The organism is Stenotrophomonas sp. YAU14D1_LEIMI4_1 (assembly GCF_003086815.1).
Classification (GTDB): domain Bacteria; phylum Pseudomonadota; class Gammaproteobacteria; order Xanthomonadales; family Xanthomonadaceae; genus Stenotrophomonas.
Genome location: NZ_CP025997.1, coordinates 2,643,959 through 2,701,629, shown reverse-complemented (window position 1 = coordinate 2,701,629; position 57,671 = coordinate 2,643,959). Strand labels below are relative to the sequence as shown.

At 67.0% G+C, this 57,671-nt stretch carries 45 protein-coding genes (2 of these 45 running past the window's edge); 21 read left to right on the top strand and 24 right to left on the bottom strand.

Annotation, left to right across the window (positions count from 1 at the left end; genetic code table 11):
• The 9 genes from C1932_RS12640 to C1932_RS12600 form a co-directional block, all read left to right on the top strand.
• Positions 1-617: the 3' portion of a glycine zipper 2TM domain-containing protein gene (locus C1932_RS12640; RefSeq protein ID WP_108753570.1), read on the top strand. 223 nt of this gene lie to the left of the window's left edge; only the last 617 of its 840 coding nucleotides appear in the window; the start codon falls outside the window, past its left edge; it ends in the stop codon at positions 615-617.
• Between the two features lie 120 nt (positions 618-737).
• Entirely contained in the window at positions 738-1,280 is a 543-nt protein-coding gene (locus C1932_RS12635; protein WP_108762416.1) for a GNAT family N-acetyltransferase, read from the top strand.
• 107 nt (positions 1,281-1,387) lie between these two features.
• Positions 1,388-2,047, top strand: coding sequence for a glutathione S-transferase family protein (locus C1932_RS12630; protein WP_108762415.1), 660 nt, complete (start codon positions 1,388-1,390; stop codon positions 2,045-2,047).
• A gap of 110 nt (positions 2,048-2,157) precedes the next feature.
• On the top strand, positions 2,158-4,437 hold the full coding sequence (locus C1932_RS12625) for a thiamine pyrophosphate-dependent enzyme (protein ID WP_108762414.1): 2,280 nt from the start codon (positions 2,158-2,160) through the stop codon (positions 4,435-4,437).
• 3 nt (positions 4,438-4,440) lie between these two features.
• Positions 4,441-6,384: an asparagine synthase (glutamine-hydrolyzing) gene (asnB, locus tag C1932_RS12620; RefSeq protein WP_108762413.1), complete on the top strand. Its 1,944-nt coding sequence runs from the start codon at positions 4,441-4,443 to the stop codon at positions 6,382-6,384.
• Positions 6,385-6,448: 64 nt separating this feature from the next.
• Positions 6,449-7,009 (top strand): NADPH-dependent FMN reductase, encoded by a 561-nt coding sequence (locus C1932_RS12615; RefSeq protein WP_108753565.1) that lies wholly within the window; start codon positions 6,449-6,451, stop codon positions 7,007-7,009.
• A 249-nt stretch (positions 7,010-7,258) separates the two neighbouring features.
• On the top strand, positions 7,259-8,695 hold the full coding sequence (locus tag C1932_RS12610) for a replicative DNA helicase (RefSeq protein ID WP_108762412.1): 1,437 nt from the start codon (positions 7,259-7,261) through the stop codon (positions 8,693-8,695).
• 156 nt (positions 8,696-8,851) lie between these two features.
• Complete coding sequence (locus C1932_RS12605) at positions 8,852-9,064, top strand: hypothetical protein (RefSeq protein WP_108753563.1); 213 nt, start codon at positions 8,852-8,854, stop codon at positions 9,062-9,064.
• Entirely contained in the window at positions 9,061-9,324 is a 264-nt protein-coding gene (locus C1932_RS12600) for a hypothetical protein (RefSeq protein ID WP_108762411.1), read from the top strand. Before C1932_RS12605 ends, C1932_RS12600 begins: the two co-directional genes overlap by 4 nt.
• A 119-nt stretch (positions 9,325-9,443) precedes the next feature.
• On the opposite strand, the gene lpdA is transcribed toward C1932_RS12600, so the two are convergent.
• The 6 genes from lpdA to purB all read right to left on the bottom strand — a co-directional run bounded on the left by lpdA (position 9,444) and on the right by purB (position 19,630).
• Positions 9,444-10,880: a dihydrolipoyl dehydrogenase gene (gene lpdA, locus C1932_RS12595; protein WP_108762410.1), complete on the bottom strand. Its 1,437-nt coding sequence runs from the start codon at positions 10,878-10,880 to the stop codon at positions 9,444-9,446.
• 63 nt (positions 10,881-10,943) lie between these two features.
• Entirely contained in the window at positions 10,944-12,146 is a 1,203-nt protein-coding gene (sucB, locus tag C1932_RS12590; protein WP_108750050.1) for a dihydrolipoyllysine-residue succinyltransferase, read from the bottom strand.
• A 41-nt stretch (positions 12,147-12,187) separates the two neighbouring features.
• The gene (locus C1932_RS12585) at positions 12,188-15,019 is read right to left on the bottom strand and encodes a 2-oxoglutarate dehydrogenase E1 component (protein ID WP_108762409.1); all 2,832 of its coding nucleotides are present in this window, start codon (positions 15,017-15,019) and stop codon (positions 12,188-12,190) included.
• Between the two features lie 186 nt (positions 15,020-15,205).
• Positions 15,206-16,102 carry a GNAT family N-acetyltransferase gene (locus C1932_RS12580; protein ID WP_108762408.1) on the bottom strand — a complete coding sequence of 299 codons (897 nt, stop codon included), beginning with the start codon at positions 16,100-16,102 and terminating at the stop codon, positions 15,206-15,208.
• 9 nt (positions 16,103-16,111) lie between these two features.
• Positions 16,112-17,530, bottom strand: coding sequence for a cupin domain-containing protein (locus C1932_RS12575; RefSeq protein ID WP_108762407.1), 1,419 nt, complete (start codon positions 17,528-17,530; stop codon positions 16,112-16,114).
• A 732-nt stretch (positions 17,531-18,262) separates the two neighbouring features.
• The gene (gene purB / locus C1932_RS12570; protein WP_108756610.1) at positions 18,263-19,630 is read right to left on the bottom strand and encodes an adenylosuccinate lyase; all 1,368 of its coding nucleotides are present in this window, start codon (positions 19,628-19,630) and stop codon (positions 18,263-18,265) included.
• Between the two features lie 289 nt (positions 19,631-19,919).
• Here purB and C1932_RS12565 point away from each other — a divergent pair, with 289 nt between their 5' ends.
• Positions 19,920-21,359 carry a class II fumarate hydratase gene (locus C1932_RS12565; RefSeq protein WP_108753557.1) on the top strand — a complete coding sequence of 480 codons (1,440 nt, stop codon included), beginning with the start codon at positions 19,920-19,922 and terminating at the stop codon, positions 21,357-21,359.
• Positions 21,360-21,414: 55 nt separating this feature from the next.
• Here the strand turns inward: C1932_RS12565 and C1932_RS12560 are convergent, their stop codons facing one another.
• From C1932_RS12560 to C1932_RS12535, 6 genes are all read right to left on the bottom strand, one after another.
• The gene (locus tag C1932_RS12560; protein WP_108762406.1) at positions 21,415-21,840 is read right to left on the bottom strand and encodes a hypothetical protein; all 426 of its coding nucleotides are present in this window, start codon (positions 21,838-21,840) and stop codon (positions 21,415-21,417) included.
• Between the two features lie 98 nt (positions 21,841-21,938).
• Positions 21,939-22,553 (bottom strand): hypothetical protein, encoded by a 615-nt coding sequence (locus C1932_RS12555; RefSeq protein WP_108762405.1) that lies wholly within the window; start codon positions 22,551-22,553, stop codon positions 21,939-21,941.
• A gap of 30 nt (positions 22,554-22,583) precedes the next feature.
• Positions 22,584-23,468 carry a DUF2807 domain-containing protein gene (locus tag C1932_RS12550; protein WP_108762404.1) on the bottom strand — a complete coding sequence of 295 codons (885 nt, stop codon included), beginning with the start codon at positions 23,466-23,468 and terminating at the stop codon, positions 22,584-22,586.
• Between the two features lie 32 nt (positions 23,469-23,500).
• Positions 23,501-24,526, bottom strand: a complete 1,026-nt coding sequence (locus C1932_RS12545; RefSeq protein WP_108762403.1) for a hypothetical protein — start codon at positions 24,524-24,526, stop codon at positions 23,501-23,503.
• Positions 24,523-25,413 (bottom strand): ABC transporter ATP-binding protein, encoded by an 891-nt coding sequence (locus tag C1932_RS12540; protein ID WP_108762402.1) that lies wholly within the window; start codon positions 25,411-25,413, stop codon positions 24,523-24,525. Before C1932_RS12540 ends, C1932_RS12545 begins: the two co-directional genes overlap by 4 nt.
• On the bottom strand, positions 25,410-25,772 hold the full coding sequence (locus C1932_RS12535) for a GntR family transcriptional regulator (RefSeq protein ID WP_108750039.1): 363 nt from the start codon (positions 25,770-25,772) through the stop codon (positions 25,410-25,412). Before C1932_RS12535 ends, C1932_RS12540 begins: the two co-directional genes overlap by 4 nt.
• A gap of 606 nt (positions 25,773-26,378) precedes the next feature.
• On the opposite strand from C1932_RS12535, the gene C1932_RS12525 reads away from it, so the two are divergent.
• From C1932_RS12525 to C1932_RS12500, 6 genes are all read left to right on the top strand, one after another.
• Complete coding sequence (locus C1932_RS12525; protein ID WP_108763439.1) at positions 26,379-26,966, top strand: glutathione peroxidase; 588 nt, start codon at positions 26,379-26,381, stop codon at positions 26,964-26,966.
• Between the two features lie 96 nt (positions 26,967-27,062).
• A complete protein-coding gene (locus C1932_RS12520) occupies positions 27,063-28,040 on the top strand; it encodes an FKBP-type peptidyl-prolyl cis-trans isomerase (protein ID WP_108753551.1) in 978 nt (325 codons plus the stop codon).
• A 23-nt stretch (positions 28,041-28,063) separates the two neighbouring features.
• Positions 28,064-29,413, top strand: coding sequence for a UDP-glucose/GDP-mannose dehydrogenase family protein (locus C1932_RS12515; RefSeq protein ID WP_108753550.1), 1,350 nt, complete (start codon positions 28,064-28,066; stop codon positions 29,411-29,413).
• Positions 29,406-29,645, top strand: coding sequence for a SlyX family protein (locus C1932_RS12510; protein ID WP_053515402.1), 240 nt, complete (start codon positions 29,406-29,408; stop codon positions 29,643-29,645). The genes C1932_RS12515 and C1932_RS12510 overlap by 8 nt, the downstream gene beginning before the upstream one ends.
• Positions 29,646-29,656: 11 nt before the next feature.
• Positions 29,657-30,340 carry a DUF2058 family protein gene (locus C1932_RS12505; RefSeq protein ID WP_108756602.1) on the top strand — a complete coding sequence of 228 codons (684 nt, stop codon included), beginning with the start codon at positions 29,657-29,659 and terminating at the stop codon, positions 30,338-30,340.
• 50 nt (positions 30,341-30,390) lie between these two features.
• Positions 30,391-32,460 carry an acyltransferase family protein gene (locus C1932_RS12500; protein ID WP_108762400.1) on the top strand — a complete coding sequence of 690 codons (2,070 nt, stop codon included), beginning with the start codon at positions 30,391-30,393 and terminating at the stop codon, positions 32,458-32,460.
• A 36-nt stretch (positions 32,461-32,496) separates the two neighbouring features.
• Here the strand turns inward: C1932_RS12500 and C1932_RS12495 are convergent, their stop codons facing one another.
• The 4 genes from C1932_RS12495 to C1932_RS12480 all read right to left on the bottom strand — a co-directional run bounded on the left by C1932_RS12495 (position 32,497) and on the right by C1932_RS12480 (position 38,602).
• Positions 32,497-33,822 carry an amidohydrolase family protein gene (locus C1932_RS12495; protein ID WP_108762399.1) on the bottom strand — a complete coding sequence of 442 codons (1,326 nt, stop codon included), beginning with the start codon at positions 33,820-33,822 and terminating at the stop codon, positions 32,497-32,499.
• Between the two features lie 67 nt (positions 33,823-33,889).
• The gene (gene metH, locus C1932_RS12490; protein WP_108762398.1) at positions 33,890-36,574 is read right to left on the bottom strand and encodes a methionine synthase; all 2,685 of its coding nucleotides are present in this window, start codon (positions 36,572-36,574) and stop codon (positions 33,890-33,892) included.
• Positions 36,571-37,665, bottom strand: a complete 1,095-nt coding sequence (locus tag C1932_RS12485; protein WP_108762397.1) for a homocysteine S-methyltransferase family protein — start codon at positions 37,663-37,665, stop codon at positions 36,571-36,573. Before C1932_RS12485 ends, metH begins: the two co-directional genes overlap by 4 nt.
• Positions 37,666-37,672: 7 nt before the next feature.
• A complete protein-coding gene (locus tag C1932_RS12480) occupies positions 37,673-38,602 on the bottom strand; it encodes a metalloregulator ArsR/SmtB family transcription factor (RefSeq protein WP_108750029.1) in 930 nt (309 codons plus the stop codon).
• A gap of 164 nt (positions 38,603-38,766) precedes the next feature.
• On the opposite strand from C1932_RS12480, the gene C1932_RS12475 reads away from it, so the two are divergent.
• Positions 38,767-39,915 (top strand): acyl-CoA dehydrogenase family protein, encoded by a 1,149-nt coding sequence (locus C1932_RS12475; RefSeq protein WP_108762396.1) that lies wholly within the window; start codon positions 38,767-38,769, stop codon positions 39,913-39,915.
• Between the two features lie 213 nt (positions 39,916-40,128).
• Here C1932_RS12475 and C1932_RS12470 read toward each other — a convergent pair whose 3' ends face one another.
• Entirely contained in the window at positions 40,129-41,004 is an 876-nt protein-coding gene (locus tag C1932_RS12470) for a hypothetical protein (RefSeq protein ID WP_234412130.1), read from the bottom strand.
• A 313-nt stretch (positions 41,005-41,317) separates the two neighbouring features.
• On the opposite strand from C1932_RS12470, the gene C1932_RS12465 reads away from it, so the two are divergent.
• Complete coding sequence (locus C1932_RS12465) at positions 41,318-41,605, top strand: hypothetical protein (RefSeq protein ID WP_108762395.1); 288 nt, start codon at positions 41,318-41,320, stop codon at positions 41,603-41,605.
• Positions 41,606-41,797: 192 nt separating this feature from the next.
• Here C1932_RS12465 and C1932_RS12460 read toward each other — a convergent pair whose 3' ends face one another.
• The 3 genes from C1932_RS12460 to C1932_RS12450 are packed head-to-tail and all read right to left on the bottom strand — an operon-like array spanning position 41,798 to position 46,884.
• Positions 41,798-44,968 carry a multidrug efflux RND transporter permease subunit gene (locus C1932_RS12460; protein WP_108750025.1) on the bottom strand — a complete coding sequence of 1,057 codons (3,171 nt, stop codon included), beginning with the start codon at positions 44,966-44,968 and terminating at the stop codon, positions 41,798-41,800.
• 15 nt (positions 44,969-44,983) lie between these two features.
• Positions 44,984-46,228 carry an efflux RND transporter periplasmic adaptor subunit gene (locus C1932_RS12455; RefSeq protein WP_108753542.1) on the bottom strand — a complete coding sequence of 415 codons (1,245 nt, stop codon included), beginning with the start codon at positions 46,226-46,228 and terminating at the stop codon, positions 44,984-44,986.
• On the bottom strand, positions 46,228-46,884 hold the full coding sequence (locus C1932_RS12450) for a TetR/AcrR family transcriptional regulator (RefSeq protein ID WP_108762394.1): 657 nt from the start codon (positions 46,882-46,884) through the stop codon (positions 46,228-46,230). Before C1932_RS12450 ends, C1932_RS12455 begins: the two co-directional genes overlap by 1 nt.
• A 262-nt stretch (positions 46,885-47,146) precedes the next feature.
• Here C1932_RS12450 and C1932_RS12445 point away from each other — a divergent pair, with 262 nt between their 5' ends.
• From C1932_RS12445 to C1932_RS12435, 3 genes are all read left to right on the top strand, one after another.
• On the top strand, positions 47,147-52,123 hold the full coding sequence (locus C1932_RS12445; RefSeq protein ID WP_108762393.1) for an NAD-glutamate dehydrogenase domain-containing protein: 4,977 nt from the start codon (positions 47,147-47,149) through the stop codon (positions 52,121-52,123).
• A gap of 273 nt (positions 52,124-52,396) precedes the next feature.
• Positions 52,397-53,170: an NAD kinase gene (locus tag C1932_RS12440; RefSeq protein ID WP_108750021.1), complete on the top strand. Its 774-nt coding sequence runs from the start codon at positions 52,397-52,399 to the stop codon at positions 53,168-53,170.
• A gap of 49 nt (positions 53,171-53,219) precedes the next feature.
• Positions 53,220-54,167: a 5'-nucleotidase gene (locus tag C1932_RS12435; RefSeq protein ID WP_108750020.1), complete on the top strand. Its 948-nt coding sequence runs from the start codon at positions 53,220-53,222 to the stop codon at positions 54,165-54,167.
• Between the two features lie 119 nt (positions 54,168-54,286).
• On the opposite strand, the gene C1932_RS12430 is transcribed toward C1932_RS12435, so the two are convergent.
• The 4 genes in view from C1932_RS12430 to sbcB are tightly spaced (at most 42 nt apart) and all read right to left on the bottom strand, a layout consistent with a single transcriptional unit that may run on beyond the window.
• Entirely contained in the window at positions 54,287-54,838 is a 552-nt protein-coding gene (locus C1932_RS12430; protein ID WP_108762392.1) for a DUF2939 domain-containing protein, read from the bottom strand.
• 42 nt (positions 54,839-54,880) lie between these two features.
• Complete coding sequence (locus tag C1932_RS12425) at positions 54,881-55,873, bottom strand: aldo/keto reductase (protein WP_108762391.1); 993 nt, start codon at positions 55,871-55,873, stop codon at positions 54,881-54,883.
• A complete protein-coding gene (locus C1932_RS12420) occupies positions 55,873-56,559 on the bottom strand; it encodes a DUF2461 domain-containing protein (RefSeq protein ID WP_108756590.1) in 687 nt (228 codons plus the stop codon). The genes C1932_RS12425 and C1932_RS12420 overlap by 1 nt, the downstream gene beginning before the upstream one ends.
• Positions 56,556-57,671 carry the 3' portion of an exodeoxyribonuclease I gene (gene sbcB, locus C1932_RS12415; RefSeq protein ID WP_108753536.1) on the bottom strand. It continues 324 nt past the right edge of the window, so the window shows 1,116 of its 1,440 coding nt (coding positions 325-1,440); the start codon falls outside the window, past its right edge; the stop codon is at positions 56,556-56,558. The genes C1932_RS12420 and sbcB overlap by 4 nt, the downstream gene beginning before the upstream one ends.

Sequence of the window (57,671 nt, the reverse complement as noted above, 5' to 3'; positions counted from 1 at the left end):
TGAAGGTCGATCCGATCACTGAAAAGCAGAAGGCCTACGCCACGGTCATCGGCACCGATGCGGTGCGCGAGACCTCCACCACCCAGACCCCGCACGAAGTCTGCCAGGACGTGGTGGTGCAGGAGCGCCTGCCCGAGCGTGATGGCAACGTCGGTGGCACCGTGGTCGGCGCCGTGGTTGGTGGCCTGCTGGGCAACCAGGTCGGTGGCGGCAACGGCAAGAAGGCCGCTACCGCTGCCGGTGCCGTGGCCGGTGGCTTCATCGGCAACCAGGTGGACAAGCGCCACGTGGGCGGCCGCGTGGTGAACCGCACCGAGCGCCAGTGCCACACCGAAACGGCCACCTCGGAATCCAGCCGCGTGACCGGCTACAACGTGACCTACCGCAACGAAGACGGCACCACCGGCACCATGCGCATGGCCAGCAAGCCGGGCAACCGCATCGCCATGGGCACCAACGACGTGGTGAAGGGTTACAACGTGACCTACCGCTACGACGGCGCCGAAAAGACCGTGCGCCTGGACAACAAGCCGGCCAGCGATCGCCTGCCGGTGGTCGATGGCCAGCTGGTCACCCAGACCGCGGCAGCGGGCGATACGGCCGCCAATCGCCAGTAACGCACGCAGTGCAGCGGGTATCGGACAGGCCGGCATTTGCCGGCCTGTTTCGTTTGCGGGTCTGGATTCCGGGCCGGTATCGACGATGATGTCCGGCCATGGTCTGGCAGAGGAACCGGCATGAGCATCTTCGATCTGCGCATCGAAACCGAGCGGCTGATCCTGCGTCCGCCGCAGGCGCAGGACCTGCAGCCTTACCTGGCGTTCTGTGCCGATGAGGAAGTGATGCGCAGCCTGGGCGGGGTGCAGCCACCGTCGGCGGCCTGGCGCAGCTTCTGCAGCCTGGCCGGTGCCTGGCAGTTATTCGGGTACTCGATGTTCAGCGTGATCGAAAAAGCCAGCGGCGAGTGGGTCGGCCGCATGGGCCCCTGGCAGCCGCTGGGCTGGCCCGGCCCGGAAGTGGGCTGGAGCATCCGCCGCGCCAGTTGGGGGCAGGGCTATGCGCCGGAGGCGGCGGTGGCGGCCATCGATTGGGCCTTCGCTACGCAGGACTGGCAGGAAGTGATCCATACCATTGCCGAGGACAACGAAAAGTCCAGGGCCGTGGCGCGCAAGCTGGGCAGCCAGCTGCTGCGCATGGGCCAGTTGCCGCCGCCCTACCAGGGCCCGCCGCTGCAGATCTGGGGGCAGTCGCGCGCGCAGTGGCAGCAGCGCCCGCGCTGATTGTGTGACGGCCTGCGCGCCGATGCTGCATCCGCGCTTGGCAGCGCTGCCGGCTGTTGCCAGACTGCACCCAGCCGGCCGTCGGCCGGGTTTCGCTGGAGCAGGCAATGGTGGAAGAACGCGTTCCGTTGACGGTGCATGGCATGTCGGTGTCCGGCAACTGCCACAAGGTGCGGTTGCTGCTGGAACAGGTGGGTAGCCGCTACCGCTGGGTGGAAGTGGACAGTGCGCATGGCCAGACCCACACGCCTGAATTCCTGGCGCTCAATCCCAATGCCAAAGTGCCGTTGATCGTGCGCGATGACGGCCGCGTACTGACCGAATCCAACGCGATCCTGTTCTGGCTGGCCGAAGGCACCCCGTACCTACCGGCCGATGGCTGGGAGCGCGCGCAGGCGCTGAGCTGGATGTTCTTCGAGCAGTACACCCATGAGCCCTGCATCGCGGTGGCGCGCTTCATCCGCGGCTGGACCGAGCAGGATTCGCCGCGCCGGGCCGAGCTGCCGCGCCTGCACGAGCGTGCGCAGCACGCGCTGGCGGTAATGGAACAGCACCTGCGGCAGGCGATGTGGTTCACCGGCAGCCATTACGGTATTGCCGATATCGCGCTGTTTGCCTACACGCATGTGGCCGAAGACGGTGGCATCAGCCTGCAGCCCTTCCCGGAAATACGCGGTTGGCTGCAGCGGGTGCGCGAGCAACCGCGCTTCGTGCCCATGCCGGCGGTCACCGCCGAGGTGCAGGCACGACTGGATGCACGCGCGTAGAGTCGAGCTTGCTCGACTGGTTTCCAGCGTAGTCGAGCAAGCTCGACGCTACGAAAGCTGGGCCGCGTGCCACGCCCGGCGGAATGCAGCAACGACACGGAGGGTGTTCGATGTTTGCAGTCGTTCCAGATCCGATTCCCGCACGCATGCGCGCGCTGAACCGCGCCGAGGTGTGTGATGTCAATTTCCTTGAAGCGGTGCGTGGATGGGACGGGGTGCCGCGACAGCGCCCGGCACCGGATGCACCGATCCTGCCCGGCAGCGGTCTGGGCGCCGCTGCGTTCGGTGAGCTGTTCGAATCACAGCTGGCCAGCCGCCAGCTGGACCTGATGGCCCGTGTGCTGCGGGTGCAGAACAAGGTCTTCTACACCATCGGTTCGTCCGGGCATGAAGGCAACGCGCTGCTGGCGCGGGCGTGCCGGCACACCGATCCGGCCTTCCTGCACTATCGCTCCGGGGCGTTCATGATCGAGCGTTCGCGGCACGTGCCCGGCCTGGACCCGCTGCGCGATGCGGCGCTGTCCTTCGCCGCCAGCGCCGAAGATCCGGCCAGCGGGGGGCGGCACAAGGTCTGGGGCAGCCGCCCGCTGTGGGTGCTCCCGCAGACGTCCACCATTGCCTCGCACCTGCCCAAGGCGGTCGGCACCGCCCTGGCCATCGAGAGCGGCAAGCGCCTGGGGCAGCCACTGCCGATTCCGGCCGACAGCCTGGTGCTGTGTTCCTTTGGCGATGCCTCGGCCAACCATGCCACCGCGCAGACCGCCTTCAACACCGCCATGTGGGCGGCCTACCAGAAGCTGCCGGTGCCGGTGCTGTTCGTCTGCGAAGACAATGGCCTGGGCATTTCGGTGAAGACGCCCGAAGGCTGGATCGCCGAACGCTTCAGCCGCCAGCCGGGCCTGGACTACTTCTTTGCCGATGGCCTGGACCTGGCCGCCGGCCACAGCCAGGTGCAGGCCGCGGTGGAGCACTGCCGGCGCACGCGGCGGCCCACCTTCCTGCACCTGCGTACCACGCGGCTGATGGGCCACGCCGGCACCGATTTCGAAGTGGAATGGCGCGCGCTGGCCGACCTGTGCGCGGCCGAGGCGCAGGACCCGCTGCTGCGCTCGGCGCAGATTGCGCTGGAATCGGGCTGGATGACCGCTGCGCAGATCGAGCAGGCCTACGAAGACCTGCGCGCGCGCTGCCTGGCAGCCGCCCACCAGGCCGATGCACGGCCCAAGCTGCAGTCGCTGGACGAAGTGCTGGCGCCGCTGGCGCCGTACTCGCCCGCCGCGGTGCAGGCCGAAGCGGAGCGGGTGCTGGCGCCGGCACTGCGTGAATCGATGTACGGCGGCGCCGATCATCTGCCCGAGGCGCAGCCGCCACGGCATCTGGCGGTGCAGATCAACCAGGCCCTGCAGGAGCTGCTGGGCAAGTACCCGCAGGCGGTGCTGTTCGGCGAAGACGTGGCGCAGAAAGGCGGGGTCTACACCGTCACCCGCGACCTGCTGCGCCGCTTCGGTCCACGCCGGGTGTTCAACACCCTGCTGGATGAAACCATGATCCTGGGCATGGCCCAGGGCCTGGCCAACCTGGGCCTGCTGCCGATACCGGAAATCCAGTACCTGGCTTACCTGCACAACGCCATCGACCAGCTGCGGGGCGAGGCCTGCTCGCTGCAGTTCTTCTCCAACGACCAGTTCCGCAACCCGATGCTGGTGCGGGTGGCCGGCCTGGGCTACCAGAAGGGCTTCGGCGGCCACTTCCACAACGACAACTCCATTACCGCCCTGCGCGATATTCCCGGGCTGGTGGTCGGTTGCCCCTCGCGCGGCGACGATGCGGTGATGATGCTGCGCACGCTGGCCGCGCTGGCGCGGGTGGATGGGCGGGTGTCGGTGTTCCTGGAGCCGATCGCGCTGTACATGACCAAGGACCTGCACGCAGCAGGCGATGGCCAGTGGCTGTTCGACTATCCGCCGCCGGGGCAGGCCCTGGTGCCCGGCGAAGGCCGCGTCTATGCGCCCGAGGCGCAGGACCTGCTGGTGATCACTTACGGCAACGGCGTGCCGATAGCCCTGCGCGCGGCACGCCGTATCGAGCAGCAGCTGGGCTGGCAGGTGCGCGTGCTCGACCTGCGCTGGCTGGTGCCGCTGCCGGCGGCGTTCATTGCCGCCCAGGCCGCCGACGCACGGCGGGTGCTGGTGCTGGACGAGGGCCGCCACAGCGGCGGGGTGGGCGAGGGCGTGGTGACCGCCCTGGTCGAGGCCGGGCTGGGCCACCTGCCGCTGCGCCGGGTCTGCGGCGCCGATACCTATACGCCGCTGGCGGGGGCAGCAATGTTCGGGCTTCCAAGCGACAATGCAGTGGTTGGCGCCGCCCTGGACCTGGCGCAGGAAACCTGATGCATGTGTGGATTGGCGGGAATGTTGTTGCCGGCGGCGCAGGCCCCGGCCGAGCGGCTGCAGGCGCAGGCGCTGGCCATGGGCCAGGCGCTGCACCACCGTGGGCCCGATGACGGTGGCACCTGGGTGGACGCGGCGGCTGGCATTGCCCTGGCCCACCGGCGGCTGAGCATCCTCGACCTGTCGCCGCTGGGGCATCAGCCGATGGCGTCCAGCGATGGCCGTTACGTGATGGCCTACAACGGCGAGGTCTACAACTTCGCCACGCTGCGTGCCGAGCTGGAACCGCTGGGCCACAGCTTCCGCGGACATTCCGATACCGAAGTGCTGCTGGCGGCGGTGCTGCAATGGGGCGTGGAAGACACCCTGCAGCGCGCCAACGGCATGTTCGCCATCGCCCTGTGGGACCGCCAGCAGCAGTGCCTGTGGCTGGCCCGCGACCGGGTGGGCAAGAAACCGCTGTACTACGGCTGGGCCGGCGACACCCTGGTGTTCGGCTCGGAGCTGAAGGCGCTGTGGCAGCACCCGGAGTTCGACAACGAGATTGACCGCGATGCGCTGACCCTGCTGCTGCGCCTGGATTACATTCCCGCCCCGCACAGCATCCACCAGCGCTGCTTCAAGCTGATGCCCGGCCGGGTGCTGCGGCTGGATGCGGCCACGGTGGCCGCCGGTGCGGGCGCACACCGGCCCGAGCAGGCGCAGCGGCCGTACTGGGACGCGCGTGCGCGCATGCAGTCGGCGCTGGCCGCACCGTTCCAGGGCACCATCGAGGAGGCCGAAGAACAGCTCGACGGCCTGCTGCGCGATGCGGTTTCGCTGCGCATGGTGGCCGACGTGCCGGTGGGCGTGTTCCTGTCCGGCGGCACCGACTCCTCGCTGGTGGCCGCGCTGATGCAGGCGCAGAGCGCCACGCCGGTGCACAGCTTCAGCATCGGCTTTACCGGTTCGCACCACGACGAGGCGCCGCTGGCGCGGGAACTGGCCACCCACCTGGGCTGCGACCACACCGAACTGTATGTGAGCGGCGCCGATGCGCTGGCGGTGGTGCCGCAGTTGCCGGCCATGTTCGATGAACCCTTCGCCGATGCCTCGCAGGTGCCGACCGCACTGGTCGCGCGGCTGGCGCGGCAGGGCGTGACCGTGGCGCTGTCTGGTGACGGTGGCGACGAACTGTTCTTTGGCTACATGCGCTACGTGCGCGCGCTGCGCAACTGGCAGATGCTGGGGCGCGTGCCGGCGCCGCTGCGGCGCTGGATGGGCGCGCGTGCGCACCAGCAGGGCGAGGCCTCGCGTACCGGTGGGCTGGCCGCGCTGCTGGCCGAAACCGGCGCGCGCGGCATCGGCGATGTGTACCGCAACCGCATTTCGCGCTGGCGCGACCCGGCGGCGGCGGTGATCGGTGCACGCGAGGCGGGCAGCTTCTACGACCTGGCCGACCCGCTGCACGGGGCCGGCACGCCGGCCGACGCGATGATGCTGGCCGATTTCGTTTCCTACCTGCCCGATGATCTGCTGTGCAAGGTGGACCGCACCTCGATGGCGGTCAGCCTGGAGGCGCGGGCACCGCTGCTGGATTGGCGGGTGGCCGAGTTTGCCTGGTCGCTGCCGCTGGCGTTCAAGCGCAGCCAGGACACCAGCAAGGTGCTGCTCAAGCGCGTGCTCGGCCGCTACGTGCCGCAGAACATGGTGCATCGACCCAAGCGCGGCTTTGGCGCACCGGTGAGCGACTGGCTGAAGGGCGACCTGCGCCCGTGGGCCGACGATCTGCTGCAGCCGGCGCGGCTGGAGCGCGAAGGCGTGCTGTCGGCGGCGGCGGTGCAGCCGCTGTGGCAGCAGTTCCTGGGCGGCCAGCGCAAGTGGCATACCCATCTGTGGAACGTGCTGATGTTCCAAGCCTGGCAGGACCACTGGCGGCAGGTGCGCGCAGGCGTCACCCGCGGCTGATCTTCACCGGGGCACATCGGGCCGGCCGCTAGGCTGGTCCTTTCCCCATCAGGAGTGTGCCGCCATGCCTGTACCCACCATCGCCGTGTTTGTTGGCAGCCTTCGCAAGGAATCGTGCAACCGCCGGCTGGCGCTGGCCCTGGAGAAGCTGGCCGGTTCGCGCGCGCGGTTCCAGTACGTGCGCATCGACGATCTGCCGCTGTACAACCAGGATTTCGATGGCAGCTACCCGGCCCAGGGCACCCGTCTGAAGGATGAGGTGCGCGGCGCCGACGCGGTGTTGTTCGTCACCCCCGAATACAACCGCTCGGTGCCGGGCGTGCTGAAGAACGCCATCGACATCGGCTCGCGGCCGTATGGCGACAGCGCCTTCGGCGGCAAACCGGCGGCGGTGATCGGTGCCTCCATCGGCCAGATCGGCACGGCCGTGGCCCAGCAGCACCTGCGCAACAGCCTGGCCTTCCTGGACATGCACGTGCTCGGCCAGCCCGAAGCGTTCATCCACTTCAAGGATGAGCTGATCGGCGCCGATGGCACGATCCACAACGAGGGCACGCAGAAGTTCCTGCAGGGCTATGTGGACCGCTTCCTGCAGTTGATCGCGGTGCATGCCAAGGGCGACTGAGGTTGCCAGCGGGGTCAGAGCCCTCTGCTGTGCAGAGGGATCTGACCCCTCGCTGCCGGGGTCGGATCCCGGCGCGCAGCGCCGGGCTCCGACCCCATGCGATAATGACCGTCTCAGGCTGTGCAACCGCGCTGTGCCGCGGCAGCCATCCCCCGTTCGTCCACGGCTTATCCACAGAGTTGTCCATGGCCGCCGGTGTGGGTGCATGCCTACACTGGCCCCGGCCACTTTCGCAGGAAATACCGCAGCATGTCCGCCCGTCCCGGCTTCCGTTCCAACCGCAAAGACCGCGGCGATGGCTTTGATCGTGATCGTGATCGTGACGATTCGCGCATCGACCAACTGCGTGTGCCGCCGCATTCGGTGGAAGCCGAGCAGGCGGTGCTGGGCGGCCTGATGCTGGCCCCGGAAGCCTACGACCGGGTCAACGACCAGCTGAACGAAACCGACTTCTATCGCCGCGATCACCAGATGATCTACCGGGCGATCCGCGAGCTGTCCGAGCGCGAGCGGCCGTTCGATGCGGTCACCCTGGGCGAGTGGTTCGAATCGCAGGGCAAGATGGAGCTGGTGGGCGATGGCGCTTACCTGATCGAGCTGGCCAGCACCACGCCGTCGGCCGCCAACATCGTGGCCTATGCCGAGATCGTGCGCGACAAGGCGGTGCTGCGGCAGCTGATCCAGGTCGGCACCGACATTGTCAACGACGGTTTCCAGCCCGAAGGTCGCGACAGCAGTGAACTGCTGGCGTCGGCGGAAAAGAGCGTGTTCGCCATTGCCGAACAAGGCGCGCGCGGCCGTACCGATTTCGTGGCGATGCCCGGCGCACTGAAGGATGCCTTCGAAGAGCTGCGCAACCGCTTCGAGAACGGCGGCAACATCACCGGCTTGCCCACCGGCTACACCGATTTCGATGCGATGACCGCCGGCCTGCAGCCGACCGATCTGATCATCCTGGCCGCGCGCCCGGCGATGGGCAAGACCACCTTCGCGCTGAACATCGCCGAGTATGCGGCGATCAAATCGAAGAAGGGCGTGGCGGTGTTTTCGATGGAAATGTCCGCATCGCAGCTGGCGATGCGCCTGATTTCCTCAAACGGCCGCATCAACGCGCAGCGCCTGCGTACCGGCCAGCTGGAAGACGAGGACTGGAGCCGGGTCACCAGCGCGATCAAGATGCTGAAGGAAACCAAGATCTTCATTGACGATACGCCGGGCGTGTCGCCGGAGATCCTGCGTTCCAAGTGCCGCCGCCTGAAGCGCGAGCACGACCTGGGCCTGATCGTGATCGACTACCTGCAGCTGATGAGCGTGCCGGGCAACAGCGAAAACCGCGCGACCGAAATCTCGGAAATCTCGCGTTCGCTGAAGGGCCTGGCCAAGGAACTGAACGTGCCGGTGATCGCGCTTTCGCAGCTGAACCGCTCGCTGGAAACGCGTACCGACAAGCGCCCGGTGATGGCCGACCTTCGCGAATCGGGCGCAATCGAGCAGGACGCGGACATGATCGTGTTCATCTACCGCGACGATTACTACAACAAGGAAAATTCGCCTGACAAGGGCCTGGCCGAGATCATCATCGGCAAGCACCGTGGTGGTCCCACCGGTTCGTGCAAGTTGAAGTTCTTCGGCGAATACACCCGCTTCGACAACCTGGCCCACGATTCGGTCGGTTCGTTCGAATAACGCCTGCGGGCGTTACCGTAGCGCCGGGCCATGCCCGGCCGATTCCCACGGTTTCGTCAGCCCCAGCGCGGTTTCGTCGCAAACCGTTTGCGGCCGGGCGGGCAGGGCGCCAAGGTGATCCCAGGCGGCAGGGTGCCGCCGCAAGGGAGACCTGTCATGAAGACGCTGTTCGCGCTGGGCGTGTGGTGCCTATTGTTCGTGCTGTGCTGGCCGCTCGCGATCCTGGCCCTGCTGCTGTGGCCAGTGGTCTGGCTGCTGAGCCTGCCGTTCCGCCTGGTCGGCATCACCTTCTCGGCCCTGTTTGCCTTCCTGCGTGCGCTGTTCATGCTGCCGGCGCGGCTGCTGGGTGGCCGGGCGGTGGCGGCATGAGGGCGCTGCTGTTGCTGGGCCTGGCCCTGCTGGCAGGCCCGGCCCTGGCCGAACCACCGCCGCCGGCACCCACCTCTGCCTGGTTGGAGCGGCAGCAGGTGGCTGCCGCCGATGAAGCCAACGCCGCGGCGGCCAAGCCGCCGAAGAAGCCCGAGGCCAAGGAACGCTGTCGGGTCACGAAGGAATGGAAGGTCGGCGAGACGGTGGTGCAGCACAAGGTCTGCGAAGATCCGCCAAAGAAGCCGGCTGGAAAGGTGTAGCGCCGAGCCCATGCCCGGCTCTGAACGAAAACGGACAACAAAAAACCCCGCCGAAGCGGGGTTTTTCGTTTTCGGTTCAGTGCCGACCAACGGTCGGCACCCACCCCGAAGACGAACGATCAGTTCGCCTTGTGGATGGCACGCTTGCTGACCGCCATGGCCGCGTCGTGGATCACTTCCGACAGCGACGGGTGGGCGTGGCAGATGCGGGCCAGGTCATCGGCCGAACCGCTGAACTCCATGGTCAGCACGCCTTCGTGCACCAGCTCGGACACGTTGGCGCCGACCAGGTGCATGCCGAGGATGCGATCGGTTTCGGCATGGGCCAGGATCTTCACGAAGCCTGCCGGCTCGATCATCGCCACGGCACGGCCGTTGGCGGCGAACGGGAAGCTGCCGGCCTTGTACGGAATGCCTTCGGCCTTCAGCTGGGCTTCGGTCTTGCCAACCCAGGCCAGTTCCGGCTCGGTGTAGATGACCCACGGGATGGTGTCGAAGTTGACGTGGCCCGGCAGGCCAGCGATCAGTTCGGCCACCGCGATGCCTTCCTCGAAGCCCTTGTGCGCCAGCATCGGGCCGCGCACGCAGTCGCCGACCGCCCACACGCCGTTGACGCCAGTGTGGCAGTGCGCATCGACTTCGATCTGGCCACGGTCGTTGATCTTCACGCCGGTGCCTTCGGCCAGCAGGCCCTTGGTGGCGGCGCGACGGCCAACGGCCACCAGCAGCTTGTCCACGGTCAGGGTCTTTTCGCCTTCGCTGTCGGTATAGGTGACAACGACTTCCTTCTTCTTGCCCTTGCCGGTGATCTCGGTCTTGGAGACCTTGGCGCCCAGGCGGATATCCAGGCCCTGCTTCTTGAATTCCTTGGCAGCGGTCTTGGCCACTTCGGCGTCGGCCACGGCCAGGAACTCCGGCAGTGCTTCCAGAATGGTGACTTCAGCGCCCAGGCGCTTCCACACGCTGCCCAGTTCCAGGCCGATCACGCCGGCGCCGATCACGGCCAGGCGGTTCGGCACTTCGGTGAAGTCCAGGCCGCCGACGTTGTCGACGATGGTCTCGCCGTCGAACTTGGCGAACGGCAGTTCGATCGAATCCGAACCGGCGGCGATGATCACGTTGGTGCCCTTCAGCTCGACGATGGAACCGTCATGCTGGGTGACCTTGACCACGTTGCCCGGCTGCAGTTCGCCGAAGCCGTAATAGGCGGCGACCTTGTTGGCCTTGAACAGCATGCCGATGCCGCCGGTGAACTGCTTGACGATCTTGTCCTTGCGGCCAACCATCGCTTCGACGTCGATCTTGGCGTCCTTGAAGCTGATGCCGTGGTCGCCAAAGATGTGGCCCATGTTCCAGAACTGGCGCGAGGAATCCAGCAGCGCCTTGGACGGGATGCAGCCCACGCGCAGGCAGGTGCCACCCAGGGCCGGCTTGCCGTCCTTGCCCAGCGCTGCGTCGATGCAGGCGGTCTTCAGGCCCAGCTGTGCGGCGCGGATGGCCGCGTGGTAACCGGCCGGGCCGGCACCGATGACGACGACGTCGAATTGTTCAGCCATTGAATTATTCCTTGTTGCTATACCAGAACCCCTCCGCGCGGACGCGGAGGGGCGGGAGGTCTCTTACAGGCCGAACAGCATGCGGCCCGGGTTTTCCAGCTGGTTCTTGATGTCCACCAGGAACTGCACCGAGTCCTTGCCATCGATGATGCGGTGGTCGTAGGACAGCGCCAGGTACATCATCGGTGCGATCACGACCTGGCCGTTCTGGGCGATCGGACGCTCCTTGATGGCGTGCATGCCCAGGATGGCGCTCTGCGGCGGGTTGATGATCGGGGTCGACAGCAGCGAACCGAAGGTGCCGCCGTTGGTGACGGTGAAGGTGCCGCCCTGCAGTTCGTCCAGGCCCAGCTTGCCGTCACGCGCCTTCTTGGCGTAGTCGGCAATGGTCTTTTCGATGTCGGCGAAGGACATGCGCTCGACGTTGCGCAGCACCGGGGTCACCAGACCCTTCTCGGTCGACACGGCGATCGAGATGTCCGAGTAGCCGTGGTAGATGATGTCGTCGCCGTCGATGGAGGCGTTGACCAGCGGGAAGCGCTGCAGGGCGTTGGCCGCGGCCTTCACGAAGAAGCTCATGAAGCCCAGCTTGATGCCGTGGGCCTTGACGAACTCGTCCTGCAGTTCCTTGCGCGCAGCCGAGACCTTGGACAGGTCGACTTCGTTGAAGGTGGTCAGCATGGCGGTGGAGTTCTTCGACTCCATCAGGCGTTCGGCAATGCGCTTGCGGATGCGGGTCATCGGCACGCGTTCTTCCGGACGAGCGCCACCGGCCTTGCCGGCGCCGCCGTTGCGGGCGAAGTTGACGATGTCTTCCTTGGTGACCGCGCCGCGACGGCCGGTGCCGTCCACGTCGGCCGGGTTCACGCCTTCGGTGATGGCGGTGAAGCGGGCGCCCGGGGGCAGGCTGTCGGCAGCCGACTTGGCAGCCGGGGCCGGTGCAGCAGCGGCGGCCGGAGCGGCAGCAGCCGGGGCAGCGGCGGCAGCCGGAGCGGCTTCAGCGGCCGGAGCCGGGGCAGCAGCCACGGCGCCTTCTTCGATGATCGCCACGACCTGGCTGGAGGTGACGGTGTCGCCTTCCTTGAACTTGATTTCCTTGATCACGCCATCGACCGGCGACGGCACTTCCAGGACGACCTTGTCGGTTTCCAGGTCAAGCAGGTTTTCGTCGCGCTTGACGGCGTCGCCCACCTTCTTGTGCCAGGTGGCGATGGTGCCGTCGGCGACGGATTCGGGCAGTACCGGGGCTTTGACTTCGGTGGCCATTGCGGGAGCTTCCTGGTTTGTCTTCTAAATAGGGGGAGGAGTTATTCAGCGACCTGGTCGTTGAACGGGTTGACCAGTGCGTCGGCGACCAGCTGCTGCTGTTCACGCACGTGGTCAGCCATGTGGCCGGCAGCCGGCGAAGCCGAACGCGCGCGACCGGCGTAGTGCAGGTTCTGGCCATCGGCCAGGCAGAACTGCAGGTGGTGGCGGATCTGGTACCACGCGCCCTGGTTCTGCGGTTCTTCCTGCGTCCACACCACGTCGGTGGCGTTGCCGTACTTCTTCAGCTCGGCAGCCAGCAGCGCGCGCGGGAACGGGTACAGCTGTTCCACGCGGATGATGGCCACGTCGTCCTGGCCACGCTTGGTCTGGTCTTCCAGCAGGTCGTAGTAGACCTTGCCCGAGCACAGCACCACGCGCTTGACCTTCTTGGCGTCTGCGTTGGCGTCGCCAATCAGGTGCTGGAACTCGCCATTGGCCAGTTCGTCCAGGGTGGACACGGCCAGCTTGTGGCGCAGCAGCGACTTGGGCGACATCACCACCAGCGGCTTGCGGGTGGTCAGGTGCAGCTGGCGGCGCAGCATGTGGAAGGCCTGGGCCGGGGTGGACGGCACCACGACCAGCATGTTTTCCAGCGCGCACAGCTGCAGGAAGCGCTCCAGGCGCGCCGAGCTGTGTTCCGGGCCCTGACCTTCGTAGCCGTGCGGCAGCAGCAGGGTCAGGCCGGAAATGCGGCCCCACTTGGCTTCACCGGCGGCGATGAACTGGTCGATGACCACCTGCGCGCCGTTGGCGAAGTCACCGAACTGGCCTTCCCAGATGCACAGGGTGTTGGGGTCGGTGGTGGAGAAGCCGTACTCGTAGGCCATCACCGCTTCTTCGCTCAGCAGCGAATCGATGACGGTGGCCTTTTCCGGCGAATCCACCAGCTGCCGCAGCGGCAGGTAGTAGTTGTCGGTGGCCTGGTCGTGCAGGATCGCGTGGCGGTGGGTGAAGGTGCCGCGGCCCACGTCCTGGCCGACCAGGCGCAGGGCATTGCCTTCGTCCAGCAGGGTGGCGTAGGCCAGATTCTCGGCAAAGCCCCAGTCACCCGGGATCTCGCCGGCGGCCATCTTGCGGCGGTCGTCGTACACCTTGGCCACGCGCGAGTGCAGCTGCACTTCTTCGGGCACGGTGTTGATCAGCTTGGCCAGCTCCAGCAGCTTGGCCTTGTCGACCTTGGTCGAGATCGGATCGGACAGCTTGCCTTCCAGCAGCTTCGGCCAATCGACGAACAGCGGGCTGGTCGGCGGGGTCTTTTCAACCTTGGCCAGCTCGGTGGTCACTTCGCCGCCGTCCAGCTTGTCGCGGTATGCATCGACCATCGCCTTGCCGGCGCCGGCGGCGATCACGCCTGCCTTTTCCAGCTGCTCGGCGTACATCTCGCGGGTGGTCGGGTGCTTGCGGATCACCTGGTACATCAGCGGCTGGGTGATCGCCGGTTCGTCGGCCTCGTTGTGGCCCCAACGGCGGTAGCACATCAGGTCGATGACCACGTCCTTGGCGAACTTCTGGCGGAACTCGAAGGCCAGCTGTGCAGCGAACACCACCGCTTCCGGGTCATCGCCGTTCACGTGCAGCACCGGTGCGGCGATCATCTTCGCCACGTCGGTGGCATAGCGCGTGGAGCGCGTGTCCTGCGGATTGGAGGTGGTGAAACCGACCTGGTTGTTGACCACGATGTGCACAGTGCCGCCAACGGCGAAGCCGCGGGCCTGCGACATCTGGAACAGCTCCATGACCACGCCCTGGCCGGAGAAGGCCGCGTCGCCGTGAATCAGGATCGGCATGACCTGCTTGCGCGCGGTGTCCTTGCGGCGCTCCTGGCGCGAACGCACGGAACCGGCCACGACCGGGTCAGCGATTTCCAGGTGCGACGGGTTGAACGCCAGCGCCAGGTGCACCGGGCCGCCTTCGGTGGCCACGTCGGCCGAGAAGCCCATGTGGTACTTCACGTCACCGGCCGAAGCGTGCTCGTCGTGTTCGAACTTGCCTTCGAATTCGTCGAACAGCTTGCGCGGGTTCTTGCCCAGGGTGTTGACCAGCACGTTCAGGCGGCCACGGTGGGCCATGCCGATCACCACGTCCTTGACCCCATCCTTGCCGGCGCTGCGGATGATGGTGTCCATCATCGGGATGAGCGAGTCGCCGCCTTCCAGCGAGAAGCGCTTCTGGCCGACGTACTTGGTGTGCAGGTAGCGTTCCAGGCCTTCGGCGGCGGTCAGGCGCTCCAGGGTGCGGCGCTGGGTGTCAGCGTCCAGCTGGTAGTTGCCACCGGCCAGTTCCAGCTTCTTGTAGATCCACTGGCGCTGCTCGACCTCGGAGATGTGCATAAACTCCGCACCGATCGAACCGGTGTAGGTCGCCTTCAGGCGTGCCAGCAGGTCGCGCAGCTTCATGCGCGGCTGACCGCCCACGCCGCCGGTGCTGAACTCGCTGTTCAGATCGCCATCGGACAGGCTGTGGAAGGGCAGGCCCAGGTCCGGGGTGTTGACCGGCTTGGTCAGGCCCAGCGGGTCCAGGCGGGCATCGAGGTGGCCGCGCGAACGGTAGGCGGTGATCAGACGACCGACATTGCGCTCACGCTCGTCGCCCGCACCGCTGCCGGTGCCGGCTTTCAGCGCATCCTTGGCCGCGTCCGCAATGTGGGAGATGACGGCCGAGTGCGGAATGTCGCCTGCTTCGCGGCCCTTGAAGCCGTCGAAGTAGGTCTTCCATTTGGGATCGACACTATCCGGGGAGACCAGGTACTGCTCGTACAGGTCCTCGACATAGGAGGCGTTGCCGCCGGCGAGTTGCGAAGATTGCGCAAACTGCTTCAGTTGATTGTCCACGATGGAGGGTGTTGATTCGCTTTGTGGGGTATGGCTTCAGAAGGACCCTGCAGGAAAATGAATAGCCCTGCACGGGCGCGTTCAAACAGCCAAATTGTACCCCCATCCGCACGGGATGGGGCAGCAACGGCGGCATTGCGCGCGCCGCGGTGTCGGTGCCAGACAGGTTTGTCCGCGTGGGCCGTGTCAGATGCCGAGGGCACGCAGTTCGCTGCATTCGCGCGAACGGTCCCAGACGCGCTGCAATTGCTGCTCGAACGGCTGTGAACGTGCAGGCAGGGCGATGCCGGCTTCACCGTCCAGGCGGTGGCCGATAAGACGAAAGTAGAAGTCGCCCGCGTCGTTGACCAGGCAGGCCGAGGCCAGTGCGCGGTCGACCGGATCGCTCACTTCACGGAACTGGATCACGCTGGGCAGGCGCTGGTACAGCGCCAGCAGCGGCGCCCCGGCACTGGCAATCGCGGCGGCGTCGTGCACGATCACCCGCAGTTGCTTGTCATGGCGGGCCGTGGCGAAGCGGCGCAGGGCCGCCTGCACCGGCCGCGCATCCAGCAGCCCGGGGTCCAGCTGGCGGCTGTGCAGCCAGAGCTGGCGGCGGGCCCGGTGGATGATGGCGGTGGTGATGGCCACCGCCTCGGCCCGGCTGTCGATGGCGCTGGCCACGCCCAGCCGCCGCCGCATCTGCTGGTGGCCGATGCCGGCTTCCTCGAACACCTCGCCTTCGGGCAGGAAGCCCAGGCGTGCGTAGAAGTCGCGCGCCGGCAGCTGCGCGTGCAGGTGCAGGTCGGCCAAGCCCAGGCGGCGACCGGCGTCCACCAACGCCTCCAGCAGGGCCTCGCCAACGCCCTGGTTGCGGTGGCTGGCCAGCACGGCCATGCGGCCGATGCGGCCATCCGGGGCCAGGCGCCCGGTGCCGACGGGCTGGCCATCGACGTCCAGGGCCAGCACATGGGCACTGACCGGGTCCAGCGCGTCGCGCTCCAGCTCGGCGGCAATGCCCTGTTCCTGCACGAACACCCGCTGCCGCACGTCGTGGATGGCAACGTGGGCCTCGGCGTGGCTGACCTGCTGGACCCGGATCATGGCCATGGCTCAGGCGCGACCGTCGTCGCTGTCGTCTTCGTCGTGGTCATCGAAGTTGACAATGACCTCGATCCCGTCGTCGTGCACGGTCACGGTGTGGACATCGTCGGACACGACCTCGTCGTCAAGTTCGGCGACCTGGTCGTGGCCTTCCACCACTTCGCCCAGCACGTCGTGGTCGCCGGCTTCCTCGTCTTCATCCTCGTCGGCGTAGACCTCGTTCGGGTCGATCAGCTGGAACACGCCGCCGACCAGCAGCTGCTGCAGCACCGCGCGGCCCTTGTCCGACAGCCCGCGATAGGCGGCGGCATCGAGCTGTTCGGCGCCGGCCAGGCGCTGCGCGTCCTTGGCGGGCAGGGCGAAATCCTGGCCGCTGACATACAGGCTGGCGCCGCGCTTGGCCCTGCGCCAGGCCAGGCGTGCCCACGGGTGGCGCTGCAGCAGCAGGCCCGAGGCCAGCGCCTGCACCACTTCTTCCGGCGCTGGCGCGGCCTGGTGGGCCATCACTTCGCCGGCGGCGCGGTAGGTGGTGATGAAGCGGCCGAACCAGTCGCCCAGTTTGTCCGGGTCGTTCATGCGGATGGCGTTGAGCGCGGTGATCACCCGGGCCATCGCCACCGTATCGATTTCGTTCGGGTCGGCCGGCACCTTCAGGTCGGCATCCTGGTAGCGGATGTTCTCGTCGGCATCGGCGATCAGGGTGTCCAGGTAGTCGCTGATCAGCTCGGCCGAGGACGGCGCGCGCATGCCGAAGGAGAACGTCAGGCAGGGGTCTTCGGCTACGCCGTGGTGCGGCACGTTCGGCGGCAGGTACAGCATGTCACCCGGCGCCAGCACCCAGTCATGGGTGGGCTTGAACACCTGCAGCAGCTTCAGTTCCACATCGGGGCGGAAGCCCAGCGGCGGGCGCTTGCCCTTGATCGATTCGCTGGCATCGATCTGCCAGCGGCGGTGGCCGTGGGCCTGCAGCAGGAACACGTCGTACTGGTCGACATGGGCGCCGACCGAGCCGCCGGTGGCGGCGAAGCTGATCATCACATCGTCCATGCGCCAGCGCGGCAGGAAGCTGAAGTGCTCGATCAGCGCGCGCACGTCCTTGTCCCACTTGTCCACGTCCTGCACCAGCAGGGTCCAGTCGTGGTCGGGCAGGGCGGGGAACACGTCTTCCTGGAACGGGCCGCTGCGCACGCGCCAGCTGTCCTGGGCCTTGTCATGCTGGATCAGGCGCGCCAGCACGCCTTCTTCGCAGGCCAGCCCAGCCAGGTCTTCCGGCTGCACCGGGGTCTGGAAATCGGCGAACGCATTGCGGATCAGCAGCGGGCGCTTCTGCCAGAAGTCGCGCAGGAAGGTGGCCGGGGCCATGCCCAGCGGCTTGCCGGGGCGGGCGGTGACTTCAATGAGCGGAGCGGAGGACTTGCGGGCGGCCATGGGGGAATCCTTGCAGCGGAAAGCGGGAGGGGCGGCGCGGCGGGCCGCCAAGGTCTCCATTGTCCGCCGTTCGCTGGGATTGCGCACGTGCGATGGTTTGTCGCGGGGTTCCGGCCAACGGCGGAGCCCCTCGTGGCGGGTGGGGCGCCCAACGGCAGAATCGCGTTTGGCCGGGCGGGTGGGCTGCGCGGGGGACGCTGCAAGTACGTCCCTGTAAGCTTGGCCGCCGCATCCATGCGGCGGACACCCCCGCGCAGCCCACCCGCCCGGCCCCTGACAGTTTCCTGCGCGGCCCGCCACGGAATGGAAAGAAGAAAAGCAAAGGCAACAGCGGGTCGCGCGCTGCGCTTGCTCGCGTAGCGTGGAGCTTGCTCGACTGAGCGGAAGCAGTCGAGCAAGGCTCGACTCTACAAAGAGCCCAAAACAAAGAGGGACGCGGCGAAGCCGCGTCCCTCTTTCAAATTCCGTCCCGACAACCCAACGCTCTTCGATCCGCAACCGGGAAACTGTCAGGGGTGGGGCGGGTTGGGTTCGCGGGGGTGTCCGCGGCATGGATGCCGCGGCCAAGCCTCCACGGACGGATTCACGGCGTCCCCCGCGAACCCAACCCGTCCCACCCAGCTCGCAGCAACCCAGAGCCCGGATCGCAGTTGCAGTTGCAGTTGCAGTTGCTGTTGCTGTTGCTGTTGCCTGCCGCAGGCAGCGCCCGCGGCCGCCGCCGCAAGGAAAACCTTAGATCTTCTTCGCCAGCGACTCGGCCAGGCCGGTGTAGCTGCCCGGGGTCATCTCCAGCAGGCGCTGCTTGGCATCGGCCGGCAGCTCCAGACCCTGCACGAACGTACGCATCGACTCGGCCGTGATGCCCTGACCACGGGTCAGTGCCTTCAGCTGCTCGTACGGATTGGGCAGGCCGTGGCGGCGCATGACCGTCTGCACGGCCTCGGCCAGCACTTCCCACGCCGCATCCAGATCGGCATCCAGGCGCTGCGGGTTCACTTCCAGCTTGCCCAGGCCCTTGGCCAGCGAATCCAACGCCACCTGGCTGTGGCCGAACGCGGTGCCCAGCGCACGCAGCACGGTGGAATCGGTCAGGTCACGCTGCCAGCGGCTGATCGGCAGCTTGGCGCTGAAGTGTTCGAACAGCGCGTTGGCAATGCCGAAGTTGCCTTCGGCGTTCTCGAAATCGATCGGGTTCACCTTGTGCGGCATGGTCGACGAGCCCACTTCGCCTTCCTTCAGGCGCTGCTTGAAGTAGCCCAGCGAGATGTAGCCCCAGATGTCACGGGCCAGGTCGATCAGGATGATGTTGGCGCGACGCGCCGCATCGCCGATCTCGGCCACGTTGTCGTGCGGCTCGATCTGGGTGGTGTACGGGTTGAACACCAGGCCCAGGCCGGTGACGAAGCGCTCGGCGAACGCCGGCCAGTCCACGTCCGGGTAGCTGGCCACGTGCGCGTTGTAGTTGCCCACCGCGCCGTTGATCTTGCCGGTCAGTTCCACCGCGGCGATCTGCCGGCGCTGGCGCTCCAGGCGGGCGACCACGTTGGCCAGTTCCTTGCCCAGGGTGGTGGGCGAAGCGGTCTGGCCATGGGTGCGCGACAGCATCGGCTGGCCGGCCTGGGCGTGGGCCAGGGTGCGCAGCGTGGTGGCGATGCCGTCCAGGGTCGGCAGCAGCACTTCGCGGCGGGCCTGTTCCAGCATCAGGCCGTAGCTGAGGTTGTTGATGTCTTCGCTGGTGCAGGCGAAATGCACGAATTCCAGCGCCGGGGCCAGCTCGGCGTCGTCCTTCAGCTGTTCCTTGATGAAGTACTCGACGGCCTTGACGTCGTGGTTGGTGGTGCGCTCGATTTCCTTCACGCGCGCAGCCTGGGCCGGGCTGAAGCCGGCGGCCAGGGCGCGCAGGCGGGCGATGGCGCCCTCGGAGAACGGCGCCAGTTCGACGATGCCCGGCTCGGCGGCCAGCGCCAGCAGCCATTCCACCTCGACCACGATACGGGCCTTGATCAGGCCATATTCGGAGAAGATCGGACGCAGGGCGTCGACCTTGCCGGCATAACGGCCATCGAGCGGGGACAGGGCGAGCAGGGCGGAATCGGACATGTCGGCAGGGCTGGGGCAGGCGGCGGGGGCCATATTCTACGACGCGGGGCCTTTGCATGCTCGGTAGCGCCGGGCCATGACCGGCCGATGGCGGCCGCGCTGCGCGCTCGCCGGGCACGGCCCGGCGCTACGCGTGTAAACGGCCCTGCGGACGGAATGATCTGGCCCGTCCTCGTCATCCCATGCTTCGGACAAGAGAGTATCGTTACCGCAGCCGCCAGCCCGGGAAGCGACACCCTGCCAGCCGCCGCTTCCCTTTCCCCAACAGAAGTAGTGCGGAGTCGATGCAATGAGCAAAGCTGCAAGCAAGGGTGGAACCGCCGGGTTCCGTGTTGAACATGACAGCATGGGTGAACTGCAGGTACCTGCCGACGCCCTGTGGGGCGCGCAGACCCAGCGCGCGGTGCAGAACTTCCCGGTGTCGGGCCAGCGCATGCCGCGCGGCTTCATCCGTGCCCTGGGCCTGGTGAAGGGCGCCGCCGCCGGCGTCAATGCCGACCTGGGCCATCTGCCCAAGGGCGTGGCCAAGGCCATCCAGTCGGCCGCGGCCGAGGTGGCCCGCGGTGACTGGGACGCGCATTTCCCGATCGATGTCTACCAGACCGGTTCGGGCACGTCCTCGAACATGAACGCCAACGAGGTCATCGCCACCCTGGCCAATCGCGGCGGCAAGGCCGGCAAGGCCAGCGTGCACCCCAATGACCACGTCAACCAGGGGCAGAGCTCCAACGATGTGATTCCCACCGCGCTGCGGGTTTCGGCCGTGCTGGCCGCGCAGGAGCACCTGCTGCCGGCGCTGGCGCACCTGCGCAAGGTCATCGATCGCAAGGGCCGCAGCCTGCGCAAGGTGGTCAAGACCGGCCGCACCCATCTGATGGATGCCATGCCGCTGACCTTCGAGCAGGAGTTCGGCGCGTGGTCGGCGCAGCTGGCCTCGGCCCAGGCGCGCATCGACGACAGCCTCAAGCGCCTGCGCCGCCTGCCGCTGGGCGGCACCGCCATCGGCACCGGCATCAATGCCGATCCGCGCTTCGGCGCGCAGGTGGCCAAGGCGTTGAAGCAGCAGACCGGGGCGAAGTTCGACAGCGCCGACAACAAGTTCGAAGGGCTGGCCGCGCAGGACGATGCGGTGGAACTGTCCGGTCAGCTCAATGCGCTGGCGGTGGCCCTGATCAAGATCGCCAACGATCTGCGCTGGATGAACGCCGGCCCGTTGGCCGGGCTGGGCGAGATCGAACTGCCGGCGCTGCAGCCGGGCAGCTCGATCATGCCGGGCAAGGTGAATCCGGTCATTCCCGAAGCGACCGTGATGGCCTGCGCGCAGGTGATCGGCCACCACACCGCGATCACCGTGGCCGGGCAGACCGGCAACTTCCAGTTGAACGTGACCCTGCCGCTGATCGCAGTGAACCTGCTCGATGGCATCGGCCTGCTGGCCAATGTGTCCACCCTGCTGGCCGACAGTGCCATCGACGGCCTGAAGGTGCGCCAGGACCGCGTGGCCGAAGCGCTGGCCCGCAACCCGATCCTGGTGACGGCGCTGAATCCGATCATCGGCTATGAAAAGGCCGCGGCGATTGCCAAGCGCGCCTACAAGGAACAGCGCCCGGTGCTGGAGGTGGCGCTGGAAGACAGCGGGCTGGCCGAGGCCGAGCTGCGCCGCCTGCTGGACCCGACTGCGCTGACCGCCGGTGGCATCCAGGCCGGTGGTGGTGGCGCCGGCGGTTGATCGTCCGGTTGCGTACGTAAACGGGAAACGCCGCCCTGGGGCGGCGTTTTTCGTTTCAGCGACGGTCGGCGACGATGTTGCCGAAGGTGTCGGTGTAATCCTTGAATTCGGGGATGGTCTGCACCAGGTTGGCGGGGATCACCTCCAGCCCTTCCGGCGGCTGGATCTTCACCGGCTGCATGTTGGGGTCGGCCGGGGCGGCCACCAGGGTGTTCTGGCGCAGCACCTGCAGCTTGCCGAACATGGTCTGCAGCATCTGCCGCTGGGTGTCGTCCAGCGGAATCTGGATCTCGTCCATCTTCATCGTGCCGTCGGCCAGGATGATGATGTTCGGCGCGGGCTGGCGGCGCACGGTCACCATGGTCTGGCTGACCGAAATCTTCGGCTTGCCGCGTTCGGCGCGGTGGTTGCGGTACTCCTGGTCGCAGCCGGCCAGGCCCAGGCAGAGCAGGGCGGTCAGCAGCAGAAACAGCTTCTTCATGGCGGTCGATCGGGGCAAACGGGGTGCTTAGTGTAATCCCGCCCGGCCACGACGGCCGGCAACGCGGGGGCGCTGCCGGCCGGGTGCGACGAAATGTCTCAGGGTGCGCGCACGACCACGTTGTCCTTGCCGCAGTCGTCCACGTCGCTCTGGTCCATGGTGGCGTAGGGCTGGAAAGCCGGCAGGTCGCGTGCCAGCGCCTGCTGGCTGGCCAGCATGGCCGGCAGGCGGTTGCACAGCTGCTTGGCCTGGGCTTCGATCTTGGCCGCTTCGTCGTTGATGCGCTTTTCGATGCCCTCGCTGTCACCGCTGAAGACGCCCTTCAGGGCTTCGCCGGCGGCATTGACGCCCAGCCGCGCACCGGCCATGCCGATGTCCATGCCGTCGCTGGCGATGCCGGCGATGTGGCCGCGGTATTCCTGCAGCTGGCGCCGCTGCGCTTCATTGGTCGGCGACTCGGTGCCGCCGATCAGCAGGCGGCCGTCCGGGGTGATCTCGGCACGGGCCTGGCCCTTGCCGGAAATCTTGATGTTGCCCTGGGCGATCTCGCGGCGCGCCTTGTCGGTGGCGTCCTTGATCTCCTTGCCCACCGTGCTGCTGGCCTCGGCCACGGTCTTGTCGGCGCTGTCGGTGGTGGACGATGGGGACGTGCCGCCGCAGGCCATCAGCGGCAGGCACAGCAGGGTGGCGGGCAGCAGGCGCAGCAGGTTCATGACAGTTCCCTTCCGTTGAATGAGGTGGAATTACTTGCCGCGCGGCAGGGTGACGCTGCCGCCGATATCGCGGTGGCGCACATCGCCACTGCCGCTGTGCTGCACGGTCAGGCTGCCGCGGGCGCCATTGACGGTGATGTCGCCCGAGCCGTGGCTGCGCACGCGGACGTTGCCGCCCACCTCGCTGATCTCCACGTCGCCGGAGCCGACCACGCCCACCTCGACATCGCCCTTGACCCGCTGGAAATCGATATCGCCCGAGCCCACGGTTTCCAGGCGCACGCTGCCGCCCACCTCGAACAGGTCCAGATCGCCCGAGCCGACGGTGCCGGTGCGGGCATCGCCGCGGATGTTGCGCGCCTTCACTTCGCCCGAGCCCAGCGACAGCAGCTCCAGCGAGCCGGCGCCGTCGATGTCCAGGTCGCCCGAACCGACGGCGGCATGCACGCTGCCGCGGGTGCCGCGGGCACGGCCATCGCCGGAGCCCACGTCCATGCTCAGCGACTGCGCGTTCTCAACGCTGCCATCGCCGGAGCCGATCTTGAACTGCAGCGGAAGGTTGTCCGGCACGCTGCCGCCGATGTCCAGCCAGGCATAGCTGTTGCCCAGCGACAGCGCCGAGCGGCCGTCGCGGCGCAGGCTGACCACCAGCTTGTCGCCCACCCGCTGCTGGTCCAGCACCAGCTGGTCCAGCCAGTCGGCAGTGGAGGCACAGGCACGACCTTCCAGCTGGCCGCCGCCACTGCGGGCGACCACCTTCAGGTCATGCTGGTTCACTTCGAACACCATCGCTTTCACCCCGGCTGTTTCCAGCTTCAGCGCGCGCGGCGCCGAGTGCTTGCAGTTCGGGGCATCGGCAGCCAGCGCCGACAGCGGCAACAGCAACAACGCAGAGCAGGCAAGCAGGGTACGCATATGGGTGCCTCCAGTAGTGGTAGAGGGGAGCGTCAGATTTCGCCAGCGCGCCGACGCAGGCGGATGGCGATGAAGATGAAGGCCACGCCGAACGCCGCGCCGATCCACAGATCGGGCATCGCCAGCGACTTCAGCTGCTGGGCAGGGTTCATCAACGAGACGATCGTATCCAGGCTCTTGTGTTCGTCGCTGGCGCCAAGGCGATACAGCAGATCCACGCCTGGAACGGTGCCCAGCAGCAGGCGGCCGACGATGTGCTGCCAGAACCAGCCGGTGCTCATGTCGAACAGGTGCATCACCTTGGTGGTGCTGACGATGATGCCGGCGAACAGGGGCAGCATCACCGCCCACAGGAACGGCTTGCTCTTGGCCCAGGCCGAGCAGAGCAGCAGCCAGCCGGCAGTGGGCAGCGCCCACAATGCATAGACGGGAATGGCGGCGAGCAGGCCGGCGGACAGGGTGAGCGGGCTGGCCGGGTCCCAGATCAGGGTGGTAGGGCTGCCGCCATGGGTCAACGCAACCAGGCTGATGATCAGCAGGAAGCCGAACATGGTGGCGATGCCAGCCAGCGTGGCGACCAGCGGGGCCACGACCAGTGCGCTGAGCACCTTGGACAGTACGGTCTGGGTATCGGACAGCGGCAGCGACTTCCAGAACAGGATGCTGCGGTCGCGGCGATCGTCGTACAGCGCACCCAGGCAGTAGAAGAACACCACGAAGGCCAGTACCAGGAAGGGCCAGGTCGAACTGAGGATGAGGGTCAGGTCCAGGCCGTTGCCCAGGTCCGCCATGTCCTTGGCGCTGATCTGGCGGGTCAACAGGCCCAGATCCAGGCCGTTGATGTTCACGTCCTCGCCGTCGATGTGCAGGCCGCCATCGCGCGCGGCACGATGCAGGGCGAACAGGCCCAGGCCGATGCCGACGCCGCTCATCAGCAACGAGACAATGCCGGCGATGACCGGGGCGTACAGGAAACCGCCGCGGTTTTCCCAGTATTCGCGCTTGAGCAGCCAGCGCAGCGTGCCTGCGGGGCTGACCGGATGATTGACGGCATTCATGCGTAGGTCCCCTTCATGACAGCAACGAACAGATCGGCCAGGCCCGCATTGCGCGTTTCGCCCAGGGTGGAAAGCTGGCTGCGCGGCACGCCGTCATACAGCAGCACGGTCTTGCCGAACGCCTGGCTGCGCTCGTCGATCGGCTTGAGGGCGCGCGCGGTTTCCAGCTGTTCGGCGCCGACCAGCAGTTCGGTATAGCGCTCGCCCACCTCGTCCATTTCGGCGCTGAGCACGATGCGGCCGTCACGGATGAACATCACATCGCTGAGGATGTGCTCGATCTCTTCCACCTGGTGGGTGGTGACGATGATGGTCTTCTGCTCGTCGAAGTAGTCTTCCAGCAGGCGCTGGTAGAACTCCTTGCGGTACAGGATGTCCAGGCCCAGGGTCGGCTCGTCCAGCACCAGGATGCGGGCGTCGATGGCCATCACCAGGGCCAGGTGCAGCTGCACGATCATGCCTTTGGACAGCTCGCGCACGCGCTGTTTGGGCTGCAGTTTGGTGCTGGCCAGGAAGCGTTCGCAGCGGGCGCGGTCGAAGCGCGGGTGTACGCCGGCGACGAAGTTGATGGCCTCGCGTACGCGCAGCCAGCGCGGCAGCACGGCCACGTCGGCGATGAAGCAGATCTCCTTCATCAGCTCGTCGCGGTGCAGGCGCGGGTCACGGCCGAGCACGCTCAGTTCGCCCTCCACCTCGGTCAGGCCCAGGATGGCCTTCAGGGCGGTGGTCTTGCCCGCGCCATTGGGGCCGATCAGGCCGACGATGCGCCCGGCGGGGATGTCGAAGGTGGTGTTGTCGAGGGCGAGGGTGTTCTTGTAGGCCTTGCGCAGACCCTTGGCGGTAATCACCGCCGGGCTGGATTCAACGTTCACGACACTGGCATTCATGAGGATTTCCCCTGGGGCAGCAATTCGTTCAGGCTCAGGCCCAGGCGCTGGATGCGCTCCAGCACCGCCGGCCATTCGTCGTTGAGGAAGCGGTCGCGCTCGCTGCTGCGCAGCTGCGTGGCCGCCTGCTCGGTCATGAACATGCCCAGGCCGCGGCGCTTTTCCACCAGGCCTTCATCGGCCAGCTCCTGGTAAGCGCGCGAAACGGTGATGGGGTTCAGTTGATAGTCGGCCGCCACCTGGCGGACCGAGGGCAGGGCATCGCCCGGCTTCAGGATGCCGTCGAGCATCATGGCAATCACGCGCTCCTTCAGCTGGCGGTAGATGGGAGCGCCGTCGCTCCACTGGATGTCGCTCATGGTCAGCTCCGTGGGGTCAGCGGCTGTGCGAACGAGAAATACGGCATGGACAGGGAGCTGTGCAGCCGACGCGGGGGGGAGGGTTCGGCGGTCCCTGCCGGGGTGGAGATCGCGTCCTGCGTGGAATCGGGGGAGGGGGAGGAGTCTGCCGGCGGTGCCGGCAGCAGCAGCCACGTCAGCACGAACAGGGTTGAAACAGCGGTGACCGCGGGAGCGGTATGGCTGCGACGCATCCGGATGTTCATGGTTCCCCCTGTCTCAGGTGACTGGTGTTGTATGCAACTATAACACCGGCACGCCTATGTGCAACCCCCGACGCGCCCAACTGATGGCAGGGGCCATGAACGGGCGCGGTTGCGAATCCAAGCTGTTGATTTCATTGCAATGGCATCGGCGGACGCCGTCCTGGACACGGGCCTGGCATTCATACATGTGTACAGCGTGTCCAGCAAGGGCGCGCCAATCGGGCCCCGCGCGTGCCGCCATGGCGGGCAAAGTGGATGCCCGGCGGCCGCGACAGTGCGCTGGCAGGCCGGTGCTATAGTTCGGCCGATCCCCGGTCTGCAAGGGCCGGGCCCCTGTTGCAGCTACCGTGGAATGTCCCGCATGCCTGTGTTTTTCACTGCTCCGAGCCGCCTGCGCGGCCTGTCCCTGCTGGCTGTGCTGGCGCTGGGCCTGGCGGGTTCCGCCAGCGCCGTGGCGGCCGACCTGCTGGACGTGAATTACCGGCCGCTGGCCGGCAAGCAGCAGGTGAACCTGCTCAAGCGCTACCAGGGCCAGGTGCTGCTGGTGGTCAATACGGCCAGCAAGTGCGGCTACACCCCCCAGTACGAAGGGCTGGAAGCGCTGCAGAAGCAGTACGCCAGCCGCGGTTTCGCCGTGCTGGGTTTCCCGTCCAACGACTTCAAGGGGCAGGAACCGGGCGATGAGAAGCAGATCCAGGATTTCTGTACGCTCACCTATGGGGTGAAGTTCCCCATGTTCGAGAAGGTGCACGTGGTGGGCGAACAGGCCACGCCGCTGTACCAGCGCCTGACCGCCGCCACCGGCGTGGCCCCGGGCTGGAACTTCCACAAATACCTGATCGGCCGCGACGGCAAGGTCATCGCCCAGTTCGCCAGCAAGGTGACCCCGGATGATCCGCAGCTGGGCGCGGCCATCAGCAAGGCGCTGGCCGCACCGGCACCGCGTTGATCACCGGCACGCATGCCTCGACATCTCCGGCATGCGTGCGACAATGGTTCTTTTCGCGCCGACGTCGGCGCCCAGACACTTCCAGGAATGCAGCGAATGAAGATGGGAATGCGCGGCGCCGCGGCGTCGGTTCTGATTCTGGCGATGGGTACCTCTGGTGTCGCCCTGTCGCAACAACCGGCCGCACCGGCGGCCGCCAAGGAGACCGCAACCTTGAATTCCCCCAAGCAGAAGCTCGGCTACGCCATCGGTCTGGATGTGGCCAAGTCGTTCGCGCCGATCGCCGATGAAATCGACGTGGCCGCACTGCGCACCGCCGTGGAGCGTTCGTTCGAAGGCCTGCAGCCGCAGATCACCCAGGACCAGGCCAAGGCCACCGATGCCGCCCTGCGCCAGGTAGTGATGGCCCGCAATGGCCAGCAGGTGCCGGGCGTTGCGCCGGGCTCGCAGCCGCCGAAGGTGGACCGCGTGAAGGTCGCGCAGATGATCGGTTCGTACTCCATCGGCCCGTCGCTGGCGCAGCTGAAGGACGATATCGATACCGCCTCGCTGTTTGACGCGATCAGCACCGGCCTGACCAAGGGCCAGGCGAAGATGACCGAAGCTGACGCAACCGCCACCATCCAGTCGTTCATGGGTGCCAAGCAGGCCGAGATGCAGGCCAAGGCCGCGCAGGCCGCGCAGACCAACCGCAGCGAAGGCAATGCCTTCCTGGCCAAGAACAAGACCCAGCCGGGCGTGGTGACCACCCCGTCGGGCCTGCAGTATCAGGTGATCCGCCCGGGTAGCGGCGAGCGTCCGCTGCCGAGCAGCAAGGTGCGCGTGAACTACGAAGGCAAGCTGCTGGACGGCACCGTCTTCGACAGCTCCGCGGGCCGTGGCCCGGCCGAGTTCGGTCTGGACCAGGTCATCAAGGGCTGGACCGAAGGCGTGGCGCTGATGCCGGTGGGCTCGAAGTACCGCTTCTGGATCCCGGGCGAACTGGCCTACGGTGAGAACGGTACCCCGGGCGGCCCGATCGGCCCGAACGCCACCCTGACCTTCGACGTCGAGCTGCTGGGCGTCCTGCCGTAAGCGACCACGGAGCCAGCACGGATATGCGCGTTGCGATTTTCGGTACCGGGTACGTCGGTCTGGTGACCGGCACCTGCCTGGCCGACGTAGGCCACCAGGTGGTCTGCGTCGACATCGACCAGGCCAAGGTGGATGGGCTCAACCAGGGCATCATCCCGATCTACGAACCCGGTCTTGAGCCTATGGTGAAGGCCAACCATGCCGCGCTGCGGCTGTCCTTCACCACCGATGGCGCCAGCGCCATCGGCCACGGCCAGGTGGTCTTCATTGCGGTGGGTACGCCCCCCGACGAAGACGGCAGCGCCGATCTGCAGTACGTGCTGGCGGTGGCCCGCACCATCGGGCGCCACATGGCGGTGCCGACGGTGGTGGTGAACAAATCGACGGTGCCGGTGGGCACCGCCGACAAGGTGCGCGCGGCCATTGCCGAAGAGCTGGCGGCGCGCGGTGCGGACATCGCCTTCGATGTGGTGTCCAACCCCGAATTCCTGAAGGAAGGCGATGCGGTGGCCGACTGCATGCGCCCGGACCGCATCATCATCGGTGCCAGCAGCGCCGACTCGGTGGCGGTGATGCGCCGCCTGTACGCACCGTTCAACCGCAACCACGATCGCGTGGTGGAAATGGACGTGCGTTCGGCCGAGCTGACCAAGTACGCGGCCAACGCGATGCTGGCGACCAAGATTTCGTTCATGAACGAAATCGCCAACATCGCCGAACGCGTGGGTGCCGACGTCGAGCAAGTCCGCCAGGGCATCGGTTCGGACCCGCGCATCGGCTGGCACTTCATCTATCCCGGTGCCGGCTACGGCGGCTCGTGCTTCCCCAAGGACGTGCAGGCGCTGGCGCGCACCGCCCAGCAGTACGGCCTGGAGCCGAAGCTGTTGAACGCGGTCGAAGCGGTGAACGATGCCCAGAAGGGGCACCTGTTCGCGCTCATCCAGCGCCACTACGACAAGGGCGAGGACGAGGGCGTGCGCGGCAAGACCTTTGCCGTGTGGGGCCTGGCCTTCAAACCCAACACCGATGACATGCGCGAAGCCTCCAGCCGCCGCCTGCTGGCGCAGCTGTGGGAAGGCGGTGCCACGGTGCGTGCCTACGATCCGGAAGCGATGCACGAATCGCAGCGCATCTTCGGTGAGCGCGATGACCTGGTGTTCTGCGCCAATGCCAGCGAAGCGCTGGAAGGCGCCGATGCACTGGTGGTGGTGACCGAGTGGAAGCAGTTCCGCAGCCCCGATTTCCAGATGCTGCGCGAGCGGCTGAAGGATGCGGTGGTGTTCGACGGGCGCAACCTGTACGACCCGGCGGAAGTGGAAGCCGCCGGCGTGGCGTACTACGGTATCGGCCGGGGGCGTTCGCTGCATGTCTGAGCTGCCCACCGAACGCGAACAGGCGCTGGAAGCGCGCCTGGTCGAGCTGGAAATGCGCGTGTCCTTCCAGGAACACGCGCTGGCCGAACTGAGCGATGCATTGGCCGACGCCCGCATGCAGGGCACGCGCAACGCCGATGTGCTGCGCGTGCTGCTGGAAGACCTGGGCAAGGTGCGCAACGCACTGAATTCTTCTGATCCGGCGAGCGAACCGCCGCCGCCGCACTACTGATCTGCATTCCTATGAGCGATACCCTCCGCGACCAGCTGATGGGCCTGGGCTTCAAGCCGGCGCCCAAGCCCGAGCGCAAGAACGATGCCCCCCGCCGTGATGGCCGCCCGCAGGGCAAGGGCGGCAATGGCAATGGAAAGCCGCAGGGCGCAGGCAAGGGCGAGCACAAGCCCGGTGAGCGCCGTGGTGGCCACGGCCACGCTGGCGCAGGCAAGCCCGGGCAGTCCCGTGGGCCGGGCGCGCAGGGCCCGCGCAAGCCGCGTTCTGCCGAGGAAATGGACCTGGCCAAGGCCTATGCCATCCGCGCGCAGAAAGAAAAGCAGGAACGCATTGAAAGCGAACGCCTGAAGCAGGAAGAGGCGCGCGTGCGCCGCGAGGCCAAGGCCAAGCTGGAAGAACTGCTGAAGGACAAGAGCCTGAATGCCGAGGCGGCCGATATCGCCCGCCACTTCCCGTATGGCGGCAAGATCAAGCGCATCTACGTCACCCCCGAACAGCTGACCGCGCTCAATGCCGGTGAACTGGGTGTGGTCCAGCTCAATGGCCGCTACCTGCTGGTGACCGCTGAAGTGCTGGCGCAGTCCGAGGCGGTGTTCGCCGCGTCGGTGGCGCTGAAGGTCGACCCGAACGCGCCGGCCGAGGAAGACCCGTACGCCGATCCGCAGTACCAGGTGCCCGACGACCTGGTCTGGTAACGCACGACCGCCGTGGCGCCCCCTGCGGCAGCAGCGGCAGGGGGAGATGGATGTCCACTGATCCAAGCCGCGGCTACGTGCCGCACATTGACGGCCTGCGCGCGATTGCCGTGCTGGCCGTCATCGTGTTCCACCTCGACCCGGCCTGGCTGCCGGGTGGCTTCACCGGGGTGGACGTGTTCTTCGTCATCTCCGGCTTCGTGGTCAGTGCGTCGGTGCATCGCCTGCCGGCCCTGTCCTGGCGCGCCTCGATGCTGCGCTTCTATGCGCGCCGGGTACGCCGCATCGCGCCTGCGCTGGTGGCCTGCCTGCTGGCGACGGCCGTGGCCAGCGTGTTGTTCATTCCTGATTCGTGGCTCAGCGAAGCATCCGACAAAACCGGGTTGATGGCCTTCTTCGGGCTGAGCAACTGGGTGCTGGCGGCCGTTGGCAACGACTACTTCGCGCCCAAGGCCGAGTTCAATCCCTATACGCACACCTGGTCGCTGGGGGTGGAAGAGCAGTTCTACCTGCTGTTCCCGCTGCTGTTCCTGGCCTGGGCCCGCGGCCCGCGCGGCCGTTGGCTGAGCCTTGCGCTGTTCGCCGCGGTAAGCGTGGGCTCGTTGCTGCATGCGGCCCTGCTGGGGTTGCGTGATGCGCCGCCGGCCTGGGCGTTCTACGCCACCAGCACCCGCTTGTGGCAGCTGGGCGTGGGCGTTCTGCTGTTCCAGCTGCTGCATGTGGCCGATCGTGGTGAGCCTGGCAGTGCTGCACGGGTGGGCCGTTGGCGCTGGGCGTGGTCAGCGTTGGCCCTGCTGTCGCTGGGCGCACTGGGCTGGGCGCTGTGGACGGCGCGTGCGGGGCGCTCGCCGTGGCCGGACGGCGTGCTGCCGGCGCTGTCCACCGCCGGCCTGCTGCTGGCCCTGCACCAGCACCCGCAGGCATGGATCGCGCGGCTGTTGGCCAGTGCGCCGATGCGGCGGATCGGCCTGCTGTCCTATTCGCTGTACCTGTGGCATTGGCCGGTGTTCGTGCTGATGCGCTGGACCGTGGGCCTGGAAACCGCCCTGCAGATGGCCGCGGCCAGTGCGCTGGTGGCGCTGCTGGCATGGATCTCGTGGCGCTGGATCGAGCAGCCCTTCCGTGGCCCCAAATGGCAGCACCTGGCACCCGGGCGCTGGGTCGCCGCCGGCGTGCTGACCCTGCTGCTGGCCGGTGGCCTGCAGGCGTTGCTGTACTGGCAGTCGCCCCTGCTGTCGCTCAGCACGGTCAGTCGCCATCCGGCGGACTGGTACCCCGACGGCAAGAGCGTGGCGGCTGATTACCCTGGGTGCGCGCTGCAGGTGGGCAAGCACCGCTACCCCGGTGGCAGCGCACGCACCTTCGCCCGCGGCGACTGCCCGCGCGCAGGGGCCGTGCAGGGGCCGGCGCAGGTGTTCCTGGCCGGCGACTCGCATGCCATGGCCTACCGCGAGCTGCTGCAGCGGCTGGCGCTGGAAACTGGTTCGACGGTGTCGCTGTACGGCCGCGGTGGCTGCCCGCAGATCAGCCTGCAGCAGTGGCGGGGTGCCGGTGCGGGCTGTGCGGAGCATGATGCGGCCGTGCGCGCGGACATCGCCGCACGCGCGCAGCCGGGTGATGTGGTGGTGCTGGTGTCGCTGCGGGTACCGCGCCTGTCCGACCAGTATGTGTTGTTCGACGCGCAGGCGCAGTTGGCGGGCGAGCGCAGTGCACAGGCCGCCGCCGGCCGCAACGCCGAGGTGGCCGAGGCCATCGCGCAGTGGCTGCCGCTAGCCCAGCGCGGCGTGCGTATCGTGATCGAAGCGCCGAAGCCGGTGCTGCCGGCGCCGCCATATCGGTGTTCCGACCGCTTCAATGCAGGCAATGCGGTCTGCCGCAACGGGCTGGACATTGCGCGGGCGGACATGGAAGCGCTGCGCGCACCGATGCTGGGCAGCCTGCAGCAGGTGGTCGATGGCCTGCCAGGCGCAGTGCTGTGGGATCCCTTGCCCGACCTATGCACCGCCACGACGTGCGCGGCGCAGCGTGATGGCCGACCGTTGTTCTTCGACGGCGACCATCTGAGCGGTCATGGCAACCGCGTGCTGCTGCCGTCCCTGCAGCGGATGTTGCAGCCCTAGCGCCGGGCCGCGCCCGGCATACGGGCCGGTCGGGCATCAGCGCTCGATCGCTTGCCCGGCCTGCCATACAGCGTGGATGTGCTGGGTATTGCCGATGTCGACCAGGGGATCGGCATCGAGCACCAGCAGGTCGGCACGCTTGCCGGCGGCAATGCGGCCGCGATCGTCCATGCCCAGCAGCGCGGCGGCGTCGGCGGTGGCGGTCTGCAGGGCCTGGGCCGGACTGAAGCCGGCCTCGGTCAGCAGCTTCAGTTCGCGGTGTTCGGCAAACCCAATCACCCGCTGTGGCATCGCCCCGGCATCGGTGCCGAAACCGAACTTCACCTTGGCCGCGCTCAGCCGGCGCAGGTTTTCCAGGTTCATCGCCACCGCTGCGCGCGCGCCGGGAATGTTGGCCCCGGCCAGCTGCTCGCGCTGCCACTGCGGCTGCTGCCAGCGCGCGCGCACCGCAGCGGGCAGGGCATCGCGCAGGAACGGCTGCTGCAGTGCCTGCGGGTTTTCCGCATACCAGTAGTTGGCTTCGTCGATGTTCACCGTGGCGATGTACCAGGTGCCCTGGTCGTGCATCTTCCGCGCCAGCATCGGGTCCACCGCGCGATCGCGGATACCGTGGGCGATGATGTCCACGCGTGCATCCACCAGGTCGCGCGCCTGGTCCAGGTCGTGGATGTGCGCGGCCACCTTCAGGCCACGCGCATGGGCCTCGGCAATGGCGGCGCGGTAGATCTCCGGTGCCATCATCGGGAACTTGCCGCCCAGCGAATCCACCCAGAGCTTGATCACGTCCACGCCGTCGGCCTGCTGCGTGGCGACGGCGGCGCGGGCTTCTTCGGCATTGCGTGGCCGCGCCACCGGGTCGTGGGCCAGGCCCATCGCGGCCGCCGGCGGTGCACCGGCGAAGGCACCGATGCCGGCACCCGCGCCGTACAGCTGCGCGCCCAGTGCGGGCGAGGCGTTCACTTCCTTGCGGATATCGAAGAAGGCCGGGCCGTTCATGCCCAGCGCGGTGACCGTGGTGATGCCGTAGCGCTGGAACTTTCGCAGGTCGCGCACCACGTTGTCACGGGTGTAAAAGCGATCACCGTGCTGCAACCCTTCGGTGTTGCCCACGTGCGCGTGGTTGCTGACCAAGCCGGGCAGCAGGGTCTTGCCCTGGTAGTCGATGCGCCGGGCTGCGGTGGCGGCGGCCGGCAGCGGCGTGCCGACATGCACGATGCGCTCGCCGTCGATCAGGACCGGGGTAATGCCCAGGTCGCGGCGACCGTCGAACACCCGGGCGTTTTCCAGCAGGATCGGCTGCGCGGCAGCAGAAACGGCGGCGGTGGCGGCAAGCAGCAGCGCCCACAGGCGGGTCAGTCGCATCGGCAACTCCGGTCAGGGGGAAGCCCGAGGGTAACCGATGGGCCGCCCGCAGGCGTGTGCGCCGGGTTTATTCGGGGTCGTAATCCAGGTTCGACGCCAGCCAGCGCTCGGCCTGTGCACGCTCCACGCCCTTGCGCCGCGCGTAGTCGATCACCTGTTCACGGCTCAGGCGGCCGACCACGAAGTACTGACTCTGCGGGTGGCTGAAGTAATAGCCCGACACGGCAGCGGTGGGCAGCATGGCGAAGCTTTCGGTCAGTTCCATGCTGGCGTGGGTTTCGGCCTGCAGCAGATCGAACAGCCGGCGCTTCTCGCTGTGCTCGGGGCAGGCTGGGTAGCCGGGGGCGGGGCGAATACCGCGGTACTGCTCATCGATCAGCGCTTCGTTGTCGAGCGTCTCGGCATGGTCGTAGCCCCAGAACTCTGTGCGCACGCGCTGGTGCAGTCGTTCGGCCAGCGCTTCGGCGAAGCGGTCGGCCAGCGCCTTCAGAAGGATGGCGTTATAGTCGTCGTGGTCGGCCTCGAAGCGGGCCACGTGTGCATCGATGCCGATGCCGGCGGTGACCGCGAATGCGCCGATCCAGTCCTGCCTGCCGCTGTCGGCGGGGGCGATGAAATCGGCCAGGCAGAAATCGGGGCGCTCGGCCGGTTTGTCCACCTGCTGGCGCAGGAAGTGCAGGGTGGTCTCAGCAGACGGGTGCTGCACGCGGACATCGTCGCCCACGCTGTTGGCCGGCCACAGGCCGAACACGGCCTTGGCGGTCAGCCACTGCTCGTCCACGATGCGCGCCAGCATCGCCCGCGCATCGCGGTACAGATCGCTGGCCTGGGGGCCGACGATCTCGTCGGTCAGGATCGCCGGGAACTTGCCGGCCAGTTCCCAGGCCTGGAAGAACGGCGTCCAGTCGATGTAGTCGACCAGCTCGGCCAACGGGTAGTCATCGAATACATGCAGGCCGGGCTGCTTCGGCGCAGGCGGGGTGTAGCTGTCCCAGCCGCCCTGGAACTTCTGCCCGCGTGCATGTTCCAGGCTGACCAGGCGCTTGGCGTCACCGCGGTTGCGATGGCGCGCGCGGATCTCGGCATAGTCCGCTTCGTTGGCGGCCACGAAGGCATCGCGCAGCTCGCGCGAGATCAGCGACTGTGCAACGCCCACCGCGCGCGAGGCATCCTTCACCCACACGGTGGGGGCCTGGTAATGCGGGTCGATCTTCAGCGCGGTGTGCGCGCGCGAGGTGGTGGCGCCGCCGATCAGCAAGGGCAGGTCGAAGCCCTGCCGCTGCATTTCGCGGGCAACGTGGCTCATCTCCTCCAGCGACGGGGTGATCAGGCCGGACAGGCCGACCAGATCGGCGTTGTGTTCGCGCGCGGCGTCGAGGATCTTCTGCGCCGGCACCATCACGCCCAGGTCGATCACTTCGAAGTTGTTGCAGGCCAGGACCACGCCGACGATGTTCTTGCCGATGTCATGCACATCGCCCTTCACCGTGGCCATGATGATGCGGCCGTTGCTCTTGGCGGTATCGCCGCTGCGTGCCTTTTCGGCCTCGATGTACGGCAGCAGGTAGGCCACCGCCTTCTTCATCACGCGCGCGGATTTGACCACCTGCGGCAGGAACATCTTGCCGGCCCCGAACAGGTCGCCGACGATGTTCATGCCATCCATCAGCGGGCCTTCGATCACGTCCAGCGGGCGGCTGGAGCCCTGCCGGGCAAGTTCGGTGTCTTCCTCCACCCAGGCGTCCAGGCCGTGTACCAGCGCGTGCGCCAGACGCTGCGCCACCGGTTTTTCGCGCCAGGACAGGTCCTCGGTCTTGGCCGCGCCCTTCTTGCCCTTGTAGCGCTCGGCGATCTCCAGCAGGCGCTCGGTGGCGTCGCTGCGGCGGTTGAGGATCACATCCTCCACGCGCTCGCGCAGGTCCGGTTCCAGCTCGTCGTAGATCGGCATGGCGCCGGCGTTGACGATGCCCATGTCCATGCCGGCGGCAATAGCGTGGTACAGGAAGACCGAATGGATGGCCTGGCGTACCGTCTCGTTGCCACGGAACGAGAACGACACGTTGGAGACGCCGCCGGAGACATGGCAGTGCGGCAGGGTCTGCTTGATGATGCGGGTGGCTTCGATGAAGTCCACCGCATAGTTGTCGTGCTCTTCGATGCCGGTGGCTACGGCGAAGATGTTCGGGTCGAAGATGATGTCCTGCGGCGGAAAGCCGATCTCATCGACCAGGATGCGGTAGGCGCGGGTGCAGATCTCCACCTTGCGTGCGCAGGTGTCGGCCTGGCCGGTTTCGTCGAAGGCCATCACCACCGCGGCAGCGCCGTAGCGCAGCACCTTGCGCGCGTGCTCGCGGAACAGGGCTTCGCCTTCCTTCAGCGAGATCGAGTTGACCACGCTCTTGCCCTGCAGGCACTTCAGGCCGGCTTCGATCACGCTCCACTTCGACGAATCGACCATCACCGGAATGCGCGCGATGTCCGGCTCGGACATGATCAGGTTCAGGTAGCGGGTCATCGCCGCTTCCGAATCGATCAGGCCTTCGTCCATGTTCACATCGAGGATCTGTGCACCGCTGGCCACCTGCTGCCGGGCAACGTCCACCGCCTCTTCGTAGCGGCCTTCCTTGATGAGCTTGCGGAACTGCGCGCTGCCGGTGACGTTGGTGCGTTCGCCGACGTTGACGAACAGCAGGTCCGGGGTGATGACCAGCGGTTCCAGGCCGGACAGGCGGGTGTAGGGCGTGGTGCTCATGCGGCCTGCTGCTCCTGTGCGCCGGGCACCGCGCGCGGTGGCAGCCCGGCCACGGCCTGGGCGATGGCACGGATATGGTCCGGGGTGGAGCCGCAGCAGCCACCCACGAGGTTCAGCAGTCCATCTTCGGCAAAGCTGCGCAGCGTGGCGGCCATTTCCTCGGGCGTTTCATCGTACTCGCCGAAGGCGTTGGGCAGGCCGGCGTTGGGGTGCGCGCTGACGTAGCAGTGGGCGACCTGGGCCAGGGTTTCCACATGCGGACGCATCGCGTCGGCGCCCAGTGCGCAGTTCAGGCCGATCGACAGCGGCCGCGAATGCGCCAGCGAGGCGTGGAAGGCTTCGGCGGTCTGCCCGGACAGGGTGCGCCCGGAGGCATCGGTAATCGTGCCGGAGATCATGATGGGCAGGCGCGCACCGCGCGCATCGAAGGCCTCTTCGATGGCGTACAGGGCGGCCTTGGCGTTCAGCGTGTCGAAGATGGTTTCGACCATCAGGGTGTCCGCGCCGCCATCGATCAGGCCGTCAATGGCCTCGCGATAGGTATCGCGCAGGGCGTCGAAGCTGGTGTTGCGGAAGCCGGGATCGTTCACGTCCGGGCTGATCGAGGCGGTGCGGCTGGTCGGGCCCAGTACGCCGATCACGAAACGCGGCTTGTCCGGGGTGCCGGCCTGAACTGCATCGCAGCAGGCGCGCGCCACGGCGGCACCGGCCTTGTTCAGTTCGTACACCAGGTGTTCGAGGTGGTAATCAGCCTGGCTGACCGAGGTCGCGTTGAACGTATTGGTTTCCACCAGATCCGCGCCGGCCTGCAGGTAGGCGGTGTGGATGTCGGCGATGACCTGCGGCCGGGTCAGCAGCAGCAGATCGTTGTTGCCCTTCAGGTCATGGCCTTCCGGCGCGCCATGGTCGCAGCCGGGGCCGTGGCTGTGGTCGTAGCCATCGGCGAAGCGTTCGCCGCGGTAGTCCGCTTCCTGCAGGCCGTGGCGCTGGATCATCGTGCCCATCGCACCATCGATGATCAGGATGCGCGCGCGCAGGGCGTCGAGCAGGGCGTTGGTACGTTCGGGATGCAACCACGGCAGGCTGGACACGGCGACCTCAGGGCTTGTTGGCGATCAGCGAGATGACTTCAAAGTGCGGCGGGCGCTTTTCGCGGGTTACGGTTTCCAGGCTCGATACCTGCAGGCCGGCCTTGTCCACGAACTTGCGCAGTTCCTTGTCGCTGAAACCGAGGTTGACGTGGCCATAGGCTTCCACTGCCGCCTTGTGTTCGTGGCGGGCCAGGCTGCACAGCAGCAGGCGACCGCCCGGGCGCAGCACGCGGGCCGCCTCGGTCACCGCCTGTGCCGGCTTGCTGGCATAGGTCAGCGCGTGCATCAGCACCACCAGGTCGAAGCTGCGGTCCTTGAAGGGCAGGGCATGCATGTCGCCTTCGCGCACTTCCACGTTGGGCAGGCGGCGCAGGCGCTCGCTGGCCGCGGCCACCACGCGCGCGCTGGTGTCGATGCAGATGTAGCGCTTGGCATGTGGGGCCACCAGTTCGGCCAGCACGCCATCGCCGGAGGCGATGTCCAGCACGTCGCCGGTTTCCAACAGCGGCAGCGCGGTGCGCGCCAGCGCTTCCCAGGTACGGCCCGGGGAATAGTGGCGTTCCATGTCGCCGGCCACGCTGTCGGCCCAGTTCTGGTCGGCGGCGCGGTGGGCCAGCACGGCGGCCACGCGTTCAGCATCCTGGCGCAGCAGCGGATCATCGCTTCCATTGCTCAGGGCATGCCACAATGCACGCTGCGCCGGGTCCAGCTGGGCCTCGTCGAAGCGGTAGTAGGCCGACACGCCCGAGCGGCGGTCGCGCACCAGGCCGGCTTCCTTCAGCCGCGCCAGATGGGTGGACACCCGCGGCTGTGCCAGCCGGGTGATGGCCGACAACTCGGCCACGGTCAGCTCTTCCTGCTCCAGCAGCGCCAGCAGGCGCACGCGGGTGGCGTCGGCGAACACCTTCAGGCGGGTCGACCAGTCTTCCAGATCCATAAATATCTACCTATCGCGATATAGAGATATATTCGCCGACGGGTGCTGTCGTGGTCAAGCCGGTGCGGGGGGCGAGTCAGCCGCCGATGCCCGCCCGCAGTTACAATCGGCACATCCGGGGGCGCCTGTTGCGGCCCCCGTCATCATGTACCTGGGAGGGTGTTGTGGATTTCAGCTTTACCGAAGAGCAGTTGATGCTGCAGGACGTGGCGCGGCGCATCGCGCAGGAAAAGATCGCCCCCAGCGCGGAGCACCATGACCGCACCGGCGAGTTCCCCCTTGAGAACATCCGCCTGCTGGGCGAGAACGGCCTGATGGGCATCGAAGTGCCGACCCAGTACGGTGGCGCGGGCATGGACCCGATCGCCTACGTGTTGGCGATGGTGGAAGTGGCCGCCGGCGATGCCGCGCATTCGACCATCATGTCGGTGAACAATTCGCTGTTCTGCAACGGCATCCTGACCCACGGCAGCGAGGCGCAGAAGCAGAAGTATGTGCGCGCCATTGCCGAGGGCGAGGCCATCGGCGCCTTCGCGCTGACCGAGCCGCAGTCCGGTTCCGATGCCACCGCCATGCGCTGCCGCGCGGTGAAGCAGGCCGACGGCACCTACGTGATCAACGGCAAGAAGAGCTGGATCACCTCCGGCCCGGTGGCCAAGTACATCGTGCTGTTCGCGATGAGCGAGCCGGACAAGGGCGCGCGTGGCATCACCGCCTTCCTGGTCGACACCGACAAGGCCGGCTTTGGCCGCGGCAAGACCGAGCCCAAGCTGGGCATCCGTGCGTCGGCCACCTGCGAGATCGAGTTCAACGATTACGTGGCGCAGCCCGATGAAGTGCTGGGCCAGGAAGGCGAGGGCTTCAAGATCGCCATGGGCGTGCTCGACGCCGGCCGCATCGGCATCGCCTCGCAGGCGATCGGCATCGCCCGCGCCGCCTATGAAGCCACGATCGAATACGTGAAGGACCGCAAGGCCTTCGGCGCAGCCATCGGCACGTTCCAGATGACCCAGGCCAAGATTGCCGACATGAAGTGCAAGCTGGACGCAGCGCTGCTGCTGACCCTGCGCGCGGCGTGGGTGAAGGGCGAGGGCAAGCGCTTCAGCAACGAGGCGGCCATCGCCAAGCTGACCGCCTCGGAAGCGGCGATGTGGATCACCCACCAGGCCGTGCAGATCCACGGCGGCATGGGCTATTCCAAGGAAATGCCGCTGGAGCGCTACTTCCGTGATGCCAAGATCACCGAGATCTACGAAGGCACCTCGGAGATCCAGCGCCTGGTGATCGCCCGCAACGAGACCGGGCTGCGCTGAGCCGCATGGGGGCCCGCCCTGGTAGGTGCCAACCTTGGTTGGCACGCTTCCAGGGCGCCAACCAAGGTTGGCGACTACCAGGCTCCCGCCGCTCTGGCACCAACAAGAAGACCCCGGTGGGCTGCGCCGCTGCAATGGCGGCGCATGGGAGCCCGCTCGGTGGGTGCCAACCTTGGTTGGCACGCATCTACGGGCACCAACCAAGTTTGGCGCCTACCGGAAGGCCAGGCGCAGGCTAGCGCGGCACCTGGCAGTGCAGCTGCCTGCCATCCCATCGGCAGATCGGACCGGAGGGTGCCGCACCGGGGTTGACCTCGATCTGCACCCCGTACAGGTGAGCCGAGTCCAGCCAGCGCTGGTAGTCGTCACCATTGTTGAAGTGGTAGTTGCCACATACCCTTCGCCGGTTTCGGTATTGGAGGCGGCGCCATCGGGAATGCGGTTGCCCTGGGCATCCACGCTTTCACCGGTCACGTACCGGGCCTTGTCCACGGCGTCTGGTGAGATGACCAACCGGGTCTGCGAGCCGTCACGCCAGGTGATGACATAGGTGACGGTGTCGACGCCGAACAGCTTGCTCACCCAGCTCAGGACGATGGATGAAATCGTCGTCGCCAGTGAATTCCAGGCGGGTTGCTGGCTGTCAGCGCCGCTGAAGGCGCGGCCGATGGCCAGCTCCAGTTGGCTGCGGTAGGTCGCTGACTGCACGACGTCGTACGCGTTCAGCGCTTTCATGGCGTCAGGAAAGCTGATGCCGTTGGCCATCTGCGGATCGTCCGGATGCACGGGCACCACGGCGCCGCGCCCGAATGCCTGCGGCACGAACTGGGTGCCGGGGCCGAGATGCGCGTTTGGCAGGGCAAGAATGCGGTTGAACATGCGCGTGACCTCGGCCGGGGCCGGCGTGGGCAGCGCACGGTATCGCTGAAGCTCCCTGTCGTATTCCACGTTAAAGGCGCTCAACCGCTGTTGTTGCGGATCGACGACGACCGTCAGCCCGGTGCCCGACTGCAGCGCCGCGGCGCGAGGGTCTGCACAGTTGAAGCAGGGAACGACGCCTCCGGCGCTGGCATCCAGATGCAGGGCCAAGCCGACCGTAAGTAGAAGCCAGGCAGCGACAAGACGCCTGGCAGAAGAGAGTGACGGGTGCATGGTTCGGTCATTCCGTTGAAGGAATGCTCTGGATAGCGTTCTGCGCGCGTGCGAACCGGGAACCGGATCCCATCTGCCTAATGTCTGATCGCATGCGCAGGTTTGAGTCGCGATTGACGCGCTGGAAGGCCGCAGATGCAGCGCGATACCCAGCACAAGGCGCTGGCAGCCGCAGTCAGGCCCGACAATTGCGACACAACGCGCGCCGCCATGGTCAAATGCGATCCGCTTTTCGTTGTGGAGACGTTGAATGATCTATCGCGGTTGGGGGTTTGTGACCCTGGTGACGCCGATTGCAGCGATCCTGCTGCTGGCGTATTTCTTCCCGCACGATGGCCCGAAGGGCAATATTCCGCTGCAGCAGGTGCTACTGGGCGCGGGCCTGGGTGCTGCGCTGAACGTGCTGCTGGGGCTGTGGTTGAACCGCGCGCCGCGGCAGAAGGGTGAGGCCGCGCCGCATCATTTCTTCTTCGTGCCGATGCAGTGGGTGGCGCTGCTGATCGTGGTGGTGTGCGGCGCGATCGCGTTGCTGCGCTGAAGCGCGGCGAGTGCCAACCAAGGTTGGCACCTACCCGAACCGCCCGCACATGGTGGGTGCCAACCAAGGTTGGCACCTACCCGAACCGCCCGCACATGGTGGGTGCAACCTTGGTTGGCACGCATCCCGGTAGTCGCCAACAAAAAGGCCCCGGATCGCTCCGGGGCCTTTTCATTTCACTCTACCGCCGGATCAACGATCCGGACGGTGTGCCGATTCGGCGTCGCGCTGGCGTTCCATGAACTCCTTGGACGGTTCATCCAGCTTGTCGCCCAGCATGCGGCGCACCACCACGAAGAACACCGGGATCATCAGAAGACCCAGCAGGGTGGCAAACAGCATGCCGCCGATCACGCCGGTACCGATGGCGTGGCGCGAGTTGGCGCCGGCACCGGTGGAGATGGCCATCGGGATCACGCCCATGATGAAGGCGAACGAGGTCATCAGGATCGGGCGGAAACGCAGGCGTGCCGCTTCGATGGTGGCATCGCGCAGGGTCTTGCCCGCTGCACGCTGCTCCACCGCGAATTCCACGATCAGGATCGCGTTCTTCGCGGCCAGGCCGATCACGGTGATCATGCCGATCTTGAAGAAGATGTCGTTGGGCAGGCCACGCATCATCGACAGGCCGATGGCACCCAGCACGCCCAGCGGCACCACCAGCAGCACCGCCACCGGAATCGACCAGCTTTCATACAGCGCGGCCAGGCAGAGGAACACCACCACCACCGACAGCACCAGCAGCAGGGTGGCTGCGTTGCCCGCCAGGATTTCCTGGTAGGACATGCCCGACCAGTCGTAACCATAGCCGGCCGGCAGGTCGTTGTTGACGATGTCTTCCATCGCGGTCATCGCTTCACCCGAGCTCTTGCCCGGTGCCTGCGAACCGACGATGTTGATGGCTGAATAGCCGTTGTAGCGGCTCAGCGACGGCGGTGCCGACACCCACTCGGAACTGACCACGGTGCTCAGCGGGATCATCGCGCTGGTGCCATCGGCGTTCGTGGTCAGGCTGGACGGGCTGTAGAAGCTCTTCAGCGATTCCTGGCCGGTACGGTACGGCGCGTCGGCCTGCATGGTCACGCGCTTGATGCGGCCCTGGTAGAAGAAGTCGTTCACGTACACCGGGGCCAGCATCAGCTGCACCGTGCTGTACACGTCCGACACCGACATGCCCATCGACTGCGCCTGCACGCGGTCCACGTGCAGCTGCAGCTGCGGGGCGTTTTCCAGGCCGTTGGGGCGCACGCCGGCCAGCTTGTCGGTTTCCTGCGCGGCCTTGCCCAGCAGCATGTTGCGCGCCTGGGTCAGCTGTTCGTAGCCCTGGCCGCCACGGTCCTGCAGCCACATGTCGAAGCCGCCGAACTGGCCCAGACCCTGCACGGTGGGCAGGTTGACCACGAAGATCTGCGCTTCCTTGATGCCGTAGAACGCGCCGTTCATGTTCTGGATGAACTCCGGCACGGTGACCTTGCGCTCGTCCCAAGGCTTGAGGCGGATGAAGCCCATGCCCACGTTTTCGCCGGAACCGACGAAGCTGAAGCCGGCAATCTGCATCAGGCCTTCATAGCCTTCCTGCTTTTCCAGGATGCCGCGCATCTGGGCGAAGACTTCGTTGGTCTGGCTCTTCGGCGAACCCGGCGGCAGCTGCACGATGGCCAGTGCGTAGCCCTGGTCTTCTTCAGGCAGGAAGCTGCCCGGCATGCGGGTGAACAGGAAGCCGCACAGCGCGGTCAGCACCACGGCGAGGATCATCCAGCGCGGCGCATGCTTCACCGCCGAGGTGATGTGGCCGACGTAGGTGTGGCTGATCTTGTCGTAGTACTTGTTGAACGTGCGGTAGACGATGTTCGGGTGGTCGTTGTGGGTCGGCTTCAGGAAGGTGGCACACAGGGCCGGGGTGAAGCCCAGCGCCAGGAACGCCGAGAAGCCCATCGAAATGGCGATGGTCAGTGCGAACTGCTTGTAGATCTCACCGGCCGCGCCGCCCTGCAGCGCCGACGGAATGAACACTGCCGCCAGAACAACGGTGATGGCCACCACCGCGCCGGTGATCTGGGTCATCGCCTTCTGCGTGGCCGGCTTGGGCGCCAGGCCCTCCTCGGTCATGATGCGTTCGACGTTCTCGATCACCACGATCGCGTCATCGACCACGATGCCGATGGCCAGCACCATCGCGAACAGGGTCAGCTGGTTGATCGTGAAGCCGATCATCCACATGCCCAGGAAGGTACCCAGCAGGGCCACCGGAATGACCAGGGTGGGGATGATGGTGGCGCGGAAGTTCTGCAGGAAGATCAGCATCACCAGGAACACCAGCAACACCGCTTCGAACAGGGTCTTGACCACTTCCTCGATGGAGATCTTGACGAAGGTGGTGCTGTCGTACGGCGAGAACCAGCTCACGCCCGCCGGGAAGCTGGGCTGCAGTTCGTCCATCTTGGCGCGCACCGCATCGGCCACGTTCAGGGCGTTTGCGCCCGGCAGCAGCTGGATGGCGAAGGCGCCGGTGGGGGCACCGTTGTACTGGGTGTCGAAGCCGTAGTTGTTGGCGCCGAAGCCGATACGGGCGATGTCCTTCAGCAGCACGCGCGAGCCGTCGGCGTTGGCACGCAGGATGATGTTCTCGAACTCTTCGGGCGAGCTGAAGCGGCCTTCGGCCGAGACCGTGGCGGTGAAGTGGCCATCGGGCGAGGGGTCCGAACCCAGCGAACCGGCAGCGAACTGCACGTTCTGGGCGCGCACCGCCGCCAGCACCTGGCTGGCCGACAGGCCGTAGCCCTGCATCTTTTCCGGGTTCAGCCAGATGTTCATGGCGTACTCGGAACCGAACTGCTGGGTGCTGCCGACGCCGGGGATACGCGAGACCTGGTCGAGCACGCGCGAGCCGACGATGTCGTTCAGCGCATCACGGGTGATCGACGGGGTTTCCGAACGCAGGCCCACCACCATCAGGAAGCCGGCGTTGGCCTTGGCCACCACCACGCCCTGCTGGGTCACTTCGGTGGGCAGGCGCGGCGTGGCCAGCGATACCTTGTTCTGCACCTGCACCTGGGCGATGTCCGGGTCGGTACCGGTTTCAAAGGTCAGGGTGATCTGCGCACGGCCGTTGGACGAAGACGACGAGCTGAAATACAGCAGGTGATCGATACCGGTCAGCTGCTGCTCGATCACCTGGGTGACCGATTTTTCCGTCGTGTCCGCGCTGGCGCCCGGGTAGGTGGCCGACACGGTCACCTGCGGTGGGGCGATGTTGGGGTAGGACTCCACGCCAAGGTTGAGGATCGCGATCACGCCGCTGAGCGAGATCAGGATCGCCACCACCCAGGCGAAGACCGGATGTTCGATGAAAAATTTAGGCATGACGGAAGGGTCCCGTTACTGCTTGTTCGATTCGGTGGCAGCCGGTTCGGCCTTGTCGGCCGCTTCGGCCGGGGCCTTGTCGGCGGCCGGTGCGGCACCGGCGGCGGCCGGCTTGGCGCTGGCATTGGCGTCCTGGCCCGGGGTCCAGGGCTTGGCCGTGGCCGGTGCCCCTTCCTTGACCTTCTGCACGCCGGCCACGATCACCTTGTCACCGGCAGCCAGGCCGTCGCTGACCAGCCAGTTGCCGCCCTGGGCACCGTCGGTCTTCACGTTCTTGCGCACCACCTTGCCGTCGGCGCCGACCACCATCACGAAGCCGCCCATGGTGTCGCGCTGCAGGGCCTGCTGCGGAACCAGGTAGGCGTTGTTGCGGTCACCCAGGTTGGCCTGGAAGCTGACGAAGGCGCCCGGAAGCAGGATCTGCTGCGGGTTCGGCAGCACCGCACGCAGGGATACCGCACCGGTGGTCGGGTCCACGGTGGTGGACGAGAAGTCCAGGGTGCCCTGTTCGCTGTAGGTGGTGCCGTCGGACAGCTTCACCGCCACGGTGGCCTTGCCATCGCCGGACAGCGCCAGCGCGCCCTTGGCCTGCTGCGCGCGCAGCAGGCTCAGTTCGTCCACGCTCAGCGAGAAGTTCACGTACAGCGGGTCCAGCTGGTCCACGGTGGTCAGCAGGGTCACATCGCCCTGGCCGACCAGCGCGCCCTCGGTCACCTGCTGCTTGTTGGCCACGCCGCTGATCGGCGCGGTCACTTCGGCATAGCCCAGGCTGATGCGCGAGGACGACACGGCCGCTTCGGCCTGCTTCACCGCGGCCAGCGCGGTGCGCTCGGTGGCCTGGGCCGCGTCCAGGTCGGACTTGGACACGTACTGCTGCGGGGCCAGCGAACGGGCGCGGTCGGCGGCGACCTTGGCGTTGGCATAGGTGGCGCGGGCCGAGGCCAGCTGGGCTTCCGAAGCATTCAGTTCGGCGCGCAGCGGGGCCGGATCGATCAGGAACAGGGTCTGGCCCTGCTTGACCTGGCTGCCTTCCTGATAGACGCGCTTGAGCAGCACGCCGGGCACGCGGGCGCGCACGTCGGCACTGCGGTAGGGCGACAGGCGGCCGACCAGTTCACGCTGCAGCGGCAGGGTCTGCGGCTTGGCATCGATCACGCCCACTTCCGGCGGCGGGGGCGTCTGCTGTTCCGGCTTCTTGCAGGCCGCCAGGGCGACAGCGACGGCGCACGTCAAGGCAAGGGTGCGGAGTGGGGCGGTCATCAGGAGAAACTCCGGTGTTGGTTTGTAGACGGGACCGCTGCCGGTTCCGGCGCGAACGCGCGCAGGAAACCGTCAACGGAGAACTCGGCCCAGCGCCTGCGCGCACGCGCGTCATCGCGATGGGGGGTATGGAAGCGTTGTTTGTCGAAATCCTGACCGGCGATCATGCTCAGCAGCAGTTCGGCCATGTAGTGCGGGTCGTCATGCCGGAGCAGGCCACGCCTGCAAACGGTATCAATCCATTCAGCAAGATGAAGTGTCAGCGCCCCGGCGCCTTCCCGGTACAGCGTACGCGCCTCTTCGGGGAACTGGGATGCATCGGCGGCAATCAGTCGGCAGGCCTGGCCCACGTGGGGCTGGTTGAAGTGCTCCAGGAAGTCGGTGGCGAACTGCAACAGGCTGGCACGCAGGTCGTCACTGCGGAGTGCACGCAGCAGGATGCCGCTGGCATCGCCCACGTGCCGCTGCACGACCCGGCGCAGCAGGTCCTGCTTGTTGCCGTAGCGCGAGTACAGCGTCTGCTTGGAACAGCCGGCCTGCTGGGCCACCGCGTCCATGCTCATCTGCATGCCCTGGCGGCCCAGCAGTTCGCGCACGGCATCGAACACGCGCTCATCGCGCGCGTCCACGGCAACGGGGAGGGTAGTGGGGTTCACGCGGTGGACTATACCGTCCAGTTCAGGATTGTGGAATCGTGCCGATAGTCCTGCCTGTCACCTGCCGCGTGGTTTTCCGTAACACGCTTTGCCGATCCTGTCGGCAGCGGCGCAACGCCCGTGCGCGCCATACCGGTGCGAACTGAATAGGCGTCTAAACCGCAGCAAACCCGAATCTGGTTATTCCGTCCTGCAGCAAGGCCTTTACGCGGGATAGGTCTACAATTTCATTTTCCCAACTGAGCAAGCGCATCGCTCTGCCATGAAACCGCAAAAAACCGCAGCCAAGACCGTGAAGAACAAGACCAAGCCAGCTGAGTCGGAGGTCGCAGTGACCGCTGGTTTCTCCCTGGAGCCGGTGTACACGGCCTTGCGCAAGCGTTACCCCTCTGCCGCGCAGGCCGAGGCAGTGGCATTCGCCGCGGATTTCTACAAGCGCATGGAGTCGGACGAGTTCCCGCACCACAGCGCTGACGAGTGGGCCGCGCTGGCCGCCGACACGCTGGAATTCGCCCGTGCCCGCAAGGCCGGCAAGGCCAATGTGCGCGTGTTCAATCCGACCACCAAGGCCAACGGCTGGGAATCGCCGCACACGGTGCTGCAGATCGTCAATGACGATATGCCGTTCCTCGTCGATACCGTCACCATGACCCTGGCCGAACAGGGCGTGGGCGTGCACGTGCTGGGCCACCCGGTGCTGCGCTTCACCCGCGACAAGGCCGGCAAGCTGGCCAAGGTGGGCGAGGGCGAAGCCGAATCGGTGATGCTGCTGGAAATCGACCGCCAGCCGGCCGATGCCATGGCCGTCATCGAGCAGGCCATCAACAAGGCGCTGGACGAAGTGCGCGCCATCGTGCGCGACTGGCAGCCGATGAAGGACAAGGCCCTGGCCTTGGCCGACGACCTGGGCAGCCGCACGCTGCCGGTGGACGAGACCTCGCGCGCCGAAGCACAGGAATTCCTGCGCTGGGCCGCCGACAACCACTTCACCTTCTTCGGCTACCGCGAATACCGCGTTGAGAAGCAGGGCAAGGAAGAAGTGCTGGCACCGCTGAACGACACCGGCCTGGGCCTGATGCGCGGCAAGGACAAGTCCGCTGCGCGCCCGGTCAAGACGCTGGCCGCGCAGGGCCTGAACACCACGTCCGGGCTGAAGGACGCGCTGATCCTGACCAAGACCAATGCCCGTTCGCGCGTGCACCGTGCCGGTTACATGGACTACATCGGCGTGCTGGAATTCGACGCCAAGGGCAAGATCATCGGCGAACAGCGCTTCCTGGGCCTGTTCACCTCCAGCGCCTACAACCGCCGCCCGTGGGAAATCCCGCTGGTGCGCCAGCGCCACGAACACGTGATGAAGCAGTCCGGCCTGGCCCCGGCCAGCCACAGCGGCAAGGCCCTGCGCCACATCCTGGAAACCCTGCCGCGCGAAGAGCTGTTCCAGTCCAGCGAGGACGAACTGCTGCGCACCGCCATGGGCGTGCTGGGCCTGCAGGAACGCGTGCGCAGCCGCCTGTTCCTGCGCCGCGACAAGTACAGCCGTTTCATTTCCGCACTGGTCTACCTGCCGCGCGAGCGCTTCAACACCGACGTGCGCCTGCGCATCGAGGCCATGCTGAAGGAAGCGCTGCACGGTGAGTACGTGGACAGCTCGGTGGTGCTGGGCGAATCGCCGCTGGCCCAGGTGCACCTGATCGTGCGCCCCAAGCCGGGCGAAATGCTGGACGTCGATACCGCCGAACTGGAACAGAAGCTGGCCCAGGTGCTGCGCAACTGGCAGGACGACCTGCGTGAAGCGCTGGTGTCGCGCCATGGTGAAACCGAAGGCCTGCGCATTGCCGCGCGTATCGGCAAGGCACTGCCGGCCGGCTACATCGAAGACAACAGCACCGCCGTTGCCGCCAACGATGTCAGCCAGCTCGACGCGCTGACCGGCCCGGACGACCTGCGCCTGAGCCTGCAGGCCGTGCCGCGCGAAAGCGGCGATGGCCTGCGCCTGAAGCTGTACCGCCAGCTGGATGACATTCCGCTGTCGGACGCGCTGCCGATGATGGAGAACATGGGCCTGCGCGTGATCGCCGAGCGCCCGTACCGCCTGTCGGTGGACAACGCGCCGGTGTACGTGCAGGACTTCGAAGTCGAATCGACCGCCGGCGCCATCGATGCCGCGCGCGTGGATGAAGCCTTCGGCGAGACCTTCGCCCGCGTCTGGCACGGCGATGCCGAGAACGATGGCTTCAACCGCCTGGTGCTGGCCGCCGGCCTGCACTGGCGCCAGGTCGCCATGCTGCGCGGCTACTGCAAGTACCTGCTGCAGACCGGCGTGCCGTTCTCGCAGGCGTACGTGGAAGGCACCTTCGCCCGCTACCCGCTGCTGGCGCGCCTGCTGGTGGAGCTGTTCGAAGCCCGCTTCGATCCGGCCACCGGCCATGAAAGCAAGGACGACATCGCCGCGGGCCAGGCCCATCTGAAGGCCCACTTCGATGTGCTGGCCGCCGGCGACGAGGCCACCCTGAAGGTGCTCAAGACCGTGGTCGACGCTCGCAAGGGTGACCGCGATGCGCAGATGCAGGCCGCGCGCGATGCGCTGCTGAAGCTGATGGACCGCGTGTCCAGCCTGGACGAGGACCGCATCCTGCGCTCGTTCATGGGCGTGATCGATGCGACCCTGCGTACCAGCTACTACCAGACCGATGCCAATGGCCAGCACGGCCATGTCATCAGCTTCAAGTTCGATTCGGCGCTGGTGCCGGACCTGCCCAAGCCGCGCCCCTACCGCGAAATCTTCGTCTACGGCCCGCGCGTGGAAGGTACCCACCTGCGCTTCGGTGCCGTGGCCCGAGGCGGCCTGCGCTGGTCGGACCGCCGCGAAGACTTCCGTACCGAAGTACTGGGCCTGGTGAAGGCGCAGATGGTGAAGAACACCGTGATCGTGCCGGTCGGCGCCAAGGGTGGTTTCTTCGCCAAGATGCCGCCGGTGAACGGTGATCGCGATGCGATCTTCGCCAACGGCGTGGCCTGCTACAAGCTGTTCATCCAGGGCCTGCTGGACATCACCGACAACATCGTCAACAACAAGATCGTGCCGCCGGTGGACGTTGTGCGCCACGACATGGACGACCCGTACCTGGTGGTGGCGGCCGACAAGGGCACGGCGACCTTCAGTGACATCGCCAACGGCCTGGCCATCGCCCACGGCTTCTGGATGGGCGATGCGTTCGCCTCCGGTGGTTCGGTCGGCTACGACCACAAGGGCATGGGCATTACCGCGCGCGGTGCGTGGGAATCGGTCAAGCGCCACTTCCGTGCGCTGGGCCGTGACAGCCAGACCCAGGACTTCACCACCGTCGGCGTGGGCGACATGTCCGGCGACGTGTTCGGCAACGGCATGCTGCTGTCGCGCCACATCCGCCTGCTGGCCGCGTTCGACCACCGCCACATCTTCCTGGACCCGAACCCGGATGCGGCCACCTCGTTCGTCGAGCGTGAGCGCATGTTCACCGTGCCGCGTTCCAGCTGGGCCGACTACGATGCCAAGCTGATCAGCAAGGGCGGCGGCATCTATCCGCGCAGCCTGAAGTCGATCGAGATCACCCCGCAGGTGCGTGAAGCACTGGGCCTGGACGAGAACGTCAAGGCGCTGTCGCCGAACGATCTGATGAGCGCGATCCTGAAGGCACCGGTGGACCTGCTGTGGAACGGCGGCATCGGTACCTACGTGAAGGCTGCCAGCGAACAGCACAGCGATGTCGGCGACCGCGCCAACAATGCGCTGCGCGTGAATGGTGGCGAGCTGCGCTGCAAGGTGGTGGGCGAGGGCGGCAACCTGGGCATGACCCAGCTGGGCCGCATCGAAGCCGCCCAGGCCGGCGTGCTGCTCAACACCGACTTCATCGACAACTCGGCCGGTGTGGATACCTCCGACCACGAAGTCAACATCAAGATCCTGCTCAACGATGTGGTGCGGGCCAAGAAGCTGACCGTTGAACAGCGTAACAAGCTGCTGGCGTCGATGACCGACGAAGTGGCCGACCTGGTGCTGAACGACAACTACCGCCAGAACCAGGCGCTGAGCCTGATGGAGCGGATGGCCGTCAAGCGCCTGGGTTCCAAGCAGCACTTCATCCGCACGCTGGAACAGCAGGGCCTGCTGGATCGCCAGATCGAGTTCCTGCCGTCCGATGCCGAGCTGTCCCAGCGCAAGGCGCGTGGCCAGGGCCTGACCCGTCCGGAACTGTCGGTGCTGCTGTCCTATTCCAAGCTGGTGGCGTTCGCCCAGCTGCTGGATTCGGACATTCCCGAAGACCCGTACCTGTCCAAGGAACTGCAGCGCTACTTCCCGACCCCGCTGCAGAAGAAGTACGCCGACGCGATGGAGCGTCACCGCCTGAAGCGCGAAATCATCGCCACGGCCGTGACCAACCAGACCATCAACCGCATGGGTGCCACCTTCCTGATGCGCATGCAGGAAGACACCGGCCGTTCCATTGCCGAGGTTGCCAAGGCCTACACCATCAGCCGCGAAACGCTGGATGCCCGCGCGCTGTGGGCACAGATCGACGCGCTGGACGGCAAGCTGCCCGAATCGGTGCAGATCGACGCACTGGAAGTGATCTGGAAGCTGCAGCGTTCGTTCGTGCGTTGGCTGCTGTCGCGCCCGGGCCCGATGCCGGGCATCACCGAGGCGGTGAACCGCTACCAGGGTCCGTTCAACGACATCCGCGTCGCGTCGGGCGTGCTGCCTGATTCGCAGCGTCCGACCTACGAAGCCCTGGTGGCCGAGTGGAAGGAGAAGGGCCTGCCGTCGGCACTGGCACAGCAGCTGGCGGAACTGCACTTCCTGGAGCCGGCCTTCGACATCATCGAACTGGCCCGTACCCGCAAGCTGAAGCCGGTGGACGTGTCCAAGATCCACTTCCGCCTGGGCGATGCCCTGCAGCTGCCGTGGCTGTTCGAGCAGATCGACGCGCTGGAGGTCAATGGCCGCTGGCATGCCGTGGCCCGTGGCGTGCTGCGCGATGAGCTGGCCCACCACCACCGCAACCTGGCCGGCCAGGTGCTGGCGACCAAGGGCGGCAGTGCCGAGGCCAAGGTGTCGGCGTGGATCGGCCGCGACGACAACAGCCTGCGCTTTACCCTGTCGATGCTGGCCGAACTGGCCGAGCAGAAGACCCTGGACTACCCGACCGTTTCGGTCGCGGTGCAGCGCCTGGGCCAGCTGGCGGCGCATGGTGCGTAAGCGCATTCGCGCTGACGCCCCACGGTTTGCTCTGCAAACCGTGGGCCCCATGCCAACCATGCTCCCAGACCCCCGCGCCGTTGGCGCGCCCCCCTGACTCAGGGGGGGCTCCTGATCTGCAGCAGTTGGAGGAACGGCCCCGCGAAAGCGGGGCCGTTCTGTTTCTGCGTGCATTCGCCGGGCATGGCCCGGCGCTACCGACGCACGGGCCATGCCCGGCGAGCGCAGCGGCGCTCGGTTATGCTCTTGAACAGCCTTCCCCCGGATCCACCCATGAGCGACACCCCCCGCATCGCGTTCCTGGCCAGCACCACCGAACCTGCGCAGATGGCCCGCGCGGCCATGGTGTCGCGCTATGGCGACCATGCGCCCGACCAGGCCGATGTGCTGTGCCCGTTGGGCGGCGACGGTTTCATGCTGCAGACCCTGCACCGCCATGGCCACCTGGGCAAACCGGTGTTCGGCATGAAGCTGGGCACGGTCGGCTTCCTGATGAACCAGTACCGCGGCGACGATGACGTGCAGGCCCGCATCGCCCGCGCCGAGCCAGCCAACCTGCGCCCGCTGGAAATGATCGCGCTGACCGAGTCGGGCACCAGTACCGGCTCGCTGGCCTACAACGATGTGTCGCTGCTGCGGCAGACCCGCCAGGCCGCGCATATCGGCATCGATCTGAACGGCCAGGAGCGCGTGGCCGAGCTGATCGGCGATGGCGTGCTGGTGGCCACGCCGGCCGGGAGCACCGCCTACAACTATTCCGCGCACGGCCCGGTACTGCCGCTGGGCTCCCACACCATCGCCCTGACGCCGCTGGCCCCGTACCGGCCACGCCGCTGGCGCGGCGCCATCCTCAAGGCCGACACCGAAGTGCGCTTCCGCGTGCTGGACCCGTACAAGCGGCCGGTGAGCGTGACCGCCGATTCGCACGAGACGCGTGACGTGGTGGAAGTGACCATCCGCGAATCCAAGGACCGCCGGGTGACCCTGCTGTTCGACCCGGAACACAACCTGGAAGACCGCATCCTGAGCGAACAGTTCGTTTTTTAAGGGACAATACGCCGCCGGCCCCCGCCGTCCGCTGCAAGGAACCCCCGCCATGGGCGACAACACCCCCCGTTTGCTGACCGTCGCGGTAACCTCGCGCGCGCTGTTCGATCTGGAAGAGAGCCACGCGCTGTTCGAGAGCGATGGCGTGGCGGCCTATGCCGAATACCAGCGCCAGCACGAGGATGACATCCTGGGGCCGGGTGTCGCGTTCCCGGTGGTGCGCAAGCTGTTGGCACTGAACCAGGGCGCCAGCCCGGAAAACCCGCGGGTGGAAGTGATCCTGCTGTCGCGCAATTCGGCCGACACTGGCCTGCGCATCTTCAATTCCATCCAGCACTACGGGCTGGGCATCATCCGCGCCACCTTCACCGCCGGCGAGCCCACCTGGCCGTATGTGAAGCCGTTCGGCACCGATCTGTTCCTGTCGGCCAACCCCGAATCGGTGCGCAGTGCGCTGCGCCATGGCATTGCCGCGGCCACCATCCTGCCCAAGCCGCCGGGTGAAACCGCCGCGGCCGCCGAAGACCAGGTGGTGCACAGCGAGCGCAACGCCGGCCAGCTGCGCATCGCCTTCGATGGCGACGCGGTGATCTTCGGTGATGAAAGCGAGCGCATTTCGCGCGAGCAGGGCGTGGAAGCGTTTGGCCGCCACGAGCGCGAGCGGGCGCGCGAGCCGCTCAGCGGCGGCCCGTTCCGCGGCTTCCTGTCGGCACTGCACACGCTGCAGGAAGTGTTCCCGGCCGGTGAGAGTGCGCCGATCCGCACCGCGCTGGTGACCGCGCGTTCGGCGCCGGCGCACGAGCGGGTGATCCGCACCCTGCGCGAATGGGGCGTGCGCCTGGATGAAGCGTTGTTCCTGGGTGGCCGGCACAAGGGCCCGTTCCTGCAGGCCTTCGGCGCGGACATCTTCTTCGACGATTCCCAGCACAACATCGACAGCGCCCGCGAACACGTGGCCGCCGGCCACGTGCCGCACGGTGTCGCCAACGAAGGGTGACGCCATGATGGGTGGGTGCCAACCGTTGGTTGGCACGTCATCGCCCCGGTAGGTGCCAACCTTGGTTGGCACGGTTGTGCGTCAATGCCCACCAAGGTGGGCATCTACCAAAGTGGGGCTTACGGGCTGCCCGACATCCCCAGCTGCAGGTCCACCACCTTCCAGCGCAGGCCCTGCGGCTCCAGCACCACCTTCAAGGGGGGCTGGCCCGGCCCGCGCTCCACGTCCACCACGAACCGGTCCAGTGCCTCGAAATGGTGTTCGGCGTGTTTCAGCGGCTGCGCCGGTTCGGTCGGGCCGAAGGCATCACCGCCCTGCAGTTCGTTGCGGCCACGCTTCCACAACACGTGGCCCTGCAGCAAGGCACCGATGCCCGTAGGCGTGATCATCGTGTCCACCGCCGCGCCGCCCAACTGGTCGCCCAGGCCGTACAACAGCGCGCCGAAGGGGCTGCTGGCCACCTCGGGCCCGGCCTGGCGCACCAGGTAATCATTGAGCTGCGCGCGCAGGCTGCTGCGCACGCGCGGGAAGTCCACGTAGCGCTCCAGCCGCGCGGTGTCGCGCTGCTCGATGGCCTTGGACAGGCCGTGGACGGTCAGGTAGGGGCCGCCGAACCACGACGCGCACACGGCCGCAACCGCCAGGATCAGGACGCCGATGAGTTTCTTCATGCCGCCCAGACTGCCGCAAACGCCGACCGCGCAGGTGAAGAGTCAGTGACTGGGTGAGCCGCGGCCATCACCGAAGGCGACCACCAGCCGCTGCCGTTCGGCGGCGCTGAGTGCGTCCACGCGGGTCGCCAGCACCTCATCCAGGCTGCGCAGGCGGGTGGTGCCGAGGATGCCGCTGGCCACGCCCGGGTGCTGCAGCACATAGGCGAACGCGGTCTGCGCCGGGCGCTGGCCATCGATGCCGGCCACCGCGCGGCGCATCGCGCCCGCACTGCGCATCAACTGGCGGCTGCTCGGTTTCAGCCACGCACGGGCCAGGTACCAGGCATCGGCCAGCCGGGGCAGGCGCGGGCGTGCTGGCAGCAGGTGCCCCTGTGCCAGCACCGTGCCGGCCAGCACGCCGATACCGGCGGCGTGCAGCCGATCGATCAGCGGTGCGCGGTCCTGCTGCAGCGCGTTGAAATCCAGCAGCACTACGTCGAAGGCCTGCGGGTGGTCGATCATCCATAGCAGCGTGGCGGCCGAATGGGTGTTGATGCCGGTGTGCCGGATCAGCCCGCGTTCGCGCAGGCGGGCCAGCGCGTGCAGCAGCTCGTCGTTGATGTCGTGCTGGCTGGCGCCGTGCAGCTGGTACACGTCCAGGTAGTCCAGGCCCAGGTTGCGCAGCGACGCCTCGCAACTGGCGGTGATCGCCGCCGGCGAGAAATCACGCTGCTCGGCACCGCTGATCCCGGCCTGCCCGGTCAGCGTGCCGCCCTTGCTTGAAATCACCAGTGATTCGCGCGGGAAGCGTGCCAGCAACGGGCGCAGGATGCGGCCCAGGCGCGGCTCGGCGTGGAAGCCGGAGTAGTTGTGGCCGGTGTCGAGCAGGTTCACGCCCTGCGCCAGCGCGTGCCCGACCACTGCTGCAGCGGCGTCCTCGGCGAAGCGCGGATGGCCCCAGAAGCCGGAACAGCCCAGCCCGACCGGTGAGACGGCCAGCCCGGTGCGGCCCAGCATGCGGCGCTGTTGGGCCAGGGGCAGGGCGTCGACCATCAGAACTCCAGGTCCAGTGCCGCGCACAGGTAGTCCACGAACGGCGCCAGGGTGGCCAGGTCCTTGCCCAGGGTGGACAGGAGGCGCGGGCCGGTCATGGTGTCATCGTCCAGCGAACGCCACATGACCCAGTTGCGGTGCTTCAGATCGTCGATGAATTCGAAGTCGGCCGGGAAGCCGCGCGGCGGCCGCACCAGCTTCTCGCTCTGCTCGAAGTCGAAACGCTTGCGCAGGGGCGCGCCGTGCGCGGCCGCCTTCCAGCTGCCCGGGTTGTCCAGGATGAAGTGGCGCACGCGCCGCTGGGTCTCCGGTTCCGGGTGCCACAGGCCGGCGCCGACGAAGCTCTCGCCGGGCTGCAGGTGGATGTAGAACGAGGGCGCGGCCACTTCGCGACGGCGCTCGTGGAACAGGCGCGCACCCTGCCAGGTCTTGTACGGCGACTTGTCGTTGGAGAAGCGTGCGTCACGGTGGATGCGGAACAGCGATCCGCCGACGCCGCGGGTGTCGGCACGGAAGTGCTCACTGACCTCGCCCAGCGCGGGCTGCAGGTCGCCCAGCAGGCGCAGGAACGGCTGCCGCACGTGGTCTTCGTACTGCTGGCGATGGTCGTTGAACCAGGCCTTTTCGTTATGCCGCGCCAGGCTGCGCAGGAACTTGAAACTGGCCTCGGAAAAATACGTACTCACAGCTGCTCCTGCAGGTGGTGGCCCCAGTCGCGCAGCGACTGCAGCAGCTCGGCGCGGCGCACGTCGTCGGGCGCTTCGGCGGCCAGCGCGTCGATCTGCTGCTGGTACTGGGGCAGGTTCAGTTCGCCCAGGCCCTGTTCGCCCAGCAGGCGTTGGCGGCGGTACGCCTGCCATCGTTCCTGTTCGGCCGGCGACAGGGTGCCGGGATGGTTGCGGGCGCGGTAGCGGAACAGCAGTTCGGGCAATCGCGGGTCGCGGAAGCGCTCTTCCAGCGCGGCCAGCTGCTGCGGCGCGCTGGTGCGGGCCAGGGCCAGCAACGGCTTGTCGCCGGCGCCGAGGAAACCGTCGTACAACGAGGCGTCCACATCGGTCAGCATCGGTGGGCGTGGCTGGTTGAACACCTGGCGGGCCTTCTCGGCCAGCTGCGGCGCGACCTCGCGCAGGCGCGCGGCCTTGGCTTCGATCGCGGCCACGTCCAGTCCCAGCCGCGCATGGTCATCGGCACGCAGGTGGTTCCAGGCCACCAGCGCCGGCACCTTGTTCAGATGCACTTCCTTCAGCGGCACGCGGGCCACGCCCTCGGGCAGTTCGCTGGCGCGCAGGTACAGGCGCTGGGCGATCACCTCGGCCGGCAGCGCCAGCAGGTCGTCCACTTCGCCGTCCAGATCGAACACGATGGCGCGGTTTCCGATGGTCGGGTGCATGGCCAGCGGCAGCACCGGCGCCGCGCACAGACGACTGGCCGGGTAGCGCATGGAAATGTGCAGTACCGGCTGCATCGCCGCCACGTCCAGCAGGCTGCCGACAAAGCGCTTGTCGCGAAGCTTCAGGGCGTAGTCCCACAGGCGCGGCTGCGATTGCTTGAACAGGCGGGCCATGCCCAGCGTGGCGCGCACATCGGAAAGTGCTTCATGCGCATCGCCTTCGCGCACGCCATTGGCCTCGGCCAGGTGTTCGAGCTTGAACGAGGTCGCGCCGTCTTCGCGCTGCGGCCACTGGATGCCGTCCGGGCGCAGTGCGCGCATCAGCCGCAGCATGTCCAGCAGGTCCCAGCGCGAATTGCCGTTGCGCCACTCGCGCTCGTAAGGATCGTGGAAGTTGCGGAACAGGCC

Coding starts and splice junctions, on each gene's coding strand:
- C1932_RS12480 (WP_108750029.1), bottom strand. CDS start 38,602: ATGGATCTGGAAGACTGGTCGACCCGCCTGAAGGTGTTCGCCGACGCC.
- asnB (WP_108762413.1), top strand. CDS start 4,441: ATGTGTGGATTGGCGGGAATGTTGTTGCCGGCGGCGCAGGCCCCGGCC.
- C1932_RS12455 (WP_108753542.1), bottom strand. CDS start 46,228: ATGACCGCCCCACTCCGCACCCTTGCCTTGACGTGCGCCGTCGCTGTC.
- C1932_RS12510 (WP_053515402.1), top strand. CDS start 29,406: ATGTCTGAGCTGCCCACCGAACGCGAACAGGCGCTGGAAGCGCGCCTG.
- C1932_RS12520 (WP_108753551.1), top strand. CDS start 27,063: ATGAAGATGGGAATGCGCGGCGCCGCGGCGTCGGTTCTGATTCTGGCG.
- C1932_RS12630 (WP_108762415.1), top strand. CDS start 1,388: ATGGTGGAAGAACGCGTTCCGTTGACGGTGCATGGCATGTCGGTGTCC.
- C1932_RS12440 (WP_108750021.1), top strand. CDS start 52,397: ATGAGCGACACCCCCCGCATCGCGTTCCTGGCCAGCACCACCGAACCT.
- C1932_RS12495 (WP_108762399.1), bottom strand. CDS start 33,822: ATGCGACTGACCCGCCTGTGGGCGCTGCTGCTTGCCGCCACCGCCGCC.
- C1932_RS12605 (WP_108753563.1), top strand. CDS start 8,852: ATGAAGACGCTGTTCGCGCTGGGCGTGTGGTGCCTATTGTTCGTGCTG.
- C1932_RS12610 (WP_108762412.1), top strand. CDS start 7,259: ATGTCCGCCCGTCCCGGCTTCCGTTCCAACCGCAAAGACCGCGGCGAT.
- C1932_RS12635 (WP_108762416.1), top strand. CDS start 738: ATGAGCATCTTCGATCTGCGCATCGAAACCGAGCGGCTGATCCTGCGT.
- C1932_RS12505 (WP_108756602.1), top strand. CDS start 29,657: ATGAGCGATACCCTCCGCGACCAGCTGATGGGCCTGGGCTTCAAGCCG.
- C1932_RS12600 (WP_108762411.1), top strand. CDS start 9,061: ATGAGGGCGCTGCTGTTGCTGGGCCTGGCCCTGCTGGCAGGCCCGGCC.
- purB (WP_108756610.1), bottom strand. CDS start 19,630: ATGTCCGATTCCGCCCTGCTCGCCCTGTCCCCGCTCGATGGCCGTTAT.
- C1932_RS12445 (WP_108762393.1), top strand. CDS start 47,147: ATGAAACCGCAAAAAACCGCAGCCAAGACCGTGAAGAACAAGACCAAG.
- C1932_RS12560 (WP_108762406.1), bottom strand. CDS start 21,840: ATGAAGAAGCTGTTTCTGCTGCTGACCGCCCTGCTCTGCCTGGGCCTG.
- sucB (WP_108750050.1), bottom strand. CDS start 12,146: ATGGCCACCGAAGTCAAAGCCCCGGTACTGCCCGAATCCGTCGCCGAC.
- C1932_RS12430 (WP_108762392.1), bottom strand. CDS start 54,838: ATGAAGAAACTCATCGGCGTCCTGATCCTGGCGGTTGCGGCCGTGTGC.
- C1932_RS12460 (WP_108750025.1), bottom strand. CDS start 44,968: ATGCCTAAATTTTTCATCGAACATCCGGTCTTCGCCTGGGTGGTGGCG.
- C1932_RS12550 (WP_108762404.1), bottom strand. CDS start 23,468: ATGCGTACCCTGCTTGCCTGCTCTGCGTTGTTGCTGTTGCCGCTGTCG.
- C1932_RS12545 (WP_108762403.1), bottom strand. CDS start 24,526: ATGAATGCCGTCAATCATCCGGTCAGCCCCGCAGGCACGCTGCGCTGG.
- C1932_RS12500 (WP_108762400.1), top strand. CDS start 30,391: ATGTCCACTGATCCAAGCCGCGGCTACGTGCCGCACATTGACGGCCTG.
- C1932_RS12575 (WP_108762407.1), bottom strand. CDS start 17,530: ATGGCCGCCCGCAAGTCCTCCGCTCCGCTCATTGAAGTCACCGCCCGC.
- lpdA (WP_108762410.1), bottom strand. CDS start 10,880: ATGGCTGAACAATTCGACGTCGTCGTCATCGGTGCCGGCCCGGCCGGT.
- C1932_RS12580 (WP_108762408.1), bottom strand. CDS start 16,102: ATGATCCGGGTCCAGCAGGTCAGCCACGCCGAGGCCCACGTTGCCATC.
- C1932_RS12625 (WP_108762414.1), top strand. CDS start 2,158: ATGTTTGCAGTCGTTCCAGATCCGATTCCCGCACGCATGCGCGCGCTG.
- C1932_RS12535 (WP_108750039.1), bottom strand. CDS start 25,772: ATGAGCGACATCCAGTGGAGCGACGGCGCTCCCATCTACCGCCAGCTG.
- C1932_RS12435 (WP_108750020.1), top strand. CDS start 53,220: ATGGGCGACAACACCCCCCGTTTGCTGACCGTCGCGGTAACCTCGCGC.
- C1932_RS12525 (WP_108763439.1), top strand. CDS start 26,379: ATGCCTGTGTTTTTCACTGCTCCGAGCCGCCTGCGCGGCCTGTCCCTG.
- C1932_RS12465 (WP_108762395.1), top strand. CDS start 41,318: ATGATCTATCGCGGTTGGGGGTTTGTGACCCTGGTGACGCCGATTGCA.
- C1932_RS12565 (WP_108753557.1), top strand. CDS start 19,920: ATGAGCAAAGCTGCAAGCAAGGGTGGAACCGCCGGGTTCCGTGTTGAA.
- C1932_RS12540 (WP_108762402.1), bottom strand. CDS start 25,413: ATGAATGCCAGTGTCGTGAACGTTGAATCCAGCCCGGCGGTGATTACC.
- metH (WP_108762398.1), bottom strand. CDS start 36,574: ATGAGCACCACGCCCTACACCCGCCTGTCCGGCCTGGAACCGCTGGTC.
- C1932_RS12555 (WP_108762405.1), bottom strand. CDS start 22,553: ATGAACCTGCTGCGCCTGCTGCCCGCCACCCTGCTGTGCCTGCCGCTG.
- C1932_RS12615 (WP_108753565.1), top strand. CDS start 6,449: ATGCCTGTACCCACCATCGCCGTGTTTGTTGGCAGCCTTCGCAAGGAA.
- C1932_RS12425 (WP_108762391.1), bottom strand. CDS start 55,873: ATGGTCGACGCCCTGCCCCTGGCCCAACAGCGCCGCATGCTGGGCCGC.
- C1932_RS12515 (WP_108753550.1), top strand. CDS start 28,064: ATGCGCGTTGCGATTTTCGGTACCGGGTACGTCGGTCTGGTGACCGGC.